The organism is Shewanella sp. MMG014 (assembly GCF_018100775.1).
GTDB classification, from domain to species: Bacteria; Pseudomonadota; Gammaproteobacteria; order Enterobacterales; family Shewanellaceae; genus Shewanella; species Shewanella japonica.
In genome coordinates, this window is record NZ_JAGJDZ010000016.1 from 1 (window position 1) to 57,671 (window position 57,671).

The 57,671-nt window shown below is 40.9% G+C and carries 51 protein-coding genes (1 of these 51 running past the window's edge); 34 read left to right on the top strand and 17 right to left on the bottom strand.

What is annotated here, in order from left to right:
- From J8L86_RS19675 to J8L86_RS19685, 3 genes are all read right to left on the bottom strand, one after another.
- On the bottom strand, positions 1-554 hold a 554-nt coding region (locus J8L86_RS19675), incomplete at its 3' end, for a hypothetical protein (protein ID WP_211031337.1).
- An 82-nt stretch (positions 555-636) separates the two neighbouring features.
- Positions 637-4,926, bottom strand: coding sequence for an EAL domain-containing protein (locus J8L86_RS19680; protein WP_211031338.1), 4,290 nt, complete (start codon positions 4,924-4,926; stop codon positions 637-639).
- A gap of 275 nt (positions 4,927-5,201) precedes the next feature.
- A complete protein-coding gene (locus J8L86_RS19685) occupies positions 5,202-8,015 on the bottom strand; it encodes an insulinase family protein (protein WP_231919240.1) in 2,814 nt (937 codons plus the stop codon).
- 179 nt (positions 8,016-8,194) lie between these two features.
- Here J8L86_RS19685 and sixA point away from each other — a divergent pair, with 179 nt between their 5' ends.
- Complete coding sequence (gene sixA / locus J8L86_RS19690; protein WP_055026131.1) at positions 8,195-8,668, top strand: phosphohistidine phosphatase SixA; 474 nt, start codon at positions 8,195-8,197, stop codon at positions 8,666-8,668.
- Between the two features lie 93 nt (positions 8,669-8,761).
- On the opposite strand, the gene smrB is transcribed toward sixA, so the two are convergent.
- The gene (smrB, locus tag J8L86_RS19695; RefSeq protein ID WP_065110656.1) at positions 8,762-9,286 is read right to left on the bottom strand and encodes an endonuclease SmrB; all 525 of its coding nucleotides are present in this window, start codon (positions 9,284-9,286) and stop codon (positions 8,762-8,764) included.
- Positions 9,287-9,366: 80 nt separating this feature from the next.
- Here smrB and prmB point away from each other — a divergent pair, with 80 nt between their 5' ends.
- The 6 genes from prmB to J8L86_RS19725 all read left to right on the top strand — a co-directional run bounded on the left by prmB (position 9,367) and on the right by J8L86_RS19725 (position 14,677).
- Positions 9,367-10,311 (top strand): 50S ribosomal protein L3 N(5)-glutamine methyltransferase, encoded by a 945-nt coding sequence (gene prmB, locus J8L86_RS19700; protein ID WP_055026129.1) that lies wholly within the window; start codon positions 9,367-9,369, stop codon positions 10,309-10,311.
- A gap of 38 nt (positions 10,312-10,349) precedes the next feature.
- Positions 10,350-11,444, top strand: coding sequence for a chorismate synthase (aroC, locus tag J8L86_RS19705; protein WP_055026128.1), 1,095 nt, complete (start codon positions 10,350-10,352; stop codon positions 11,442-11,444).
- A complete protein-coding gene (locus J8L86_RS19710; protein WP_065110654.1) occupies positions 11,445-12,626 on the top strand; it encodes an MFS transporter in 1,182 nt (393 codons plus the stop codon).
- 74 nt (positions 12,627-12,700) lie between these two features.
- A complete protein-coding gene (locus J8L86_RS19715) occupies positions 12,701-13,843 on the top strand; it encodes an ATP-NAD kinase family protein (RefSeq protein WP_211031339.1) in 1,143 nt (380 codons plus the stop codon).
- Between the two features lie 3 nt (positions 13,844-13,846).
- Positions 13,847-14,122, top strand: a complete 276-nt coding sequence (locus J8L86_RS19720; protein ID WP_065110652.1) for a YfcL family protein — start codon at positions 13,847-13,849, stop codon at positions 14,120-14,122.
- A 9-nt stretch (positions 14,123-14,131) separates the two neighbouring features.
- Positions 14,132-14,677: an RNA methyltransferase gene (locus J8L86_RS19725; RefSeq protein WP_055026124.1), complete on the top strand. Its 546-nt coding sequence runs from the start codon at positions 14,132-14,134 to the stop codon at positions 14,675-14,677.
- Between the two features lie 2 nt (positions 14,678-14,679).
- On the opposite strand, the gene J8L86_RS19730 is transcribed toward J8L86_RS19725, so the two are convergent.
- The gene (locus J8L86_RS19730) at positions 14,680-15,156 is read right to left on the bottom strand and encodes a hypothetical protein (RefSeq protein WP_211031340.1); all 477 of its coding nucleotides are present in this window, start codon (positions 15,154-15,156) and stop codon (positions 14,680-14,682) included.
- 21 nt (positions 15,157-15,177) lie between these two features.
- The gene (mnmC, locus tag J8L86_RS19735) at positions 15,178-17,229 is read right to left on the bottom strand and encodes an FAD-dependent 5-carboxymethylaminomethyl-2-thiouridine(34) oxidoreductase MnmC (RefSeq protein WP_211031341.1); all 2,052 of its coding nucleotides are present in this window, start codon (positions 17,227-17,229) and stop codon (positions 15,178-15,180) included.
- A 265-nt stretch (positions 17,230-17,494) separates the two neighbouring features.
- Between mnmC and fabB the strand changes: the two genes are divergently transcribed.
- From fabB to J8L86_RS19805, 14 genes are all read left to right on the top strand, one after another.
- Positions 17,495-18,706, top strand: coding sequence for a beta-ketoacyl-ACP synthase I (gene fabB, locus J8L86_RS19740; protein ID WP_065110650.1), 1,212 nt, complete (start codon positions 17,495-17,497; stop codon positions 18,704-18,706).
- Between the two features lie 211 nt (positions 18,707-18,917).
- Positions 18,918-20,084 carry a 4-phosphoerythronate dehydrogenase gene (locus J8L86_RS19745; protein ID WP_211031342.1) on the top strand — a complete coding sequence of 389 codons (1,167 nt, stop codon included), beginning with the start codon at positions 18,918-18,920 and terminating at the stop codon, positions 20,082-20,084.
- Between the two features lie 2 nt (positions 20,085-20,086).
- On the top strand, positions 20,087-21,103 hold the full coding sequence (locus J8L86_RS19750; protein ID WP_065110648.1) for an aspartate-semialdehyde dehydrogenase: 1,017 nt from the start codon (positions 20,087-20,089) through the stop codon (positions 21,101-21,103).
- Between the two features lie 178 nt (positions 21,104-21,281).
- A complete protein-coding gene (locus J8L86_RS19755) occupies positions 21,282-24,689 on the top strand; it encodes a FimV/HubP family polar landmark protein (protein ID WP_247663567.1) in 3,408 nt (1,135 codons plus the stop codon).
- Positions 24,690-24,816: 127 nt separating this feature from the next.
- Positions 24,817-25,602, top strand: coding sequence for a tRNA pseudouridine(38-40) synthase TruA (truA, locus tag J8L86_RS19760; RefSeq protein ID WP_065110646.1), 786 nt, complete (start codon positions 24,817-24,819; stop codon positions 25,600-25,602).
- A gap of 42 nt (positions 25,603-25,644) precedes the next feature.
- On the top strand, positions 25,645-26,937 hold the full coding sequence (folC, locus tag J8L86_RS19765; protein ID WP_211031343.1) for a bifunctional tetrahydrofolate synthase/dihydrofolate synthase: 1,293 nt from the start codon (positions 25,645-25,647) through the stop codon (positions 26,935-26,937).
- Positions 26,938-26,950: 13 nt separating this feature from the next.
- Positions 26,951-27,547: an SPOR domain-containing protein gene (locus J8L86_RS19770; protein ID WP_119969621.1), complete on the top strand. Its 597-nt coding sequence runs from the start codon at positions 26,951-26,953 to the stop codon at positions 27,545-27,547.
- A 115-nt stretch (positions 27,548-27,662) separates the two neighbouring features.
- Positions 27,663-28,151 (top strand): CvpA family protein, encoded by a 489-nt coding sequence (locus J8L86_RS19775; RefSeq protein WP_055026114.1) that lies wholly within the window; start codon positions 27,663-27,665, stop codon positions 28,149-28,151.
- A gap of 33 nt (positions 28,152-28,184) precedes the next feature.
- A complete protein-coding gene (gene purF, locus J8L86_RS19780; protein WP_055026113.1) occupies positions 28,185-29,696 on the top strand; it encodes an amidophosphoribosyltransferase in 1,512 nt (503 codons plus the stop codon).
- Positions 29,697-29,844: 148 nt separating this feature from the next.
- A complete protein-coding gene (locus tag J8L86_RS19785; protein ID WP_065110643.1) occupies positions 29,845-30,090 on the top strand; it encodes a DUF2164 domain-containing protein in 246 nt (81 codons plus the stop codon).
- A 93-nt stretch (positions 30,091-30,183) separates the two neighbouring features.
- The gene (locus tag J8L86_RS19790) at positions 30,184-31,074 is read left to right on the top strand and encodes a dienelactone hydrolase family protein (protein ID WP_211031344.1); all 891 of its coding nucleotides are present in this window, start codon (positions 30,184-30,186) and stop codon (positions 31,072-31,074) included.
- A 384-nt stretch (positions 31,075-31,458) separates the two neighbouring features.
- Positions 31,459-32,148 carry a signal peptidase I gene (gene lepB, locus J8L86_RS19795; protein WP_211031345.1) on the top strand — a complete coding sequence of 230 codons (690 nt, stop codon included), beginning with the start codon at positions 31,459-31,461 and terminating at the stop codon, positions 32,146-32,148.
- Positions 32,149-32,366: 218 nt separating this feature from the next.
- Positions 32,367-32,771, top strand: coding sequence for a VOC family protein (locus tag J8L86_RS19800; RefSeq protein WP_211031346.1), 405 nt, complete (start codon positions 32,367-32,369; stop codon positions 32,769-32,771).
- A 115-nt stretch (positions 32,772-32,886) separates the two neighbouring features.
- Positions 32,887-33,213, top strand: a complete 327-nt coding sequence (locus J8L86_RS19805) for a hypothetical protein (protein WP_065110639.1) — start codon at positions 32,887-32,889, stop codon at positions 33,211-33,213.
- Between the two features lie 195 nt (positions 33,214-33,408).
- Here the strand turns inward: J8L86_RS19805 and J8L86_RS19810 are convergent, their stop codons facing one another.
- Entirely contained in the window at positions 33,409-33,591 is a 183-nt protein-coding gene (locus J8L86_RS19810; protein ID WP_055026106.1) for a hypothetical protein, read from the bottom strand.
- 431 nt (positions 33,592-34,022) lie between these two features.
- On the opposite strand from J8L86_RS19810, the gene J8L86_RS19815 reads away from it, so the two are divergent.
- The 5 genes from J8L86_RS19815 to J8L86_RS19835 all read left to right on the top strand — a co-directional run bounded on the left by J8L86_RS19815 (position 34,023) and on the right by J8L86_RS19835 (position 39,731).
- Positions 34,023-36,038 (top strand): DNA topoisomerase III, encoded by a 2,016-nt coding sequence (locus J8L86_RS19815; RefSeq protein WP_211031347.1) that lies wholly within the window; start codon positions 34,023-34,025, stop codon positions 36,036-36,038.
- Positions 36,039-36,242: 204 nt separating this feature from the next.
- A complete protein-coding gene (locus J8L86_RS19820) occupies positions 36,243-37,121 on the top strand; it encodes a prohibitin family protein (protein ID WP_065110637.1) in 879 nt (292 codons plus the stop codon).
- A gap of 214 nt (positions 37,122-37,335) precedes the next feature.
- Positions 37,336-37,782 (top strand): hypothetical protein, encoded by a 447-nt coding sequence (locus J8L86_RS19825; protein ID WP_082972502.1) that lies wholly within the window; start codon positions 37,336-37,338, stop codon positions 37,780-37,782.
- Positions 37,783-37,787: 5 nt separating this feature from the next.
- The gene (locus J8L86_RS19830; RefSeq protein ID WP_065110636.1) at positions 37,788-38,774 is read left to right on the top strand and encodes an efflux RND transporter periplasmic adaptor subunit; all 987 of its coding nucleotides are present in this window, start codon (positions 37,788-37,790) and stop codon (positions 38,772-38,774) included.
- 462 nt (positions 38,775-39,236) lie between these two features.
- A complete protein-coding gene (locus J8L86_RS19835; protein ID WP_055026101.1) occupies positions 39,237-39,731 on the top strand; it encodes a hypothetical protein in 495 nt (164 codons plus the stop codon).
- 343 nt (positions 39,732-40,074) lie between these two features.
- Here J8L86_RS19835 and J8L86_RS19840 read toward each other — a convergent pair whose 3' ends face one another.
- Positions 40,075-41,373, bottom strand: coding sequence for an alpha/beta fold hydrolase (locus J8L86_RS19840; RefSeq protein ID WP_065110635.1), 1,299 nt, complete (start codon positions 41,371-41,373; stop codon positions 40,075-40,077).
- 330 nt (positions 41,374-41,703) lie between these two features.
- Between J8L86_RS19840 and J8L86_RS19845 the strand changes: the two genes are divergently transcribed.
- The 8 genes from J8L86_RS19845 to J8L86_RS19880 all read left to right on the top strand — a co-directional run bounded on the left by J8L86_RS19845 (position 41,704) and on the right by J8L86_RS19880 (position 49,485).
- Positions 41,704-42,348, top strand: a complete 645-nt coding sequence (locus J8L86_RS19845; protein ID WP_055026099.1) for an MBL fold metallo-hydrolase — start codon at positions 41,704-41,706, stop codon at positions 42,346-42,348.
- A 336-nt stretch (positions 42,349-42,684) separates the two neighbouring features.
- The gene (locus tag J8L86_RS19850) at positions 42,685-43,710 is read left to right on the top strand and encodes an XdhC/CoxI family protein (protein WP_065110634.1); all 1,026 of its coding nucleotides are present in this window, start codon (positions 42,685-42,687) and stop codon (positions 43,708-43,710) included.
- Positions 43,710-44,366 (top strand): nucleotidyltransferase family protein, encoded by a 657-nt coding sequence (locus J8L86_RS19855; RefSeq protein ID WP_082972500.1) that lies wholly within the window; start codon positions 43,710-43,712, stop codon positions 44,364-44,366. The genes J8L86_RS19850 and J8L86_RS19855 overlap by 1 nt, the downstream gene beginning before the upstream one ends.
- 3 nt (positions 44,367-44,369) lie before the next feature.
- A complete protein-coding gene (locus J8L86_RS19860; RefSeq protein WP_055026096.1) occupies positions 44,370-44,837 on the top strand; it encodes a (2Fe-2S)-binding protein in 468 nt (155 codons plus the stop codon).
- Positions 44,838-44,839: 2 nt separating this feature from the next.
- Complete coding sequence (locus J8L86_RS19865; protein WP_211031348.1) at positions 44,840-47,098, top strand: molybdopterin cofactor-binding domain-containing protein; 2,259 nt, start codon at positions 44,840-44,842, stop codon at positions 47,096-47,098.
- Positions 47,099-47,219: 121 nt separating this feature from the next.
- Positions 47,220-48,167 carry an alpha/beta hydrolase gene (locus J8L86_RS19870; protein ID WP_065110684.1) on the top strand — a complete coding sequence of 316 codons (948 nt, stop codon included), beginning with the start codon at positions 47,220-47,222 and terminating at the stop codon, positions 48,165-48,167.
- A 414-nt stretch (positions 48,168-48,581) separates the two neighbouring features.
- On the top strand, positions 48,582-49,013 hold the full coding sequence (locus J8L86_RS19875; protein ID WP_211031349.1) for a hypothetical protein: 432 nt from the start codon (positions 48,582-48,584) through the stop codon (positions 49,011-49,013).
- Between the two features lie 97 nt (positions 49,014-49,110).
- Entirely contained in the window at positions 49,111-49,485 is a 375-nt protein-coding gene (locus tag J8L86_RS19880) for a hypothetical protein (protein WP_211031350.1), read from the top strand.
- A gap of 794 nt (positions 49,486-50,279) precedes the next feature.
- On the opposite strand, the gene xthA is transcribed toward J8L86_RS19880, so the two are convergent.
- From xthA to J8L86_RS19925, 9 genes are all read right to left on the bottom strand, one after another.
- Complete coding sequence (xthA, locus tag J8L86_RS19885; protein ID WP_065110630.1) at positions 50,280-51,089, bottom strand: exodeoxyribonuclease III; 810 nt, start codon at positions 51,087-51,089, stop codon at positions 50,280-50,282.
- The gene (locus J8L86_RS19890) at positions 51,089-51,388 is read right to left on the bottom strand and encodes a YciI family protein (protein ID WP_055026445.1); all 300 of its coding nucleotides are present in this window, start codon (positions 51,386-51,388) and stop codon (positions 51,089-51,091) included. Before J8L86_RS19890 ends, xthA begins: the two co-directional genes overlap by 1 nt.
- A gap of 16 nt (positions 51,389-51,404) precedes the next feature.
- Positions 51,405-51,950, bottom strand: coding sequence for a septation protein A (locus J8L86_RS19895; protein WP_055026446.1), 546 nt, complete (start codon positions 51,948-51,950; stop codon positions 51,405-51,407).
- 269 nt (positions 51,951-52,219) lie between these two features.
- A complete protein-coding gene (gene trpA, locus J8L86_RS19900) occupies positions 52,220-53,032 on the bottom strand; it encodes a tryptophan synthase subunit alpha (protein ID WP_055026448.1) in 813 nt (270 codons plus the stop codon).
- Positions 53,033-53,041: 9 nt separating this feature from the next.
- A complete protein-coding gene (gene trpB / locus J8L86_RS19905; RefSeq protein WP_055026449.1) occupies positions 53,042-54,247 on the bottom strand; it encodes a tryptophan synthase subunit beta in 1,206 nt (401 codons plus the stop codon).
- Positions 54,248-54,344: 97 nt separating this feature from the next.
- Positions 54,345-55,787, bottom strand: coding sequence for a bifunctional indole-3-glycerol-phosphate synthase TrpC/phosphoribosylanthranilate isomerase TrpF (gene trpCF / locus J8L86_RS19910; protein WP_211031351.1), 1,443 nt, complete (start codon positions 55,785-55,787; stop codon positions 54,345-54,347).
- Between the two features lie 2 nt (positions 55,788-55,789).
- Entirely contained in the window at positions 55,790-56,827 is a 1,038-nt protein-coding gene (gene trpD / locus J8L86_RS19915) for an anthranilate phosphoribosyltransferase (RefSeq protein WP_065110627.1), read from the bottom strand.
- Entirely contained in the window at positions 56,827-57,441 is a 615-nt protein-coding gene (locus J8L86_RS19920) for an aminodeoxychorismate/anthranilate synthase component II (protein WP_080917485.1), read from the bottom strand. The genes trpD and J8L86_RS19920 overlap by 1 nt, the downstream gene beginning before the upstream one ends.
- A 56-nt stretch (positions 57,442-57,497) precedes the next feature.
- On the bottom strand, positions 57,498-57,671 hold the 3' end of the coding sequence (locus J8L86_RS19925) for an anthranilate synthase component 1 (protein ID WP_211031352.1). The gene runs 1,377 nt beyond the window's last position; only the last 174 of its 1,551 coding nucleotides appear in the window; the start codon falls outside the window, past its right edge — the gene reads right to left on this strand; it ends in the stop codon at positions 57,498-57,500.

The following is a 57,671-nucleotide window of genomic DNA, read 5'->3' on the forward strand; positions in this document are numbered from 1 at the left end:
GCAACTTGTGCGTTAGTGTCTGAGAACTTGATATAAGGGTTACCTGCAACTTGTGCGTTAGTGTCTGAGAACTTAATGTAAGGGTTGCCAGCTACCTGTGCGTTAGTGTCTGAGAACTTAATGTAAGGGTTACCAGCGACTTGTGCATTAGTGTCTGAGAACTTGATGTAAGGGTTGCCAGCTACCTGTGCGTTAGTGTCTGAGAACTTAATGTAAGGGTTACCAGCGACTTGTGCATTAGTGCCTAAGAACTTGATATAAGGGTTTCCAGCAACTTGTGCATTAGTGTCTAAGAACTTGATGTAAGGGTTGCCAGCAACTTGTGCATTAGTGTCTGAGAACTTGATGTAAGGGTTACCAGCGACTTGTGCATTAGTGCCTAAGAACTTGATATAAGGGTTTCCAGCGACTTGTGCATTAGTGTCTGAGAACTTGATGTAAGGGTTACCAGCAATATTGTTTGCTTGGTTTAAGTTATTAACATTTACTTCCGTTGTAACATTAGCAGCAGGAGTTGATGTTAAAAGTGCAGCTACGATAATTCCGTTAATCATTGTATTAATCTCTCAGTTCAGGGTTAATAAAAAAGTTTTTTATTTGACGTCTGAACTGCTAGTTGCACTTGTTGTGCCAATGTTAACTTTGTTGTGCTTTTAATTCCTGCTTATCGAAATTGATATTGAGTAATTCTGTAAAATCTTTTTCTGGAACAGGTTTACTGAATATGTAGCCTTGTATCTCTTCACACTTGAGTGCTTTGAGTATATTGAGTTGGGCATCGTCCTCGACACCTTCACCTACGACAGATAGCCCCATGTTATGAGCAATGGTAATAATACTGTCGACCATTTTAAGATCGCGATCTGATTTACTAATATCATCGACAAATGACTTGTCAATTTTTAGACAGTGGATCGGGAATCGTTTTAAATAAGACAAAGAGGAATAACCAGTACCAAAATCATCAAGTGCCAAGGTCACGCCCATTTTAGAAAGTTGATTCATAACTTTGATAGCATTTTCAGGGTTTTTGATAATGGTGCTTTCAGTGATCTCTAGCTCTAAATGACAAGCGGGTAATTTAGTTAGCTGTAATACCGTTGAAATGCGTTGTTGCAGATCTGGTAGGGCAAACTGCCTAGAAGATAGATTAATTGCGACACGGCCTGTGAAGATGCCTTGTTCACGCCATTTTTGTGCTGCAAAGCAGGCTTTTCTGAGCACTAAGTCACCAATCTCAACAATCAACCCATTCTCTTCTGCTAACGGAATAAATTCGTTGGGAGAGATAACGCCAAAGTCTGGGTGAACTAAGCGAACTAGTGCTTCCATTCCAACAAGGTTATCATTTTTCAAATCGACCTTGGGTTGATAGTAAACCTCAAATAGGTCTTCTTTTAAGCCTTCGCGAATGAGATTTTCAACTTCTAACTGTCGAAGTGCATTTTGGTTTAAAGACTCTGAGTAAAACTGATAACGATTGCCGCCGCCAGATTTCGCGTGGTACATCGCAATATCGGCTTTTCTTAATAGTGCTTGCTCATTTTGCTCATCCTCTGGATACAGCACAATACCAATACTGAGGCCAACCACTAAGGACTCTCTATCAATTTTAAATTCTTCTTTTAATGAATCTATTATTCTAGATGCTATAGCAGCACAAGAGCCGATATCAGGGTTTTGATCAACTAATATTGCAAATTCATCACCACCAAGTCGATAAAGACTAACGTGCTTAGGAACATTGTTTTGAATACGCTTGGCAACATCAACTAACAACTCATCACCGATCTGATGCCCTAACGAGTCGTTTATTCGCTTAAAGTTATCCAAATCCAAAACCATTAACGTGTGATGGATATCTTTTTTAACCAAATTATTCAGTGTAACTTGCAGGCTTGAACGATTTGGTAATCCAGTTAATAAGTCGCTATTGGTTAATTTACGTAGCTCTTCTTCTTGCTGTTTACGACGAGTAATATCAGAGAACACTCCAACATAATGAGTTGTTTCACCTTGTTCGTTATAAATCGCGTCAACGGTAAGTTCCATTAAGAAGTGACTACCGTCTCCTCTATCAGCTTCTAATTCGTTATTCCAGCAACCTTGCTGAGATAATGAGGCATGCACTTGGTTAGAGTATGACTCTGGGTAACGACCGAAGGTAAATAGCTGGCCTATAAACTCTTCTCGAGGCTGCGCTGTTAACACACAACAGGCATCATTAACTTCGACAAAACGGTACTTTTCATCAAGAATAAACATGCCTTCAGAGATGTTTTCAATGGCTCGCTCAAATAAACGTAATTGTTCTTCGGTTTGTTTTAAATTATTGATGTTTTTGATCGTACCTGTCATTCGAACAGGGTTTTCTTTGTGGTCTCTTTCAACAATCTTGGCTCTATCGAGGATCCACATCCATAAATCTTCGCGACTTTTAACTCGGTAAGTGACTTCGAAGTGATCTGTAAGCCCTTTGAAATGATCATTTAACGCAGTTTTGACGCGCTGTTGATCAAGAGGGTGGATATTACTTTCTTCACCGGGTTTACCTGAGCGTCGACCATCTTGCGGAAACTCAAGCGTTCCCCAAATATTAGAACGGTAAATTTCGCCCGTTTCAATATCCCAATCCCACATTTCATCGCCGCTTCCCCACAGAGACAGTTTTAGGCGTTCTTCACTGAGTGCTATCTGTTTTTGAATTTCTCGGCGACGTAAAAGAATTTTAGATACGACTAATAAAAATAGTAAAAACAGAAGTGTATAGGTTAGTTTAGCTTCAAAAGAGTAATACCACGGTGGTGTTACTGTTACTGTAATTGTTTTTGTTTCGCCTCGTTTCTCTGACAGGTTGTTAAGCGCGTATACATGAAAATTATACTCACCGGCCGAGAGATTTGTGTATGTTGCTGAATTAGTACTTTGTGAGGGTAACCAGTCATCATTCAAACCTTCCATCTGATAGTAAAATGTAAAGTCATCTAATGATTTCCCTGGGGCAATAAATGTAAATGAAAAAGGATAATCAGAATATTTCAGGGTGATATTTTTTTGTTTATTAATTGGTTGAGTTAATATTTTTCCGCCAACCTTTTCTGATACGTTAAATAATTGAAAGTCATTTAATGCAACGTTAGTAGAGTCTATACTAATTATTTCTTGGTATATTTCTGTAGGGTTTATAATACTCAACCCGTTAGAGCCACTGAATAGAGAGGTGCTCCCTAAAACAATAGAACCTTGAGAGTTATAATCACCTTGAGCACCGTGCTTAGTTGAAACTGTTATGTTCTTAGAGTTGATTTTGTTTGTAATATTAATTTCACTGGCAGATGAAGAAACAATAAAATTATCAAACGCTTCAATTGAATAAATTAATTTATTATTTTTGTAAATTTCGTCAAGTGATAGAGTCGTTGTCGATAAACGAAGTAATGAGTTTCTTGTTCCGAATAGTAAATCATTTCCATCTAAAGCTAGGCTGGTAACCATATTTTTACTATATATTTTTTCAGTACCATTTTTAGTTATTTTGAACAAGCCTCCTTGAGATGCTATCCAAAATGTATTTCCTTGCTTTTCAATATCAAAAATGGGGTATCTCTCTTCAGTCGATATAGAGTTAACTTCTACATCATTTACAAAAGTAAATACATTTCCATCTATCGTTGCTGCATATATTTCATTGTTTTTTTCATCACTAGTGACATTAGTGATTTGATAATCGGATATTTTAGATTGTTCTAATGAGGATAAATCAACTTTAACTAAGCCATTTATAGTACCCACATAAAGTGAGTTATTTAATAATTTTATAGACTTAGGGCCGTCGATGTTTTTTAAGTCAATTGTGTTAACTTCATTTAGGCTTTTGTCTAACACTTTAATAATTGAACTATCTAACGCTATAAATATATTTTCACTGTTTTTAGTAATTGACCAAATGTTACTCGTATGAAGTTTTGAATTTTTTATTAAATTTCGGCTTCTATCAACTACAATTAAACCTAAGTTAACATCAGCAATAAATATTGCAGATTTCGTTTCTTTAATAATAGGTCGTTTAATTGACCCTTCTAGACTAATAAATCCTACATGTTCAATATTGAGTTCTTTAGAGACCTTAACAATATCGGAGCCTACAATAGAAGTAATCTCCATTTGATCTTTTGACTGTTCTAAATAAGTAAGTTCTAGGTTTGAAAAAAGTGACTTTTTATCATTCTTATAACTGTATAAACCATTTTTAGTAGATATTATTATTTCTTCATTTAGTAAGCTAATGTCATTTGAGTTGGTTTCTATTACTGCTAGGTCATTATCAGTTAACTCAAAAACATTCCCTACATAATTTCTAATGTAAAATGAGTTATCTAGTTCAATAATTCTTTTTACTTCTTGCAGTGCTTCGCTTTCAAATCCCCATATTACTCGTGTTAGTCCTTTGTTAAGGATTAGTATCTTATTATTTAAACCTAACGCTATGCCTTGGGATAAGTCAGAAATAAACCAAATTGGTTCATTAATGGGTTTGTTTTCTATTAATACTGGTGTAAATGATTCAGAGTCTTCATCAAAAACAGCTAAGCCTTTGTTCGTTCCAACAATCAATCTGTCATTTTCGTCAATGAAAAGGGTTTTGACGAAGGAGCTGGGTAAGTTCGAAATACCATCTTCTGCAAAAAAGTGCCTAAAATTTTTACCATCAAATCGATTTAGGCCATTAACGGTTCCTAACCAGACATAGCCCTTACTATCTTCTACTATGCTCGTTATGGTCGATTGAGATAAGCCATCATCGACATTATAACTGGTTGAATTAAGCAATAGTTCATAATTTGTCCCTGAATCAGCCAAAGCTAAACCCAAAAAGCTTTGGATTAAAAGAGTTGTACAAATTAACAACTGTCTTAGTAATTGCATATAAAGTATACTTTTGTCTTTTGTATTCGAGAATTATTCAAGGTAATACTCCACTTTTTCAGAAAGTTAATACTTTGTCAAAAAATCGTAAGTGTAAATAAAATAAATATTTTTTACGGTTGTACTTTTTTTATACTACGCAAGTGCTTACTCGTTTAACTTTTACGCAATTATCACTGTTTTACTGCTAAAAATCGGTTTATTTCGCTGTTTTATCTGTCGATTTAAATACTTTGTAAAAGTTGTAATAAAATTTATGCTCGACAGTCGCCCCTCTAAAACTCAAATTTATTTGCTTGCGCTTTAAAACCTTTTAAGTCAGTAATTTTCGTCGCTGTAGGCAAGGGGTCAAGATGATCATGTTGTTCTCCAGCATTGAACATCACTAATCTATCGCTATGCTTGCTGCGCATATTGGTAACAATAAACTTGATGAGATCTGCTCGGGTGAACTTTTTAATCTCTTCAACGACTCTTTCCCTTTGCTTAAAGTCGTAATCTCGATTGCCCAAACAGACCCAATAACGTTGGCTGCGGCTTTTTAAGTTGGCATCTTTTTCAAGTATTTGATTGATTAAGCCAAGCTTTGTCGCTTCCCATTGTTCTTTCGTTATCTGCATCACTGCATAATTAAAGTCTGCAATAAACTCATCAATGGCTTCAAGCAGGTTTCTTGGACCTGTGGTTGGTGATTGTATGTAGAATATCATCCCTGGATGGCGATTGAGTGGCAGATATCCCGTTCCGACCATATAACCGAGTTGCTTTTCTGTACGAAGCTCATGGAAAAAAGTAGACGACATTGTGTGGTTAAGCAAACTAAATAAGCCTACTTTATGAGCAGAAGTGTCACTAGATTGGTAATAAACAATAATGGCACTGTCTTGATGTTCAACCGATAGTTCACGTAATAACGTCCCTTGCCCTGCAATATTTATTAGTTCTCTACTCGATTCTGAACTGGGTTTAGTGACAAGTGACAATACTTGTTTTAACCGTTTAGCGAGTTGTTGGGCTTCGTTAACTAACCAGTCACCGTAAACAAGACCTTCTACGTATATTTTCTCGTAAAACGCGCTGACGTGGTTGTGAAGCTCATCGAGAGTGACGTCCTCAAGCATCTCTGCCATGCGAGCAGGCTCATAGGAACGTTTTTGTAAGGTGACCGTTAAGCTGGTAAATAATTGCGCTATCGGCTTAGCTTGTGAGGCGTTAGTCCAGCTTCTGAGTAGTTGTTTTTTAATTAGCTTAAACCGATCTTGTGTGAAGTTTCTTTCTCTAGCCTTTTCAATAACCAATGCTAGTAGTGTTTCTTGGTTACCGGTGAAACCTGTTAAGTGCAGAGTGATCCCTCCTTGGTGAGGGTAAATATTGTAATTTAGTCCTGCGACCTCAGCTTGATAAGTGGCCTCAGTCATGTAGTCCAATACCATTTCAACATAAAGTCTGGTTAATGCTGCGTGTTTAGGTGTTGGGCTTGCATTTTCAGAATCTAATGACAAAAAGATATGGCCTTTGGGGACATTAAATTCATCGTCCTTTCGGTGCCAAATTCTGTATCCTGCATCTTCTGCAACCACTAGTGGTACATCACTTTCACTGTGCTCTACTCTTGATGTTGGGTTATCGACTATGAATGGATTTTTAGTGGGAAGCGTTAGCGCTTTCCTTGGGGTTACTTTTCCCCATTGTGCAATTTTTTCTGCTGGAATTTTTTCAACAGAGTAGGGGGTAAAGTACCATTGTGCTTGCTGGTTAGTGCTCACTTCTTTGGAAACTAATTGTGTTCTCATGTTGTCAGGAGATAACAATGCCAATAGCGCGAGAGTCTCGTCTGCATGCATTGCATCCATACGATAATCGCCGTATACGACGTCTTCGATATCATAGTGCTGCATATTGATGCTTAAATGACTGGCCAGATCGAGCGCCTTGATTTGTTCTTGATATTTAAATGCTGTGGCTAACAAGCTGGCTCGCTCTTGATAACGCCATGATTCAATTCCATCAGTAGTGATTAGTTTTATATATTCAAACGTGCACTCGATAATGGTATCAAGTTGTTCTAAACCTTTATCAGTGAGTTGGATACTAATGCTGTAATCTTTGAAGTTATAGCCATTGACGCCACCTCCAGCAGACAAGTTATTAGCAAAACCTTGCTCTTTTAAATATGACAACAAACTTCCTGGGCTTTCATTACCCAGTAAATGACTTATAAAAGTGAGTGGTTTACGCTTATAAAATTGCTCAATTGAGGGTAGCGCAAAACTGATGTTCAGCCTTTTCTGGTCTTTTACCGGGGAAATGTTGATATGGGTAAGTCGCTGATTGTCAGTCAAATATGCGGTATCTGGATAACTGGATGTAAGGTTACGGTTTACAATGCTGGCAAAAAAATGTTGCGCATATTGTGCTTGTTGATCAAGAGAGTGTGGAGATACCAAGCATAAGGTCATGATGTTGGCGCTGTATTTAGAACGGTAAAAGTCGAGTAACTCTTGACGCACTTCTGCTTCATCGCCTGCTAAGGTTTGTAAATTCCCCACGGAGAATTTACTGAATGGATGCTGAGGATTAATAGACTCTTTTTGAACTTGATAAACCCGTCTAATGTCATCTTTTAATTTAAGACTGTATTCTGAATCTATGGCATGCCTTTCTCTGTCGACTAGTTCTAAATCAAACTTGGGTGCGATAAAAAACTGGCTGAATCTATCAAGAGATTCTTCGAAATACTCTGCGTCGATACTGTAAAAAAAGTTTGTTTGTTCTGTGCCAGTCCATGCGTTGTTTGAACCACCATGCTGATTGATGAATTGATGGTATTCACCTGAATCAGGAAACTTTTCAGTGCCTAAAAATAACATGTGCTCAAGAAAATGTGCCATACCAGGGCGTGAAACAGGATCGTCAAAGTGGCCGACAGACACGGTCATCGAAGCAGCAGCTTGGGTTGCTGTTTTATCTTCTACAAGTAAGACTTTTAATCCATTTGATAATACGACATGACGATAATGTCGGTGGTCATTTGGACTTGTTATTATGTTGTCTACAGTTTTTAATTCGATGTCTGGTTTTATGGTCAAGATGATGCTCCAGATAAGAAGGCTAGCTATATATTGATCTCGTTGCGGCTTTTTAGCAAATAACTAATGAAAATATCGACTAAAGACTAATTAAATATCCTTCATTGTTTCTTTGTGGATGAGTTATTTAAGGCTACAATTAACCTATAAACACAATAATAATGAGTAGCGAGAGAAGTATGCAGCTATTTTTAATGCGACATGGTGAAGCGGGTTTCGATGCACCGTCCGATAGAGAAAGAATGCTATCACAACTTGGTCGAACTCAATCTAACGCAATGGCGAATTGGTTAACGGAAAAAGTCAGCAGTGTGGACTTAGTTATTGTTAGCCCTTATCTACGAGCACAACAAACGTGGCAAGAGGTGGCAAAACATTTGCCTGAGCCAAACAAATGGTTAGTACTGGACGACATTACCCCTTCGGGTAGCCCACAAATTGCCGTTGATGCGATTTTGGCTTATGCCGAACATTACCAAGCAAAAAAAGTGTTAGTTATCGCTCACATGCCTATTTTAGGTTATATGGTTAGCGAGCTAGTTGCTGGTATGGAACCGCCCATTTTTGCGACTTCAGCGATAGCATCTATTGAGCGTAATGAGCATGGTGGTCACTTTGATTTAATGCAAACACCTGCGCAAATGAGTGCTTAAACTGAGTTATCATAAATAATGGCAGCGACCGCTGCCATTTTTGTTACATGCCGTCACTAATGTTTGCACAGCCAATCTTTCAGATTCGTTTGATTACCCTTTAGTATTGTCATCAATATCCACTAAGACCAATAATGCTGCGTCTGCTCCCCATTCTTTAGGTGCTTGATGAAAGGCGCTGACTTTAGGATGTTGAGCCAACCACATCGGCAGTTGTTGTTTTAAAATACCCGAGCCATAACCATGCATAACACAACAGCAAAGTACGCGCTGTTTGACACAAGCTTGCAATAATGCAGCTAGTTCAAGTTTGGCTTCTGCTTGGCGCATACCATGTAAGTCTAGTAGCAGGTCCGGTTGATAATCTCCACGTCTTAAACGCTTGAGCTCAATTTTATCCACGTTGTCGTTTAGCCAACGCATTGGACCTTCAACAGGCAAAATAGGTTGATAATTATCCGAAAAGTAACTGTCAGCATAAACCTGCTGTTCTTTTACTTCGACTTGTTGTTTGGATTTGACCGACTGTTTAAAATGATGTTTGTCTTGATTTAACGGCTTAATACCGCCAAATTGCTCTGAAAACAGTGCAAAGTCGGGATTATTTTCTTTATTCATGGCGCTATTGTATTGAATTCTAGGTCATCTTAATAGACTTCAGTTACAATGGTCAGGAACAATTTTTCAGGAGTTATGTTTTGGATAAAATCTTTGTAGATGAAGCTGTCACCGAATTAAGAACCGTTGGCGATATGTTGCGTTGGGCTGTTAGCCGTTTTAATGATGCGAACATTTATTATGGGCACGGAACTGATAACGCGTGGGATGAAGCGATTTCTTTGGTTTTTCATGCATTACACCTTCCTGAAGAGATTGGCCAACAGGTGGTAAATTCAAATTTAACCAGTAGCGAAAAACACAAAATCGTTGAATTAATTATTCGTCGTGTTCGTGAGCGCTTACCTGTGCCATACCTAACGAATAAAGCGCGTTTTGCTGATTTAGAGTTCTATGTTGATGAACGAGTATTAGTGCCTCGTTCACCCATTGCTGAAATGATCAACAATGGCTTTAGTCCTTGGTTATACAATAAACCTGTTAATCGTGTGATGGATTTATGTACCGGAAGCGGCTGTATTGCGATAGCTTGTGCTTATGCATTTGAAGATGCTGAGGTCGATGCACTTGATATTAGTGAAGATGCCTTAGAAGTTGCGCAAATTAATATTGAATCGTTAAATGTACTTGACCGCGTATTCCCGATTCAATCAGATATTTTCTCAGCGATTCCTAAAGGGCCACAATACGATTTGATCGTATCTAATCCACCATACGTAGATGAACAAGACATTGGTGATATGCCTGATGAGTACCATCATGAGCCTGCTATTGGTTTAGCATCTGGCCGTGATGGTTTAGATTTAACTAAGCGTATTTTAGCGAACGCGGCTGACTATTTGACTCCAGATGGGTTATTAGTAGTCGAAGTGGGTAACTCAATGGTCCATTTAATTGAGCAATTCCCTGATGTTCCTTTCACTTGGGTTGAATTTGAATTTGGCGGCGATGGCGTATTTGTTCTCACCTACGACCAGCTAGTTGAAAATGAATCACTTTTCGCCATCTATAAAGATAGTGAATAATAACGATTAAATGAATTACGTTGAGGTAAGCAGATAGCATGTCAGGAAATAGCATAGGTCAGAATTTTGTCGTAACGACTTTCGGTGAAAGTCATGGTGTTGCATTAGGTTGTATTATTGATGGTTGCCCACCAGGTCTTGAATTAACTGTTGAAGACATGCAACGCGATCTAGACCGTCGTCGCCCTGGTACCTCTCGTTATACAACCGCAAGACGTGAACCTGATGAAGTGCGTATTTTGTCTGGGGTATTTGAAGACAAAACCACGGGGACATCCATTGGTTTATTGATTGAAAATACCGATCAACGTAGTCAAGATTATTCAAACATTAAAGATCTGTTCCGCCCAGGTCACGCAGATTATACCTACCAACAAAAGTATGGTTTACGTGATTACCGTGGTGGTGGGCGCTCTTCAGCCCGTGAAACAGCCATGCGGGTTGCTGCTGGTGCGGTTGCGAAAAAATACCTCAAGCAGGTCCATGGCATTGAGATTAATGGTTATATGTCGCAACTGGGCCCAATCAGTGCAGAATCGGTTGATCTTAACGAAGTAGAACAAAACGCATTCTTTTTCCCTGATGCATCAAAATTAGAGCAACTTGATGAATATATGCGTGATTTGAAAAAGTCAGGTGACTCTGTTGGCGCTAAAATCACTGTTGCAGCGACAGGTGTACCAGTAGGTTTAGGTGAGCCAGTATTCGATAGACTGGATGCCGATATAGCTCATGCTCTAATGGGGATTAATGCAGTTAAAGGCGTTGAGATTGGTGATGGTTTTGGTGTGGTAACCCAAAAAGGGTCTGAAGGACGTGATTTAATGTCACCTGCAGGGTTTGAATCAAATCATGCTGGTGGAGTATTAGGCGGTATTTCTTCAGGTCAGCCGATAGTGGCGCACATTGCTCTTAAACCGACTTCAAGTATTTCAGTACCGGGACAAAGCATGACTGCACAAGGCACAACTGCTGATGTTGTTACCAAAGGCCGTCATGACCCATGCGTAGGCATTCGCGCTGTGCCTATCGCTGAAGCCATGTTAGCAATTGTGTTAATGGATCATTTACTTCGTCATCGCGCTCAAAACCAAGATGTTGTTTCACAAACTCCTGTTATTGGTATGAAATAAATGCCCAACGCTGTATCTGCTGAGCCCAACGCCCGTTGGCTCAGCGCTTGTTACTTTTTCTTTTTTTCAATTCTCGGTTTAATGGTTCCATATCTCGGTGTCTTTTTTGATAACCGTGGCTTTAACGCGCAAGAAATCGGCTTTCTTATGGCGATATTGATGGGAACACGGATTGTTGCACCTAATGTTTGGGCAATGGTTGCTGACAGAACTGGAATGCGTTCAGAGCTAGTCAAGTTTGGTTCAGCGGCAGCGGCTATCACTTATGTCAGTTTTTTCTTTGATGGCAATTTGACTTACCTTGCCATCAGTTTGATGATTTATACTTTTTTTTGGAATGCAATTTTAGCTCAGCTAGAGGTGATTACATTAGAGTCGTTAGGCGATGAATCTCATCGTTACGGTGCAATTAGAAGTTGGGGAAGTGTCGGTTATATATGCTTGGTGATTGCAGCAGGATTTGCTATTGGTGAATTTGGCGCTGAGATTGTGCCAGCGCTTGGAATGGTATTATTTATCGGCATGTTTATTTGTGCCATGGCTCTGCCGAGTAATCGCGTCAAACTGTCAAGTTCAGCACCAAGACCACCACTTAAATTATCTTCTGCAGTTGTATGGTTTCTTATTTCAGCCATTTTACTTCAAATGAGTGTCGGGCCATTTTATGGCTTTTTTGTATTGTATTTAAAACAGGCTGGTTATTCAGAGGGCGTTGCCGGTTTATTTGTTGCTTTAGGTGTTGTCGTTGAAATTTTAATGTTCATGTTGGCGCCGAGGTTATTAGGTCGATTTGGGGTTAAATTACTTCTACTCGTCAGTATCTTGTTAACGGTATTAAGATGGGTTTTGTTAGCATATGGTGTGGATAATATTGCTTTACTCTCATTGAGTCAGGCGTTGCATGCCTTTACATTTGGGTTAACCCATGCGGCCTCAATCCAGTTTATTCATCGCAATTTTGACATTGCCCACCGCAGTAAAGGCCAAGCGCTATATGCCAGTTTGAGTTTTGGTTTAGGTGGCGCAATTGGCACTTGGATAAGTGGCGTTATTTGGGGGGATGGCTCAGGCTCAACCCATACTTGGTTTTTTGCCGCAGCGTGTGCAGGGTTATCACTCATTGCAGCGTTAGCGATTACTGAGCCTAAACCCATTATAAAAAGTGACAGTATTAACCCATAGAAAGTGATGAGCAAAGGGTGATAAAGAAAGGGCTTTATCGCCCAGCTTAGATATAAATGAAAGGATTGTATGCAGTGAAGCATTTTCGGTTAGGTTTAATTATTAACCCATTAGCAGGTTTAGGCGGCAGTGTTGGGTTAAAGGGGTCTGATAATGTGGCAGAGCTGGCGATCTCAAGAGGGGCTGAAGCTAAAGCCGGATTGAGAATGAAGCAAGCATTAACTGTCATAAAGCCCTTTAGCGAACAAATTGATATTGTGACCGCCAGTGGTGATATGGGCGAAACTTTAGCACTTGAATTAGGCTTTTCGGTCAAGTGTGTTCATCAGATATCACCAGGGAGTAGTAATAACAACACCTCTGCAACGGATACCAAGCAAACTGTAAAAGCATTGCAAGATGAATCACTCGACTTGTTACTGTTTGCTGGTGGCGATGGCACTGCTAGAGATATTTATTCAGTCGTTGATGACTCATTACCTGTTTTAGGCGTGCCTGCTGGAGTAAAAATCCATTCCGGAGTGTACGCAATTACCCCTAACGCTGCAGGGGTTGTCGTGAGCATGCTACTTCAAGGTGAGTTAGTGAGTTTGATGAGCGCTGATGTGATGGATATTGACGAAGAAGCATTCAGAAAAGGAACGGTAAAAGCCAAACGATTTGGTGAAATGCTCGTTCCTGCAGAGCCACGATATATCCAAGCGGTAAAAATGGGCGGCAAAGAAGTCGATGAGCTTGTATTAGCTGATATCGCAGCAGATGTTATAAATCAAATGGAAGATGAGTTATATATCATCGGCAGTGGCTCCACTGTGGCAGCAGTTATGGAAGAGCTTAATTTAGATAACACCTTATTGGGTGTTGATGTTATTCATGAGCAGCAGATCGTTGCCAGTGATGTTACTGCAAACCAATTACTCGAACTGACCCAAAATAAGCCGACGAAATTAGTGATCACCTTGATTGGTGGGCAAGGACATATTCTAGGACGGGGTAATCAGCAATTGTCTCCTGAACTGATAAAACGGATAGGAAAAGACAATATAATTATTCTTGCGACAAAAACTAAGTTAAAAGCACTTGAAGGAAGGCCATTAATTGTGGATAGTGGCGACCCAGAATTAGATAGTGCATTAAGTGGTTATTATAAAATTACCACTGGATATCATGATTACGTGATGTACCAAGTTGCCAACCCAGATTTATTGGAGAGTTAGACCATGTTAGAGAAGTATGATGCAGCATTAGAAGGGTGGATTGAAAATACGGTTGCTAATGGCGATGATGATGCCTTATTTGCCTGTGGATACCTACAAGGTCACATCGCTGTCGTCTTGTCTCAACTGGAACAGGAACAATCTACAAGTTTAGAGTCGCTTGACGAAAAAATGGTAGATTGCTTGGGATTGGCTGATGATGAATTAGAAACCGCTGACTTTGAACTGGTAAAATCGGCTTGGCAACAATTGCGTCAAATTATCAGTGAAATTAAATAAGCAAAAGGCATGACTGAATCTATTCAAAAGCACAGTGCCATGATTGGCCTTGTTAACCCTAAAACGCCAGTAAATGTAGGTGGCATCATGCGCGCGGCTGGTTGTTATCAAGCTAATTCAGTTTTCTATACCGGAAATAGATATGAATTAGCGGCCCGTTCAGGTGAGGCTCAGTATGACGTTGATACTAAAAATGCAGCTAAAACCATTCCATTAACTCGCGTTGAATCATTGCTGGAACAAGTACCTGAAGACAGTAAGTTGGTCTGTGTTGATCTTGTTGTTGGCGCAACGCCATTGCCTTTATTTGAACATCCTCAAAATGCCTTTTATATTTTTGGTCCTGAGGATGGCACCATACCGCAGCAAATTATTGATGCTGCGGATGAGGTGGTTTATGTGCCAACTGTTGGTTGTATGAACCTTGCGGCCTCAGTCAATGTGTTGCTTTATGATCGTTTATCGAAAAGTGCTCAAGTGACAGCAGATGATGAACTGATTAAAGAAAGCCGAGATAACAATAATCGAACTAAAGTCAAAAAATGGTTGAAGTAACTTCAGCCTCTTTTGATGCTAGATAATAATTGGGTGTTTTCTAAATAATGGTCAAGATATTCTTGGCCATTTTTTTGTTGTAATTCAGCTGAAAAACAGTTCAAAATGGCTGTTTCATGTTGTGCGATGATAGTCATGATTGATTGATGCTCTGTCGCAGAGGCTTGCCAGTCACGGTATTCTTGCTCGTAGGGTTTAGCCCAATCATAAAGTGTTTTTAATAACTCTTCCAAGGGAAGGTGTAGCCACTTGCGTGCATCTTGCTGACCTTTTTCAGTCATGGTTACCACGTCAAAGGGATATGTCTCAGGTTGTTTTAATAAGTGAGACAACAGTATCTCCGCAGTGATGCTTTCAACTTCAATTAATTTATCCCACAACGCAATACGCGTGGCGTCTTCTTCAATATTTTTAAATAACGTAAAAAAGGCAATGCCATAAAGTTCGCCTAGATACGCTTGATGTATTTGCTGATTCATTGTTATTCCTTTATCGGGGTTTTAGCTAAGCAAAGATTTACCTTTCAATAGCTTTCTTAACCACATTCTATTTGGGTTTAACATTGCAAACATGTCATAGCTGATCGGTGGGGTTTGATGACAAATCATTGCAGCTAAAGCTTCTGCAGCCAAAGGTCCTGAACTTAGTCCTCTTGAGCCGAGCCCTCCTAAAACATAAAGTCCGCTATATACTGGTGCGGAGTGATGGCGCCAAAAGTCACGACTGGCTACGGTGAGCTGATGTTGCTCCAAAGGCTCGGTATTATATTGATCTAATATGGCGTCAATATCTGGTGCAAGCCCCATCATAGGACAGTGGTCTCTAGTGACCATTCTGACACCCACTCTGGCGTTGTTGTCTGATACATCAATATCACTCACCCAGTCTCTTTGTGGAAAACTATGATGCATTTTTTGCGCATTTTCTTGTTGCTCGGTAGGGCAAAAACGTAAGTCATCAGGCGATTTTACATAACTAGCGCCAACACAATGGTGCTGATTATTTTCAGGGGTTAAATAACCATGAGCACAAATAACGCTATTAAGTTTAGTTAATTGTCCTTTTGACGGAATATGGCTTACTTGCCCTCTAAAGCCTGTGACTTGTAGTTGTTTTGTTTGTTGATACTCAGTGAGTTGCGCCCCTGATGCAACAACGACCTCAGAATGTAGAAATGATTGTACCGCAGAATTTTTGTTCGAGTTAGGGGGGGATTTAGGGTGTAAGTCTGAGGTTTGTTCAGTCGTGTTTAACTGCCAAAGGGTTCCTTGACGAGTTAGTTCACTAATTGGGGTATCAAGTCTGATCTCGACTGTAAGCCCTTTGTTTTTCGCAATAGCTTGCGCATAGTCTACGGCCGATTGAGCGAATTGATGCGGACAAATCCAACCAGCCCAAGGGTAGTAAAAGGCAGGCTTATCTATGGTGATACCAGCGAGCATATTAGCTTCACTTGGTGACACTTGGGCTGCAACTTCACTTGGCCAAGCTTGTCCTTGGATGATTTTAGTTAATCTTGCATCGCTACGCTCATCAAACCCAGTTTGTAACACGCCACAAAACTGGTGCTCAACAGCGTAACCTGCATTTTCAAGTTGCTTAAGCCTACGACGACTGAATAAAAAAGCCTGCTGAAAGTATTGGCTCATTAAGTTGTTATCAGGCGTTAAAAGCGGATAAATAGCGCCTTGTTTATTACCTGAAGCTCCATCAGCAAGCATACTGTCTTTGCAATAAATCGTGACGCTTCTGCCTTTTTCGACGAGCGATAGTGCAAGGTGAGCCGCTGCAATACCACCGCCGATAATGGCAACACTCTCTTTTGAAGTCGATGTATTCGTAGGTTGAGCGCTTGCACTGGGTATGCAATAAGCGTACTGGCGCTGATGGGAATACCTTAATGCTTTTCTTTCAGCAGCAGGAATGTCGCAATCTGGCGTACTTGAGCGTTCACTGGTGTTGCTAATGTCGTCTCTATTGCTACTTTGCGCATTGATGATAAAGCCTGATTGACTCGCTAATACTGTTATCGCTGAACATTCAACACGGTCAATTTCCTGCGGATAAGCATAAAAGCATGCATTATCTTTACTTAACCTTCCCATCTGCCAAAACAATTTTTCTGAAATATGGTGATCTATATACTCAGTTGAGGTCGTATGAGGAAGGCAATGCCAATACTCAATGGCATCAGCTTCGACACTTTGAATACCTTTAAGGTTATGCTCAATATCACCAAAATAAATATCAACAATGAATTGACCATGATCAAATATGAGCCGCTGACAACCTTGAATATTGGCAATGCAAGCAGTGTGTAACTGCTTTGAAAACTCCACTAAGTGCTGTGAATTAATCGTTGCTTGATTTTGCGGCATTGCTAAAAATTGACCCAACTCAATGCTATTAATTGAATAGGGGTCAAAAACACTCAGCCTTACAGGACGTTTGAATTGTTGAGATAATTGCCACAACAACATGATTTCCATGGCGTTACCGAAGCCAATTTGCCCAATCGAGCAGCTTTTAGTTGAGTTTGCCTTGTTGGACAAGACAGTTTCATAATAATGCCTTATGCTTGCTGCATAATTAGGGTTTTGACAGTAACTACTTGGAAAATTAGTCGATATTGTTGCACAATCTCGGGTAACTATAGGGAAGTCAGTGGTTATTTGGGTCAAAGCTCATTACTCAATGTGGTTCAATTGAGATTATTTTACCTATGTTTATTGAAAGCTGACCACTTTATTCGTCTAAAGCGGATATCATTGCGGCAGCAAAATTAGGTACTGACATGTACAAAATGGATAGCAAATAATGAAAAGAGTCGTAATAACAGGTTTAGGTGTTGTTTCTAGCATCGGTAATAACAAGCAAGAAGTGACAGATTCACTAAAAGCTGGACGCAGTGGTATTACCCATTCTGACCAATTCGAAGAAATGAAATTACGCAGTCATGTGTGGGGGGATATTAAATTAAACCCAGCGGACCACATTGATCGTAAAGCGTTACGCTTTATGGGTGATGCTGCCGCATATGCATACATTGCAATGCAAGAAGCGATCAGTGATGCCAACTTAACAGAAGAACAATATTCTCATCATCGTGTTGGCTTAGTTGTTGGTACAGGTGGTGCTTCGTCTAAAAACCAAGTTCAAGCGGCAGATACGTTACGTGAAAAGAGCGTAAAACGTGTTGGTCCTTACATTGTTCCTCGTATTATGGCGAGTACGGCAAGTGCATGTTTAGCCACACCATTTAAAATTAAAGGCATGAACTATTCAATCAGTTCTGCTTGTGCAACTTCTGCGCATTGTATTGGTCATGCAGCTGAGCTTATCCAAATGGGTAAGCAAGATATGGTGTTTGCTGGTGGTGCAGAAGAATTGGATTGGACCCTAACAATGGGCTTCGATGCAATGGGTGCATTATCAACTAAATATAACGAAACCCCAGAAAAAGCATCGCGTACTTATGATGCTGACCGAGATGGTTTTGTTATCTCTGGTGGCGGCGGAATCGTTGTTGTTGAAGAGCTTGAGCATGCATTAGCTCGTGGCGCTAAAATTTATGCTGAAATTATTGGTTATGGTGCATCGTCAGATGGCTACGATATGGTGGCACCTTCTGGTGAAGGCGCTGTGCGTTGTATGCAAATGGCACTTGCTGATGTCGATACTCCGATTGATTACGTCAACACTCATGGCACATCGACTCCTGTTGGTGATGTTCGTGAACTTGAAGCGATTCATGAAGTTTTCCAAGACAATATTCCACCAGTAGCGTCGACTAAGTCAATGACTGGTCATGCCTTGGGTGCTGCAGGTGTTCATGAAGCCATCTACAGCTTATTAATGATGGAAAACAGCTTTATTGCACCTAGCATCAATATTGATACTCCAGATGAAAAAGCGGCTGGCATCCCATTGGTTACAGAATATCGTGATGCTGAACTGACGACTGTAATGAGTAACAGTTTTGGCTTTGGCGGAACTAATGCCACGTTAGTTATGCGTAAAATGAAGTAATATATTATCTCATCGCTGGCGTAGGCTAGTGTTTTGATATCGATAAAGCCTTTAGCTGAATGCTAAAGGCTTTTTTATTGCGATTAACCCACTTTGACAGTCAGTCAAATTACCAATTAAGAACACTTTATTTCTTTTTGTAGATAACTGCTGAGTGTAATTAGTTGATAGAATGATCGAATAACTCACATAAATAAGGTCAAACATTAGAATGAACATAGTTGCAGACGAGAATATGCCGTACGTCGAAGCGTTATTTGGTGAAATCGGAAAGATTACCCGTGTAAATGGTCGCCAGTTAACGCCAGAGCAGCTTATTGATGTTGATGTTCTTCTAGTCCGTTCTGTCACTAAAGTGAATGCAGAGTTGTTATCACAAGCCAATAAACTTAAATTTGTTGGTAGTGCCACCATTGGTACTGATCATATTGATTTAGCCTTACTAGAACAACGTCATATCCCTTTTACTAATGCACCTGGCTGTAACGCAGCAGCAGTGGGGGAGTTTGCTTTTATTGCTATGCTGGAATTGGCTAAACGATTCAAACAACCTTTAAAAGACAAAGTGGTAGGAATTGTTGGCGCAGGTAACACAGGTAGCGCACTTGAGCATTGTCTTAATGCTTATGGTATGAAGGTCTTGTTGTGCGATCCATTACTTGAGGAACAGCAGTTAGCGAACCGCAGCGCGACTAATATCAGCGACAAAAATTCCCGTCAGTTTGTGTCGTTAGACACCATTATCGAGCAAGCTGACATAATTAGCTTACATGTTCCTATCACTAAAACTGGACCGCACAAAACCTGGTACTTGTTTGACGAAGCTAAATTGAATCAATTGAAACCGCATGCTTGGTTACTGAATTGTTGTCGTGGTGAGGTTATTGACAATCGCGCTTTGATTAAGGTGAAACAACAACGGGATGATCTCAAACTGGTACTCGATGTGTGGGAAGGCGAGCCTAACCCTATGCCAGAATTAGTGCCTTTTGTTGAGTTTGCGACGCCACATATCGCAGGATACAGCTTAGAAGGTAAAGCTCGCGGCACTTATATGTTGTTCGAAAAACTGTGTGAAATCTTTGGTCTTGAACACCAAAAATCGCTGTTGAACTTACTGCCTAAATTTAACATTAGTCAGTTACACATCACTGACAAGGTATCTGAAACTCAATTACTCACGCTAGCAAGATTGGTCTACAACCTCGCTGATGACGACTATTTGTTTAGAAATAGCTTCCTTAATAACCATGGGTTTGACCATATGAGAAAAAATCACACTCATCGACGTGAATTTAGTGCATTGTCGCTAGTCAACACGGGTCATTGTGAGGTAGATTGGATGTTTAAATTAGGTTTTTCAGGAGTCGAGCGTTAATTATGTCACAGGAATTTAATGTTGTTGTTTTAGGTGCGTCGGGCGCAGTGGGTCAAACTATGATTGAGATCCTTGAAGAGCGAAAATTCCCAGTCGCAAACTTATACCCATTAGCGAGTAGCCGCAGTGCTGGCGAAACCGTAAGCTTTAATGGTAAACAAGTAGAAATTCTTGATGTGGACACGTTTGATTGGAGCCAAGCACAAATTGGTTTCTTCTCAGCTGGTGGTGACGTTTCAGCTAAATGGGCGCCAATAGCAGCGGAGCATGGTTGTGTGGTCATCGACAATACTTCACATTTCCGCTACGACATTGACGTGCCGTTAGTTGTACCAGAAGTTAATCCACAAGCGATTGCTGACTTCCGTAATCGAAACATTATCGCAAACCCTAATTGCTCAACCATTCAAATGTTAGTGGCATTAAAACCTATTTATGATGCATTTGGTATCTCACGTATTAACGTGGCAACTTACCAATCAGTGTCTGGCTCAGGTAAACAAGCTATTGATGAATTAGCAGGGCAATGCGCTAAATTGTTACAAGGCTTACCTGCTGAAAATAAAGTTTATCCAAAGCAAATCGCTTTCAATGTGTTACCACAAATCGATGTGTTTATGGAAAACGGTTACACCAAAGAAGAAATGAAAATGGTGTGGGAAACTCAAAAGATTTTTGGTGACCACGATATCGTTGTTAATCCAACAGCTGTACGTGTTCCTGTGTTCTATGGTCACTCAGAAGCAGTCCACTTAGAAACTCGTCAACCTGTTGAAGCTGAACAAATTAAAGCGGTTTTAAGTGACGCTGAAGGTGTGGTGCTTTTCGAGAATGATGAAGACTATCCAACTGTAGTAACTGACTCAGCAGGTACCGACCCTGTATTTGTTGGCCGAGTAAGAAAAGATATTTCTCACGATTACGGTATAAATTTATGGGTTACGGCCGATAACATCCGTAAAGGTGCTGCTTTAAACAGTGTTCAAATAGCTGAAGTTCTGATCAGAGATTATTATTAATCTACTATGAATAGAGTTATTTAGACTAAAAAGCCTGCAGCCTGCAGGCTTTTTTCGTTTTACCGCTGTCAGCAGTAGCAGGGTGACTAATTCTGGTTTATAGTCGTAATTAATAAAAACAATTACCTAAAGCCAGTTGTCATGAAGACAACCCGATCGCGCTCAAAGGGAAAGATTGATGATTTTTCGAACCTCTTATTTTGTTGGCATGATGGCCTGTGCATTGGCCGCTGTTTCTGCATCTCAAATTATCGAGCCTGCCCACGCAGAAACGCTCAAAATTACCGGCCCCAATGGAGAAGTTGTCAACGCTCCAACCCGTCAATATGGGCCAACGACTTCTTCGGATACGTTTTGGAGTATTGCCCAAAAAGTTAGGCCAAACCAGAACGTTTCTGTTTATCAAGTGATGGCGGCATTATTTGATGCTAACCCTCATGCGTTCAGTAGTAATAATTATAACTCACTTGAACGTGGCATGACCCTACTCGTGCCATCGGCTGATGTGATGGCACAGATCAGTGCTGCAGATGCTAAGTTACGTGCCGAAAATAATGACAAGAGATTACCCAACGCTAATCCGGCTAAACCTGCAGCGAACAATACTACTGCCGTTGAAACATCAGTGCCTGCTACGGGTAAAAAACCATTACAAATTGTTGCCAAGCAACCGACAGCTGAAGAATTGGCTCAGCAAGCGGCTTTATTAGCGCAGCCTGAAATTGACGAGCTAACAGCGAAATTAGAAGACGCGCAAACCAAAGCATTGTCACTGACTGATGAACTGGCTCGCGCTGAGGATACATTATTAGTCAAAGATGCAGATAACAATGCATTGAAAGCAAAAATCCAAGAGCTCACTTTGCAGTTATCTGCAATGCAAGAGGATTTGCAATTACTTACCGAGAAGTATCAAGCATTAGATACAGAACATCAGGCATTAGTTGAAAAAAATAATCAGCCTCAGGTTATTGAAGAGCCAACAGATTTTTGGCGTTCATTGTCAGAAAATATGATTTTGCTAGCGATTGTTGCAGCATTACCACTGATTATTATTTTCCTCGCTATCTTCTGGCTCATGCGTCGTAAAAATAAAACTGAACCTGATTCTGCAGCTCAAACAGAGCCTGTGATTGATCAAGCTAGTGAAGAGGCCGTATCAGAAGTCGATGATATTGATAATTTAGCGGTTCACTTAGATGAAAATGAGAAATCGCCAGAAAACATTGAAGACTTATTAGATCTAGATAACCAAGACACAGGAGAGCTCACTCTCGATGGTGAATCTGATGCTGATATGTATATCACCGAAGAAGAACCAGCGGAAGAATCTGATGAAGGCACCTCTTTAGATGATCTTTGGGCTGAGGCGATGGAAGAGCAAGAAGAGGACATGCAGCCGCTTGAAGCGGATGAGGATGACTTAGACAGCCTTCTTGAAGGGCTCGATACCAATGATGATGTCATTGAGGCTTCATTGGAAGAACCATTACCTGTTGACAGTGTTCCTGCCGATAGTGACTCAGATGAAAGTGCTGCTGAAGACGACATAGATAATTTACTCACAGGCTTTGATGAGCCAGCGGTTAATGAGTCTGCTGCAGAAGAACCAGCTCAAACAGATAGTCAAAGTGATGCGCAAGATGACATCGACAGTTTACTAGCAGGCTTTGATGAACCAGCAATTGATGAACCAGCGGTTAATGAGTCTGCTGCAGAAGAACCAGCTCAAACAGATAGTCAAAGTGATGCGCAAGATGATATCGACAGTTTACTAGCAGGCTTTGATGAACCAGCAAATGATGAACCTGCGGTTAATGAGTCTGTCGCAGAAGAGCCTGCTCAAATAGAGAGTCAAAGTGATGCGCAAGATGACATTGACAGCTTACTAGCAGGCTTTGATGACCCAGCAATTGATGAACCAGCAATTGAAGAACCAGCGGTTAATGAGTCTGTCGCAGAAGAGCCTGCTCAAACAGATAGTCAAAGTGATGCGCAAGATGACATCGACAATTTACTAGCAGGCTTTGATGAACCAGCGGTTAATGAGCCTGCCGCAGAAGAGTCAACTGAGACAGATACTCAAAGTGGTGCAGAAGATGATATCGACAGCTTACTTGCTTCAATAGATGTACCTGCGGAACAAGAGCAAGATTTCACTGCAGAGATTGCCGCAGAGCTCGAAGAGGATGTTGCTGTCAGTTTGGATGAATCGTCCGATATTGATGACCTCCTTGCTGATGTTGATACAGAGAAAGAGTTTGCTCCATTAAGCAACGACGGATTGGATGTTGAACAAGTTTTGACAGCAGAGCTTGAGCAAATTGAATCTGAGTTAGCCATTGACACTGATAATGATGATATTGACTCGCTTATTTCTGATTTAGAAACGGACTCTACAAATGAAGCTCAAAATCAGTTTGCTGAAACGTTAGAAGAAAGCACCGCGGTTTCTGAATCAGATTTAGATGAGTTGCTAGCCGATGTTGAAGCAATAGAGCCAGTTTCGGTAAATAATACCGAACCTTCAGACGAGTTGAAATTTGCACCGGGCGATGAATCAACACTGAATATTCAAGATGATATACCGACCGGTGAGCAGCAAGAGGATCCTTTAGTTGCTGAGTTATTAGCAGCTGAGCAAGCCGATCAACAAGTGCAGCAAAGTCATGATGAGCAAGACTCTGATATTGATGAATTGGACGCATTATTGGCTGATTTCAATGTTGAAGACTTTGATATTGACAAGAGTGATTCAGACAAGAGTGAGTTAGATAGTAGCAACAGTGAAGTTACTGCGCCAAAGGTGGCCGACACACTTGAGACCGATCTTCATGAGCTTGAACTTAATGAACAAGATGACGTTCCATTATTTGTATCTGATGAAGAAATAAATGAGCAGGACAGCATCTCAGAACAAGATTTTGATGCCATGTTAGCGGGATTATCTGCCGATGAGCCAGATACCATCATCGAACAACAACCTGATACAGAGGCATTATCGAAAGAGTCAGGCTTTTTCGACGATTTAAAATCTAAAAAAGCGGATGCAGCGAGTCTTGATTGGGAAGCTGATTTATTCCAACAAGCGTCAAATCATCCAGCATCGGAAGCGCAAGTTGATGATATCGATGATGAGACTTTCCAATTAACCGATGACAATTTAACGGTTGATGAAGCGCTAGCGGCCCTTGATGCAGAAGAAAGTAATAAACAGGATGCTAGGTTAGATTCTGATGAGTCATCTGACATGGTTTCAGATACTGCGCTAAATACCTTCGAGCAAGAAAATGGTTTTATCGACATCGATAAATTGTTAAATGATGCTGATGAAGATGTCGAAATTAGCGATCAATATAAAGATGTTGCTGTTGAAATGGGTGAAGTGAACTCACTCATTGGTAATGCTGAAATGATTGATGTTGACGATGAAGAAAACTCAGTGAACGCCAAGTTAGACTTAGCCAGAGCCTACATTGAAATTGAAGATGAAGATGCAGCAAAAGCAATCTTAAAAGAAGTTCAAATTGACGGTAATGAACGCCAGCAAACCGAAGCTGGCAAACTACTTGACGAGATGAGTTAAGCTGGAAATTAATTAATCATCATTCATTCGATTAATTTCCTATTTCATCACGAACAAACGGCGCTAAATGCATGCGCCGTTTTTTTTGTGCTAAAATGCGCGCTCTTTAAATCTGAGGGTAATTTTAATGCGTGTGGCGTTAGGTGTCGAATACGATGGTAGTCAATATTTCGGTTGGCAAAGACAAAAAGAAGTTGTGTCTGTGCAAGAAAAAATCGAAGCCGCTTTATCATCAATAGCCAATGAATCCATTGAAATTATTTGTGCAGGTCGAACAGACTCAGGTGTGCACGGTACTGGACAAGTGGTCCATTTTGATACCCAGTCTACACGTCAAATGTCGGCGTGGACCTTAGGGGTCAATGCCAAATTACCAGATGATATTGCCATTCGATGGGCAAAAGAAGTCGATGATACATTTCATGCTCGCTTTTCTGCCACGGCGCGTCGATATCGTTATATTATTGATAATAGTGAATTTAGGCCTGGTATATTACGTCACGGATTAAGTCACTATCATTACGCACTTGACCATCAATTAATGCATCAAGCGGCTCAACTTTTTGTTGGCGAACATGACTTTACTAGTTTTCGCGCGTTACAGTGCCAAGCTCATAGTCCAGTAAGAACGATAGAATTTGTGAATGTCACTCGCCAAGGCGCATTCATTATTGTGGATATTAAAGCGAATGCTTTTTTACATCATATGGTGCGAAATATTGTTGGTACACTCATCGAGATTGGACAATCTAATCAAAAAGTCGAGTGGGTCAATGAGCTTTTGGCGCTAAAAGATCGCAAGTTTGCCGCACCAACATCCAAACCTAATGGTCTATATTTAGTGGATGTAACTTACCCTGAGCATTTTGAGTTACCTAAGCCACCTATGGGGCCATTATTTATGTTGGATTGATTAATCTATCCGGTAATCAATGACATTGAGTTAAGGAATAACATGAGTTCAGTTAGTGACAATCAACCTTGTTCAGCACCGACAGATTCGGCAAGCTTGTCTCAGTGGTTGGATTATCTTTTATCTATTCATCCAACCGAAATTGAAATGGGGTTAACGCGTGTAACAGAGGTCGCTAAGCGATTAAATGTACTATCCCCTCAATCAAAAGTGATTACTGTCGCTGGCACAAATGGTAAAGGGACAACCTGCGCCATGATTGAGTCAGTATTAATTCAAGCCGGCTTTACTGTTGGCGTTTATAGCTCACCGCATTTATTAAAATTTAATGAGCGAGTGCGGATTAATCAGCAAGATGTTTCTGACAGCGCATTAATAGCAGCATTTAATGCAATCGAAACAGCGAGAACTTTGCCAGATAGCGCCACTATATCCTTGAGTTTTTTTGAATATGCAACCTTAGCTGGCCTGTACTTATTTAATATTGAAAAGCCTGATGTCGTGCTATTGGAAGTTGGGCTAGGTGGGCGCTTAGATGCCACCAATATTATTGATGCTGATGTCAGTGTGATTACCTCGATTGATATTGACCATCAAGAATACTTAGGTGATACCCGTGAGCTAGTCGGGCGTGAAAAAGCAGGCGTGTTTCGTCCTGAATGCCTAGCTATTATCGGCGAGCCAGACCTGCCTCACACTGTGTTAGATTACGCAGCAGAAATTAATGCGAATGTTTATCGCGTTAACCATGACTTTAATTACCACCTTAATGGCGACACTTGGCAGTACATTGGTGCTAATTGTGTCTTTCATAAGTTGCTTTTACCAAAACTGCCGCTTGCCAATGCCGCCACAGCTGTTGCAGTAATAGAGCAAACTTGGCCAAGCATTAGCCCTAAAGATATTATGACGGGTATTGCTAGAGCATCATTAGCCGGGCGTTTAGAGCAAGTACAAGACAGCCCAAAGGTGTTAGTCGATGTGGCGCATAACCCACATGCAGCGAAGTATTTGGCTTCCCAGTTACAACAATATAAACCTGCACGTATTATTGCTTTATGTGGCATGTTAAAAGACAAAGATGCAGCCGCAGTCTTGTCTGAACTGAAAGGCGTTATTGATGAATGGTATTTTACCGATTTACCAGTGGAACGAGGGTTAGAGGCCACTGCATTAGCTGGTATGCTTGCACAACATGAACCACCGCTAAAATCATCACATTTTTCTTCGATAAATCAAGCATGGCAAAGTCTTAATGCAAATATTACCACTGATGATGTGGTAATTGTTTTTGGCTCATTTTACACTGTGGCTGGCTTTAGCGAATTATTATAAAAGGGAATACACATTGTCTGCTCAATTTCAAAATCGTTTAGTTGGAACTGTCGTAATTGTGGCGCTCGGGGTGATTTTTTTACCTGATTTGCTCGATGGGAAAAAACAACGAGAAGTCGAACAATTTACCGAGATCCCACTTCGTCCTGTTATCACTGAACAAGCTAAAGATGATATCGGTGAAGGGTATAAACCTGAGACTTTTGAAGTCGAAGAAATCGCGCAGACTCAAGACTTGGTTAGCTCTTCTGAAGAAGAGACTGTGGAGCAAGCTCAAACTGAACCTGCTAAAAAACCAACGAATACTCAAACGCAGCAAGTGGCTAAATCTGAGCCTGTAGAGAAAAAAGCGACCCCAATTAAAGCGGGTTATACGCTACAACTCGGTGGTTTTAATAATGCCAAAAATGTTGAAGGGTTAGTAAAACAACTGCGTCAAAATGGGTTTACCGCTTATACCTTACCTGCAAAACCAATTGATGGCTCGCTCACAAAGGTGTTTGTTGGCCCAGATTTATCGGCCGACAAGCTAAAAACTCAGCAACAGAAAATTAAAAAAATAACGGGTCTTCAAGGTAAAATTGTTAAATACAATCCCCTAGAAAACTAACTATTCACTATTGTTTGGTACAGCGCAAAGTCAATTTATCTAGCAGTGGGTGAGAAAGTTTTCTGTCTCTGTTAGAATCGCGCCGTCTTAACATCTATACCGGATCCCCATCTCAATGGTTTGGATTGATTACGCTATTCTCATCGTCATCGGCATATCAACTGTCATCAGTTTGGTTCGCGGATTTGCCAAAGAAGCCATGTCTTTAGTGGTATGGTTTGCTGCCTTCTTTATTGCTAGCCAATTTTATCAAGATTTAGCCGTTCATTTGACTCAAATGAGCGACGAAACTATGCGAAATGGCGTAGCCATTGCCATCTTATTTATCGCCACACTGATCATTGGCGCGTTAGTTAACTATTTACTTGGTCAACTGGTTTCTAAAACCGGTTTATCAGGCACCGACCGAGTCTTAGGCTTGTGTTTTGGTGCGCTGCGCGGGGCATTAATTGTCAGCGCGATATTATTTTTTCTTGATGCTTTTACCGGTTCGCCAAATCAGGACTGGTGGAAAGAATCAGAACTTGTACCCCAATTTGGTGTGGTTATTCAGTGGTTTTTTGACTATCTGGAAAATACCTCCAGCTTTGTACCCAAAATATAAATATAAAACATCTTACAATGAGGAAGCTTACCCATGTGTGGTATCGTCGGAATAGTTGGTCAGTCATCGGTTAATCAAACCATTTATGATGCATTGACCGTGCTTCAGCACCGTGGTCAAGACGCAGCAGGTATTGTGACTGTTGACAAGAACGCGTTTCGTTTACGTAAGGCAAATGGACTAGTTAAAGACGTTTTCGAAGTAAAACATATGCAACGCCTGCAAGGTAAAGCCGGTATTGGACACGTGCGTTACCCAACCGCAGGTAGCTCAAGTGCTTCAGAAGCACAGCCGTTTTATGTTAACTCACCGTTTGGTATTTCATTGGCTCACAATGGTAACTTAACCAATACAGTTGAGTTGGCTGAAGGCCTAGTGAAAAAACGTCGCCACGTTAACACCACATCAGATTCTGAAGTGTTGTTAAACCTGTTAGCTGACGAACTACAAGAAACAAGAAGCTTAACGTTAAGCGCTGATGAAGTGTTTGATGCCGTGGCTAAAGTTCATGCACAAACTCGTGGTGCTTACGCTGTTGCAGCGATGATTATTGGTCAGGGCCTAGTTGCATTTCGTGACCCGTTTGGTATCCGTCCGTTAGTGCTTGGTAAGCATGAAACCCCAACGGGTACTGAGTATATGGTCGCTTCTGAAAGCGTTGCATTAGATGCCGTAGGCTTTGAAGTGATGCGTGATGTAGCACCAGGTGAAGCGATTTATATCTCATTAGATGGTCAGCTATTTACTCGCCAATGTGCAGTTGAACCAAGCTATGCACCATGTATTTTCGAATTTGTTTATTTTGCACGTCCTGATTCGTCAATGGATAAAATCTCTGTTTACGGCAGCCGTGTAAATATGGGCGCAAAGTTGGGCGCTAAAATTCAAAAAGAATGGGAAGATCACGACATTGATGTTGTTATTCCAATTCCTGAAACCTCATGTGATATCGCGTTAGAAATAGCACGTTGTATGGATCTTCCTTACCGTCAAGGTTTCGTTAAAAACCGTTATATTGGCCGTACGTTCATCATGCCAGGTCAGCAAGAGCGTAAGAAGTCTGTTCGTCGTAAACTCAATGCTATTAACACTGAGTTTAAAGGCAAAAACGTATTGTTAGTGGATGACTCTATTGTACGTGGTACCACTTCTGAGCAAATTATTGAAATGGCTCGTGAAGCTGGCGCAAAGAAAGTTTACTTTGCTTCTGCTGCTCCTGAAATCCGTTTTCCTAACGTTTATGGTATTGATATGCCAACCACTAATGAGCTTATTGCTCATGGCCGTGATGCTGATGAAATTGCTAAAATCATTGGTGCTGACGGTATTATCTTCCAAGACTTAACTGACTTAGTTGATGCAGTCGGCATGGAAAACCCAGAAATTAAACGTTTTGAAACCTCAGTATTTGATGGTCAATACATCACGAACGATGTTGACCAAGCTTACTTAGATCACCTAACACAGTTACGTAATGACGATGCTAAAGCAAATAGCAAAGACATTGGTACTAACTTAGAGATGCACAACGTTTGTCATCCTTAATTTGACGCGACGTCATTGCATTTGAAAAGCCAGCGAAAGCTGGCTTTTTTGTATCTGAAACCCAATCAAACATTTATGATATAAGATTAAATACAACCTGTTTTTACATCGTTACCCCCACAAGATTGTGGTTTAGGAGAAGGGCTTAATGTCTAAAATTGAACTGACAGCAGAACAAAGAGAAGTGATGGTGAATAAGCTTCAACGTTATTTTGAAGATGAACTAGATCAAGACTTAGGTCAATTTGAAGCAGAGTTCTTGTTAGATTTTTTAGGCAAAAATATTGGCGCGCATTTTTACAACCAAGGTTTGCACGATGCAAGAGCTATTTTTGAGGCTCGTATAGAAACAATTGATGAAGACATTTATGGTATTGAAAAAGACGTCAACTAACTGAAATGGGAATCGCTATTTACTTTTTTCCTTCGCTCCACTAGGTTAGATAAATCGTGATCTGTGTATCATTATTTTGATGGAGGAAAAACAATGTCTCAACCCAAAAGAGATGATATCCCGCAAGAAGCGTTTGATTGGTATGATGAATATGCTCACGGCGGTATGGACCGTCGAACCTTCATGAAGAAGCTGGGTACTTTAGTCGCTGTGGGATACTCCATGAGTGTTTTGACATCTGCGCTTTTACCTAATTATGCTCTTGCTGAGCAAGTATCATTTAATGATGCAGATATTAAAGCGACTTATGAGACATTTGACTCGCCACAGGGGCACGGTAAAGGTCAAGGGTATTTTGTGGTACCTGCGAATAAATCGGGTCCATTACCTGTTGTATTAGTGATTCACGAAAATCGTGGCTTAAATCCTTATGTTAAAGATGTCGCTCGCCGTCTAGCTAAGGCAGGTTTTATTGCATTCGCACCTGATGCGCTGTATCCACTTGGTGGCTATCCTGGTAATGATGACGAAGGCCGTGCGATGCAACGATCAATGGATCGCGATAAAATTCAGCAGGATTTTATTGCCGCAGCCAAGTTCTTAAAATCCCATGAAAACAGTAATAGAAAACTAGGCGCGGTAGGTTTTTGTTTCGGCGGCTATATCGTCAATTATCTTGCAGCAGTCGAATCTGACTTGCTTACCGCAGGGGTGCCTTTTTACGGGACACCCGCTAAGAAAGAGCTTCGAGAAAATATTAAAGCGTCATTAATGGTACAACTTGGTGAAGAAGATGAACGGGTTAATAAATCATGGCCTGATTACGAAGCTGATTTAAAGCGTTATAAAGTGCCTTATCAAATGCATATGTATAAAGGCGCCAAGCATGGTTTTCATAACGATTCGACAGGTCGCTATGATGAAGCCAACGCTAAACTGGCATGGGATCGTACCATTAGCTTTTTTACAGAGAAATTAAGTTAACGACTCGTCATTGATGGTGCCACAATAACAGGAAGCTTCGGCTTCCTTTTTTAATGCGAAAATTTTGAACGAGTGGTTTGTTTAACTCATTTTGATATGACGACGTATCACTTGTTTAGGTTAAAAGACTAAAAGGTGGTGATATTACTCATTTCAGTTAACCCTAAAAATATTAAAGTACTGAATTTATTGGTAAATAATAGTGGCCTTATAATTGCTTTAACCAAGTGCTCAAATCATTACATAAAGTGCATTACAGAAAATGCATTACAGAAAATGCATTACAGAGAGTACATTGCAGAAAGTACATTGTATTAAACGGTAAGCGCAAAGCCGCAAGCTTAACGCTAGCACTAAGTTCATCACTAAACATAAGGGATTATGATGATAAACAAATTCGCAAAGTTGCTAAAAGAGTATAAATCACTGCTGATTTTTATTGCGTTAATGAGTGTATTCAGAAGTGCAGTCGCAGATTGGTATACCGTGCCTACAAGCTCAATGAAACCAAGCATATTAATCGGTGACAGAATTCTTGCAAACAAAATGGCGTACGATGTTCGCATTCCTTTTACTCATGTTTCTTTATATAAAACAGGCGATCCAGCTCGCGGAGATATCATTATTTTTGACTCCGAAGCTGCTGGAAATAGACTGGTAAAGCGTGTCGTTGGCGTACCTGGCGACACCGTAGCGTTATACAACAATAAACTAGTGATTAACCATCAAAACATTAATTATCATGATCTTAGTTATAAGAGTAATCGTAATCAAGGTAAAAGTTATCAAGATGATACGCAGGATAAGATTGAAGATTTACTCGGCGTGGCGCATTCAATAAGAGTGAATAAAATGGGCTCAATACGCTCAAAGTTTAACGAGGTTACTGTGCCAACCGGGTATTATCTTGTATTGGGTGATAATCGGGATAACAGTGCTGATTCACGTGTGATTGGGTTTGTGCCTCGCAATGAAATCATCGGACGCACAAAGCGTGTTGTGATGTCTTTTAATTATGATAATTATTATTTACCTAGGCATGATAGATTTTTCCATTCCCTTGTCAGTGGCTAAAAGAGGCTAAATTGTCACTAAAGCACTTTACTCTTTGCTGACCAATGAATTCGAAATAAGCCACACCTTAATGAGTGGCTTATTTTTACTTCTCGCTGAATTTAATCCTACCTTTAAAAGTTTAACTTGTTTTATATCAATAAAATAAATCAGATTTTTTTCTAATTAAACCCTTACAATCTTAGTGCTAATTTCGTATTCAATTAAAAGGATATTGCATGTCGACTGTTACTCAGCAGCAAATCGGAATGATTGCATTAGTCGTTGATGATTATGATGACGCTATTGCCTTTTACACTCAAAAACTACAATTTACCTTAGTCGAAGATACCGATTTGGGCCGCGGAAAACGTTGGGTGTTAGTGTCACCGCCAAATGGTAATGGCACCAAATTGTTATTAGCTCAAGCCAACAATGAAACTCAAAAACAGTCGGTGGGTAATCAAACTGGAGGCCGGGTATTCTTGTTTCTGCAAACTAACGACTTTTGGCGTGACTATAAGTCAATGCAGGCCAATGAAGTGGTATTCAATGAAGAACCTAGGGTAGAAGAATATGGCACTGTTGTGGTGTTTCAGGATTTATACGGCAATAAATGGGACTTACTTGAGTTGAATAAGTAAACAAAATAAGCAAGTCGAATAAGCCAGTTTAATGAAGTCATAACAGTAGTTATAAAAGCTGTATTTAATGCAGTAGTGAAGTTTAATTAATCGTTTATTGAGGTAATGAATGGGAATGGTGATTGCTTTTCTTTTATGGGGTGTGGCAGTGGTTTTCTCTGTTATCACCATTGGTGTTATTCATCTGTGCAATAAAAAAGCTAAGCAGCGAGAGGTTGACAGCAAGTACATGCTTCATACTGTCTTAAGCTCAATACCATTGTGGTTGTTGATTTTCTATTACCCTGTTGATTATTACACATCCCATAACGATCTCGATGCTCTGATAACGGTATGGTCAACCAAAACTGCACTGACAATATTGAGTCCAGCAGTCACTGCTATCGTTATTTTAGTGCTACGTACTATGAAAGCGAAGCAACTAGCAGACAATGCAGATTAGGGGATAAATAGTCTGCACATCGTTCTTTACGACATAGCACTAAGTTTATCATTAAAAATAGCACTAAAGCCAAAATACACTCTGGTTATGAGCTTAAATAGCAGCCATAAAAAAAGCAGTGTTAGCACTGCTCTTTTATCAAAATTCATAGGGCTTTGTTGCCACTTTTAGCTGTATAAAATCAGCAAACTTTACTTAGAAAGTGCTGGTCAGCATATCGATTAACTCAGTTTCAGTGGTTGGCATTTTTGCAAGTTCAACCATTTCTGGTGAGCCACCATTTAACATGTAAGCACTTGTAGTCAAATGATCATGATGAAACCATTTCCCGTTAACGCAGACGTCTGTGTAACACTTCTCACATTGTTTCAATTCCATAACGGGCTCCTGAGCTCAAAATTTGCGATAACTAAACCTATCCCAAGAATTCATTAACAATGATGATCCAGATCAACTTTATTTCAGCTTTAATTATCTTAATTTAGATGAAACGTTTGTTTTTGGTGGTGTAAAAAGTCAATTGTATGGCAGTTGGGGCAATTTTATATTCTTTATTTTTCGGTTATGAAAATAAACTACAAAAAAAGCAGTAAAGCTCGCCAATTCTAGTTCGTTAACATGCTTAAAGGTAATATTTTGTCGTGCAGGCGTCATTTATTGCCATCGATTACCAAACTAAATTTTTTATGGATAAAATAAAAAAACTTTAAATAATTACTGTAATTGCCCACTGTAATTATATACAGTATCAGCATGATATTAAAAAGCCTGCATTAAAAGGCTTAACTGATTTAAACGGTTTGAATTGAATGATCCTGTATATTGCCGAGAAACCCAGCTTAGGTCGCGCTATTGCTGATGTATTGCCAAAGCCCCATAAAAAAGGCGACGGTTATATCATGGATGCTAATGGCAACTATGTTTCTTGGTGTGTCGGGCACTTGCTAGAGCAAGCTGAGCCAGACGCTTACGATCCAGCCTACAAGTCCTGGCAATTGGCACATTTACCAATTGTGCCTGACAGTTGGAAGCTTAAGCCTAAATCTAAAACGCGTTCGCAGTTATCCACCCTTAAAAAATTGATAAAACAAGCCTCAAGTCTTGTTAATGCGGGCGATCCAGATAGAGAAGGGCAATTGCTGGTTGATGAAGTGATAGCACATGCGGGTGTAAAAGCCGACAAACTTGCCCAAACCCAGCGTCTACTTATTAGTGATTTAAACCCAAGTGCTGTCAAAAGAGCACTAGGACAAATGCGCAGCAATAAAGAGTTCGTTCCGCTTTCAACATCAGCATTAGCTCGCAGCCGTGCTGATTGGCTATATGGCATGAATATGACCCGAGCCTATACCATTCAAGGCAAAAAAGTGGGTTATCAGGGGGTATTGTCGGTTGGCCGAGTACAAACACCGGTTTTAGGTTTGGTCGTGAGGCGTGATGAGGAAATAGCCAATTTTGTCCCTAAACCTTTTTATGAAGTACTTGCGCATTTATTAACTGACAAAAATGAATCATTCTCCGCTAAATGGAAGCCAAGTGAAGCGTGCCAGCCATATATGGATGAAGAAGGTCGCGTGTTAGCAAAGGGCTTAGCTGAAAATGTTGTTGGTCGAATTACTGATCAGCCTGCACAAGTAACTAAGCTTGAAGCAAAAAGTAAACGCCAAAATCCACCTTTGCCCTATAGCTTATCGTCACTGCAAATTGATGCAGCTAAACGTTTCGGTATGAGCGCAAAAGACGTCTTAGATACTTGTCAAAGCTTATACGAGCGCCATAAACTGATTACTTATCCGCGCTCAGATAGTCGTTATTTACCTGCTGAACAACACGGCCTCGCACCGCAGGTGATAAAAGCAATTGTCAGTAATGACGCGACGTTAACTGCAAAAATTGATTCGCCAAACGCTAAGCTTAAATCTAAAGCTTGGGATGATAAAAAAGTCGACGCTCACCATGCCATCATTCCCACTGAAAAAATGGCTAATTTAACCTCTTTATCGAGCAAAGAAGCGAAATTGTACTCGCACATTGCGAGGCAATATTTAGCCCAGTTTTATCCAGCTTATCTTTATGATGAAACCCAAGTGGAAGTGACCATTGCTGGAGGACTCTTTACCACTAAAGCGAAACAAGAAACTGCAATGGGGTGGAAACAACTATTTGCTTCAAGCCAATCGAGCAAAACAAGCATGAGTGATACAAATGGCCCAAGTGGGCATAAAGATGAAGAGGAACTCAGCACCTTACCTCCGCTCGTAAATGGTCAGCAATTACATTGCGCTCGTGGTGAACTGCTTGAGAAAACCACCCAGCCACCGAAGCATTTTACTGATGCGACATTACTTGGCGCCATGACAGGGATTAATCGTTTTGTGAGCAATAGCGAAGTAAAAAAAATCCTTAAAGATACCGATGGACTAGGCACTGAAGCGACTCGTGCAGGCATTATTGAATTATTATTTAAACGAGGTTATTTACAGCGTCAAGGGAAGTCAATTGTGGCAACCCAAGTCGGAGTCGGACTCGTTCATTCACTACCAGAAAGTGCGACCACACCTGATATGACCGCATTGTGGGAAAGTAGTTTAGATGCCATTAGCCAAAAGCAATTACGTTACGATGCGTTTATGTCTCCTTTAATTACCCAGCTCAATGAGTTGGTTACTCAAGCTGCTAATCAGTTACCTAATGCCTTAGCGGGTGTGACAGGTCCAGGTTACAAAAAACGCCGAAGCGGCGCAAAAACGGGTTATAAACGCAAGTCCACAACGGGTGCAAAATCGGCCTCTAAGAAAAGGCCATCAAAGAAGGCAACGAGTTAATTGGTTTTATGGAGTAAGCCAAGCAATATAAAGGTATGGCTATTGATTAGCTTAGTGTTGCTCGAATAGCGTTACTGTTACTGAGTAACGCGCGTGCGAATACAAGCTTTACAAGGTTCTTTTTGATTTGATGTTGCGATTTTGTTTGTTTTAGGTAATCTAGCGCCTTTAATTTAACTACATCATTAAATCAAAAGGAAGTTTATGAATATCAAGGATGTTTTTAGCACAGGTTCGTTATTTAAAGCCTTGCCTTTATTATTATTAATCATTGCAGTTTTTAACTCTTACTACATCGTTATCGAGGGGCATGTAGGGGTTGTTAAACGCTTTGGCGAAGCAATGGATCAACAAAACCCTGGATTACATTTTAAAATCCCATTTATTGAAACTGTCGAAGTCATTGAAGTTAGAACCCGTAAAAATGCTGAAAAAATGGCTTCAAGCACTAAAGAGCAAATGCCTGTAACCATCGAAGTATCGGTTAACTGGACTGTCAACAAAGAAGCCGCTTTAGATTTGTTTAAAAGTTATGGCGGCTTAAGTCAATTTGAACAGCGTATTTTAGATCCTCGTTTTCGTTCTGCGACCAAAGATACGATCCCACAGTTTGAAGCTGAGCAGTTAATTCAAGATAGGGCCAGTGCAATACAAGGGATTGAGCGTCGTTTATCAGAAGAAATGGCAAACTTCCCAGTGGTTGTAGATAACATTCAAATCGAGAATATTATTCTTCCGCAAAAATACATTAACTCGATTGAGATTAAACAAACTGAGAAGAACTTAGCAGCAGCTGAAGAGCACAAGCTTGAAAGACAGCGTCTAGAAGCATTACGTGCGGTGAATACCGCAGATGCTAAAGCAAAAGGTATTTTAAAAATAGCCGAAGCTGAGGCGCAATCAATTCTGTTAAGAGGTAAGGCAGAAGCACAAGCCATTGAAGCAAAGGCGAAAGCTCTTAAAAACAATCCACTAATTGTGAAGTTAACAGAAGCCCAAGCGTGGGATGGTAAGTTGCCTAGCACCATGATGGGTGAGGGGGTTATGCCTATTATGGATATTCGTGAGACTAAAAGTCATTAAATCCAGTTCAGCCCTGAATAGCCAGTAGCCAGTAGCCAATAGCTACAATCGATAAGCGCAATAGTCTTACTATTGCGCTTTTTTTGCTCCAATGTATTGCGACCGATTTTATCAAGTAAAAAAACGTGGCGCACAATGGTAAGTTTAGCGCGCGTGCACTCCCTATAATTTCTGCCATACCCGATGATTCATTCTCATTACGTTAAGGCAGGTTATGACAGATACAGTTACTACAACGCATCCTAGCACTCAGTCAGCTAACGGCTTTTTTGCTCGTCATAAAGCTAAGTTTTTTATCTTATTGGCATTAATCACAGTGGCGCTTGGTTCGGTATTTTTGGCCAGTGGCTTTACTGTCCATCATCAAGATATTCCAGCTGACTACTGGACAACAACATCAGCACTTAAAGACAAGTTCTTAGACACTGAAGTCTTTATTGGCGCATTAACAATGATGTTAATAGTGACAATTTGCTTAGCGATTTGGGGGTATTGGAAATTGCACTCACTGCCTAAAAAATATGCGGCGCATACAGGGCAAGCCAAGTTAGTGTTCTGGCTATGTACGATCGGCTTTTTTTATAACGAGTTATGGATAGCGGCCATCCTTATCGTGGTGACAGATTGGAAGAAAATTTCTGCAGTAATAAAAGCGAGATAAGCATAATGAAAGAATTACTTTACCCATACATTTTAATTTGCTGGATTTTATTAAAAACCGGTTTAGTGAAAAAAACCACAGCTAACTACATTTCAATGGTGGTGGTAGGTGTGCTTATTAACCTTGCTGTGTTTTTTGCGCATCGCTTTTATTCACCAGTAGACTTAACTGACTCATCGGTTGTTCGGGCGCAAACGGCAGTGTTAAGCCCAATTACAGAGTCGATTGACCAATATTATGTGCAGCATAATCAGAAGGTTAAAAAAGGTCAGTTGCTTTATACATTGGTCAACAATGAAGAAACGAATAACTTGCGCAAAATAGAGGCTGAAATTAACAGTTTAAATACTGAAATCAGCCAAACTGAGCAAGATTTAGCTAGATTAACGCAAGTTGAAAACGTGGTTGCTAAGCGCGATATTGACCAGTATCAGTCAAGACTGAATGCATTGAAATTTGATCGAGAGTCTTTAGTTGCTCAAAAACAACAAGTGGAATTCGAAGCAAGCCAACTTGAAATTAGAGCTCCATTTGATGGTGCCGTCACCCGCCTTGATACCGCTGCAGGGTCAAGGGTTGGTAACATCCAACTGTGGAATACTGAAACAAAAATTTTAGAAATGCGTATTCCAGATCAGCTATGGAGCAGAGTCAAACAAGGTCAGTTTACTGAGTTTTATGTCGATGCGTATCCAGGCCATATTTTTAGAGGACGAGTCCATTCTGTGTCATTGGCAACAGGTGAAGCACGAGGCAGTCATAGTAGCCAAGAGCAAGGCGTAGCACAGCAGTTAGTGAGTAACGCTAAAAATATTGGCCGCACAGTGCTAATTGAGTTTACTGATCCAGAGGGCATTGAAATTCCAATAGGCGCCCGAGGGTCAGCTTGGATATCAACTGAGAAACCTTTTTCGTTACTTGGACCGATTGACATGTTAGGCGCAGCAACCTTAAGACTAAAAGCCATGAAGAGTTATTTTGGCGCATTCTAGTCATCATTAAAACTGAAAACTATGAAGAGTTACTTTGGCGCATTTTAGTCATCATTAAGACTAAAAGCCATGAAGAGTTATTTTGGCGCATTCTAATCATCATTAAGACTGAAAGCCATGAAGAGTTATTTTGGCGCATTTTAGTCATCATTAAGACTAAAAGCCATGAAGAGTTATTTTGGCGCATTTTAGTCATCATTAAGACTAAAAGCTATGAAGAGTTATTTTGGCGCATTCTAGTCATCATTAAGACTGAAAGACGTCCTATGAACCTGCTAACAGAGTCGAATTTGTTAGCAGGTTCATTTAGTTTACATATAGCAAAATGATTAATCAGCTTCGAGTTTGCAGTAAAAAGAAACCAATATAGCCCAATATAAACGGAATTTTAGATTGAAGATTGTTGTCAACTTGTTAGGATGATGTAAGTGGTGTTATTTGATTAAATATTAGAGGTTTATGATGTCTGAAGAGCAAACAACTTTAGCAAGACCCTTACATGGTTTTAATAGTCCTCAACGGTACTTCGTGGGTTACACTCTCGCCGTTTTAGTCGATTTAACGGTATTGAACTTACTTGATGAGTTTTGGCAACACATTAACGTGTCATCATTTTCGATTTCATTACTTGTGGCTATTTTGCTGCAATTATTACTTAAGCTCACTATTGCTTTTGAACATAAGCTAGCTGATTACTTTAAAAGTAAGCCAGGAACTGCACCTAAAATCTATCGAGCGCTAAGCACTTGGGCGATTTTGTTCTTTTCAAAAATAATCATGCTTGAAGCAATTAACTTAGCATTTGGTGATGCCATTACCTTTACGGGGCCTGTTGATGGCTTGGTTGCGTTCTTTGTTCTGGTCTTTGGTATTTTGATTGCTGAATTTATTGTGTCAAAAATATACTTTTCATTGCGTGATAAGCCAAGTGACAACGAATCAGAGACCACTGCATAAAGACCGATATTGCCTAGGTAAAATCAACTCAGTTGATTTGATAACTGATGACAGCTAGATAAGGGATTTTCTGATTAGCCAAAGCAAGCTGAGTTTGCTTTGGCTTTTTTATTTGTGTTTACAGTGCAAGGTTAATCCAACCTATTGCTTTATAATCTTTATTTTTAAATTCAATAAATTAAAGGCAAAAAAAATGAGTAAGCTCATTAAGAACCTACTCATAAAATTCACTAGTTCACAACATAAAGGGCGGAACAGGTTTGAGTATGGATGCACTTACTTAACTGAAGATTAATTTAGCGTTCAATAGTGTGATCTGACGCTGCTTTCAGCTTAAAAGTATTTATCTCAGGCTTTTAGAGCGATTTAATGAAATCAATTTATCTAGAATGTGCTCGCCATCGACGCGGATCCCATTATGCTCATATTCCGAAGTCACCCAATACTGTAAGTTATCGACTAATGCCGCTGTTTCAAGGCTGTAGTTCATATCAACGTACATATCTTCGCTATAAATAGCCGCAGCTACCGGCACCGTATTTTGCATCAAAATATCGACGTCATATAAATTAGTCCAATCAGATTTGGCTGCAACAGCATCAGCTAAGTCTTTAAGAGGCTTAAGCTGATTAAATTGTTCAAACATCCATGGATAAATCATTTCACCAGTAAAGAGCAATCGTTGACCTTTTTGATAGTTAAATTGCTGAAATTGTTCTCGCACACGATGTGCTGACCAATTTGCGCCACGTTGATGGAACTGCTGGCAATAGATTGATTCATGCATTAAAGCAAAAATTGGATTGGTGTTAAAATCTAACAATTGGCAAAATTGATGCAAGAATAACGGGTTAATTTTCTTACCGTTTGCGGTGTCGATTAAGGCTTGTTCCAACAAGTAATAAACTGCTTCAGGCCCTTGTTCCATACCGAGGTTAACGCCTAATAACTGCAACATCTCAACCGTTAACTGCTCACCCGTGGCTAATATAACGTTGTTGTTTTCAATAAATTCAGCTAATTCGGCAGTCAGTTTGGCAGCGTCACTGAAGCGGCGATAAAAATCATTGTTCTTTTTAATCACTCGCTTATAAGTGGCTTGGTAGACATCGTCAGCTTGGCGCGTTAATGAAGGAATGCCGCCCGTAATATAGGCTTCTTTAATTGAATCTGGCGCCGCTGATAAATATTGCAGCACACAAAAGCCACCAAAACTTTGGCCTAAAATACTCCATTGGGTATTGTTAGTTAGCTGCAATCGAATCGTTTCAGCATCCCGTATAATATTGTCGGCGCGAAACTGGCTGACATATTCAACTTGTGCTTCAGGGGATAAATGGCTCAGGGTGACATGATTTAATAAGGTTGATAAGCCAGTGCCACGCTGATCGAGTAAAATAACACGAAACTCTTGCAATGCACGTTTAATCCAGCCGCTGTTTTCAACAGGTCTTACAGCGCCAAAGCCAGGCCCACCTTGAAAATAAACCAAATAAGGTAAGTCTTTATGCTGGTTTTCAGTGCTAACAATTTCACGGGCGAATACAGTAATTTTCTCGCCTTCAGGTTGTTGATAATTTAAGGGAACCGAGAAAAAATGTTTCTTTGAAACAATACCTGAAAGTATGCTATCCATTTGCATGCTGTACCTGTGAATAAAGGCTAGAGAAAGGTAGTATTGTAGAAAGCTTAACTATCAATCACAATCAAAAACTGAGGGTATATTAGTAATTTACCTTTCGCTTTTACTGATTTATGTTTGTTATCATTTACAGCGTTTTTAACTTGTTGATTATTTGACCTTTTAATCGCTTTTCACGTGTTAATAACCGAGTGATTTAATTCAAGTGGCTTTTGAATATCATTTTTCGTCAATTTATTTTGTTGATTGCAAAGATAGATCAAACTTTTTTGCGCCACTTAACGCATAATAGCGACAAAGCAAACGCCTGCTAAAGTGAGGATGTAAGACATGAAATACCAAATCATTCCAGTGACCCCGTTCCAGCAAAATTGTAGTGTGATTTGGTGTGAAAAAACCAAACTCGCTGCAGTCGTTGATCCTGGTGGTGACATTGACCGCATCGTCACTGAAGTCGAAAAACTTGGGCTTACTTTAGAGAAAATATTATTAACACATGGGCATATTGACCATGTTGGCGGCGCCAAAATGTTATCTAATCAATTAAATATTGATATTGTTGGCCCACATAGTGCCGACAAGTTTTGGTTTGATAATCTAGCTAAACAGAGTCAAAACTTTGGTTTTCCGCATATCGACCCCTTTGAGCCGACACAATACCTCAATGAAGGTGATAAGGTGACAATCGGCGAACAAACCTTATCGGTATTGCATTGTCCCGGCCATACACCTGGCCATATTGTATTTCACTCTGCTGAGTCGCATTTAGCTTGGGTTGGCGATGTGTTATTTAGAAGCTCTATTGGTCGCACTGATTTTCCGCAATCTGACCATAAGCAATTAATTCATTCAATTACTCAAAAGCTTTGGCTATTAGGCGATAAAGTCAGCTTTATTCCGGGCCATGGGCCGATGTCAACATTTGAAGAAGAACGTCAGCATAACCCGTTTGTAGCAGATCAGCTGCTTGGTTAAACCGTTATCAATAATTAATGGGTCATTGATTCAGTTATTGTTACATTTTATTATGCTTTTACTTCTACTTCATAAGCCAGCAAGAACCCCGTCTTGCTGGTAATACGCCGACTAAATCGTAAACGGTATTTTAATTAGGCGTTACTAATCTTTGCTTTATGCCAATCCTTTGTTAGCTTATACAGACTAGCTTTGCAGTATGCTCATTTTCGTTTGTCTATATCCAATGACTTGAGGTGCAAAGGTCAGTTCGCTTTGGCAGCGTTATGTTGTCAGCTCCCTTGTGGGGTTAGCGCAATAAGTGCGAAAAGGAATTAAAATGATAGGCAAGGATTTATGGCACATCACTTATTATCATTGTTAGATACTTGGGCTGAAAAGCCGCAATTAGATTGGGCATTAGCCATTATTACCTCTGTTGAAGGTTCATCTTACCGTAAGCCTGGGGCAATGATGTTATTCGATCCTTTGGGTAAAACATTAGGAATGCTCAGCGGTGGATGTTTAGAAGCTGATTTACGTCGTCATGCCCAACATGCGATTCAATCACAACAAGTATTGCAACTTACCTATGATGCTACCGATGAAAATGACACCAGCTATCAGTTAGGCTGTGGCGGCATTGTGCACATTATGATGGTTCCTTTACTGGCTGATAACCAATACCTAGGTTTGCATGAGCTACATCAGCAACTCACTGTCGGCCAACAGGGCTATTATCAATTATCACTGAATGACGACGGTTCCCATGCCGCAAATACTCGAGGGAAGTTTATTCCTGCAGTGCAGTTACAATCCTCTTCGTTAACTAAAACAACCCAAATAACAAACGAGCAAGGTGAACTTCTACAAGTGCCAGTTAGAGCACCTTTTCATCTTGGCATTTTTGGTGGTGGATTAGATGCGCAACCATTAGCAGCCATGGCAAATCAGTTAGACTGGAAAGTTACCGTTTTTGATAGCCGCACGGCCTATGCAAGAAGTTATGACTTTCCAACCGCCAAAATTAATAAAACCCCATTAACACAATGTCAGCAGAGTGATTTTTCTCACTTAGATGCTGCCGTTGTGATGAACCATAACCTTGAGCTAGATAGCGACGCATTAACGGCGTTACAGCCGACAGCAATCAGATATATTGCATTACTTGGACCTGGTCATCGACGTGACAAAGTGTTTGCCATGGCAGGTTTACGCCCACAAGATTTTAGTGGATTTATCTCAGCTCCAGCCGGATTAGCGATTGGTGGGGAGCTACCAAGCTCAGTCGCTTTGAGTATTTTATCTCAGTGTCATGGAGTACTTCATCATCATTTTGCGCAGCAAGATGATGTCAGTAGACTCGATAGGGTGATGGACTGATGACTTTTTTGTCTTCTATTCCCAAAATTACCACAGTGATGTTAGCGGCAGGACAAAGCAGCCGATTTGATGGCGCTAAGCTTGCTGCTTTGGTGTCAGGTCCAGAAGTGAACGATCCTGATGTTCAGGCTAAAAACCAAAGTTTGCTAGCTCACAGCTTAGATGAACTGACGCAAGCAACTGAGCAGATGGGCATGGATAAACCAGCTGTGATGCTCGGTGGTCATAAAAATACTTTGCTTCCTTTATTACCAAGTAACACTGAGTACCTAGTCAACCCAGATTGGCAGACAGGTATTGGCAGTTCAGTTGCGATGGCGGCGGAATATGCCCAAGCACAACATGCCGATGCTTTATTGCTATCTCTGGCTGATCAAGTTGCTATCACTCAACAACACTATATGAGCCTTTTTCGTGTGTTTTGCCTTTTTGGTCAAACCACAGCAGCGTATTACCAACAAAATCCTGGAGTACCTGCGATATTTTTGTCTGAAGATTTTCAACAACTACAACAATTACCAGGTGATGCTGGTGCTAAAAAATTATTATTACAACATTTATCAAATCAAAGCTTGGCAGTACTACCGTTAGAGCAAGCCGCCATTGATATTGATACTAAAGCCGATCTTAATTGGTGGTTGGCTAACAAGGAGTAAGTGATGTCACAAGAGATGCAAACACTTGAAATTAATGGAAAGAGCTTCACCTTAGATGCAGATCCGAATATGCCGATATTGTGGGCACTACGAGATATCTTAGGATTAACTGGTACTAAATATGGTTGCGGTGCCGGTCTATGTGGGGCTTGTACTGTGCATGTTGATGGTAAACCTGTTCGCGGTTGTTTAACCAGCATTAAGCAGGCCGCAGGTAAGTCTGTTACGACCATTGAAGGACTTGAAGCTGACAAGTTAAAAGCGGCATGGGAGAAACACAATGTGCCGCAATGTGGTTATTGCCAAGCTGGGCAACTCATGTCTGCTGCAGCATTACTTAGTACCACAGCCAAACCTTCTGACGCGCAAATCGATGATGCGATGTCAGGCAATATTTGTCGCTGCGGCACTTATCCCCGTATTAAAGCTGCGATCAATACCGCTGCAGACAATAGTAAAGTGGAGGCATAACCATGACCACATTTACCGCAGTAGAGAATATTAGTCGCCGTAATGTGCTAAAGATGTTTGGTGCAGTAGGAGGTGGTTTAGCACTAGGGGCATCAGGTTTAGCTTGGAGCCCTATGGCTATCGCTCAAGAGGCAATAGCCCAAGGGAAGCAAGCACAGCTGAATATCTTTATCGCCATTGGCGAAGATAATAAGGTGTATTTAACCTGTCACCGCTCAGAAATGGGTCAGGGGATCAGAACAGGTGTGCCACAAGTTTTAGCCGATGAATTAGAAGCCGATTGGGATCAAATTGTTGTCGTACAAGGCCTAGCAGATGAAGAGTTTGGCAGTCAAAACACCGATGGCAGCCGCAGTATTCGTAAGCATTATCAAAAAATGCGTCAAATGGGCGCAACAGCAAGAAGCATGTTAGAGCAAGCCGCCGCTAACCAGTGGCAAGTCTCTCCATCAGATGTGTATGCAAAAGCGGGTAAAGTGCATCACAAAACCAATGGTAAAAGCTTATCATTTGGTGAGCTCGCGATTGCAGCGTCCGCTCTACCAACACCCGCACTTGATAGTGTCACATTAAAGCCTGCGTCAAAATTTACCCATATCGGAAAATCGCCCACGATTGTTGATATGGACGATATGCTTAACGGCCAAGCTGAATATGGTTTTGATGTCAAAGTAGCAGGAATGGTGCACGCCTCAATTACTCGCCCGCCAGTATTAGGTAGTGATGTGGCTACTTTAGATGATAGCGCCGCCCGTCAAGTCGCAGGGGTGTTGGATGTGATTCAAATCCCGATATCAAAAGGTGCACCGTTATTTCAGCCATTAGGCGGCGTTGCCGTTATCGCAACCAATAGCTGGAGTGCGCTGCAAGGGCGAAAAGCCTTGAACATCACATGGACAGAATCAGCAAACAGCCAATATGACTCGGATGCCGATTTAGCAGTGCTTGTTAAACGGGTCGGTGAGCCTGGAGCTGTGATTCGACAGTTAGGTGACTCAGTGACAGATTGGAGCGATGATAATAGCTTGTCAGCGGTTTATACCGTGCCGTATTTAACCCATGCCATGATGGAGCCGCCAGCGGCTGCAGCATCTGTCACCAAAGACGGCTGTGAGTTGTGGGCATCGACCCAAACGCCGCAAAGTACTCAAAAGAATGTCGCTGGCGTTTTAGGTTTAAAAGATGAACAAGTTAAAGTGAATGTCACTTTACTAGGTGGTGGTTTTGGCCGTAAATCAAAACCTGACTTTAGCGCCGAGGCCGCGTGGTTATCACAAAAAATCGCCAAACCTGTAAAGCTGTTATGGAGCCGTGAAGATGAAATTCAAAACGGGTATTACCATGCGATTAGTGCGCAGCATTACCAAGCTAAGTTAGATGGCAATAAAGCCCCAACGGCGTTACTTGCCCGTACAGGTTTTCCATCAATTAGCTCGACCTTTGCTGAAGGCGTCGATATGCCATCAGCAGGGGAGTTAGATCTTGGTTTTTCGGATATGCCGTTTAACTTAAGCCAAATTCAATTGGAATCAGTCAAAGCTACTGCGCATTCCCGTATCGGTTGGATGCGCTCAGTGTGTAATATTCAGCATGGTTTTGGTGTCGGCAGCTTTGTCGATGAACTTGCTGTTAATGCAGGCAAACCCTGTATTAGCATGTGGCGTGAGTTATTGGGCAAACCGCGACAAGAAAAGCTTGAAAACCAAGTGGTGAAATACGGTAACTATGGTGAGACGCTAGAAGATTTCCCCATTGATATTGGCCGCTATTTAGGTGTGATTGATGCCGTTGAAAAGGCTATGGCTAACCAGCCTAAAATCAAAACCAATCAAGGCTGGGGTTTTGCCGTGCATCGCAGCTTCGTCAGTTATGTTGCTGTCGCCACATTAGTTGAAATGGATGGCGATAAGCTAAAGGTTCTGAAGAGTATCGCCGCCATTGATGCAGGCACAGTGGTGAACCCAGATAGAGTGCACTCGCAAACGGAAGGCGCGATCATATTTGGGTTAAGCCTCGCAATGATGGGCGAAATTAGTTACAAAGACGGTAAAGTCGAGCAATCTAATTTCCATAACTATCCGCTGCTACGCATCGGTCAGTCACCAGAAATTGAAACCATAATTGTTGAGTCAGATGCCAAACCTGCAGGCGTTGGTGAACCCGGCGTGCCGCCAGTGGCCCCGAGTTTAACCAATGCGATATTTGCAGCCTCTGGTAAACGTTATCGCGATTTACCATTGAGTAAAGTGTTAAAAATGTAGACGAAGTATTTATCGTCGTATTTACGCCCAAGCTATTAACTAGCTTGGGCTTTTTATGGTTTAAGTTTTTATAAAATGTCGTGAAGGAAGGCTTGTTGTAATGTTAAAAGGAATTGACTACATGAAAAAACGTTTCACTTTTTTATTGTTGGGGCTCAGTGTCAGCTTAGTTTTTTTATATACCGTCACGCCAGTTTCGACATTATTTCATTACCTAATCAAAACTGAACGCAATATGGCTAGCCTAGACGTTAATCGAGTTAATGTTGGGGAACTTGAAATTGAATATCTGCGAGGAGGTAGCGGACCACAATTAGTTTTACTGCATGGTTTTGGCGCAGATAAAGATAACTGGAATCGTTTATCGGGCTATTTAGTCGATAAATTTGATGTTATCGCAATTGATTTACCAGGATTTGGCAATAGCACAAAGAATATAGCATTAGACTACGATGTTGCTTCTCAGGTCGATAGATTACATCGCATAACAGCGGCAATTGGCTTAGAAAAGTTTAGTTTAGCGGGTAGTTCTATGGGGGGATACATTGCAGGAAATTTTGCTGCTCAATATCCTAATTCAGTTGATAAATTGTGGCTTATAAGCCCATTTGGAGTTGAAACTGCCCAAATCAGTGACATGTTTGCTGCGACTAAGAAGGGACTAGCCCCCATTGTTTTACCGAAAACAGAAGCGGAATTCTCAGCGTTATTTGATTTTTTATTTGTCGAACCGCCATTCATCCCATCGCCAATTATTCGTTATTTAGCAAGTCAAGTAAGTGAGAATATAGCAATAAATAGCAAAATATTTGAACAAATTCATAGAATGAAAAATGGTGAACCGCACCCAGATTTACCTCTTGATAAGGTCTTGAATAATTATAAAGGACCTGTACTCGTAATGTGGGGAGACAAAGATAGAGTATTGCATGTATCAGGGGCATCGGTTCTCAAGCAGGTTATTCCACATGCCAGATTAGCCGTTATGACGGATGTGGGGCACTTGCCTATGGTTGAAGTGCCATCAGCAACCGCAGAATCATTTCTCACGTTTACGAAAGCGCATTAAACATTATGTGAACCTGTTAATGCTTGTGATACTAGAGATAGGGACGTTAGCCCACTAGCATACATAATTGACGAGATAGGTCAGTCTTTCCTAACTCATTGAGAGGTGATTGGCTTCATCATGTATAAGCAGCGTTGGGAGCGCCTTTTCGCGTTGAGTGAATGATTATTTTATGTCAGTAACCGAAATCTCATTTTAAAATTTTAATCATGAATATTCACATAACGACCCAAAATAACTCTTGGTTAACTCAATTCTCGTTTTTATTCATAGTTAAGCTGATTGATTTAGTTAACGTTGACTGTTAAGTTATTAAAGTTATTGATAAATCTATGTGTGATTGAGTTTTGGTAAAACTCCCAAGGGTGCTTATCTGAATTATCGCTAATATTCTGTTAGCAGTACAAGGAAGTTATGAGTAAGCAAATCAGGGATATCACTCTACAAGATTTATTAGAACATTCCGTTTGGCAATTTCCTATGTGGAAGGATGATAGCTGTGATGAAACAACTATTATTCCTGCAAATGAAAATGATGCATTAGATCCTAATTCTAATATCATCGTTAAAGCTCAATTTGTTGATGCGGTTGGTTCTGAGTTTGTTGGTTTTATCAATTACGGTTTAACTGAAATTGGATACTCTCAACCATGTATGTTCGTAAACGATAATGTTGTTAACTTTTGGTTTGGTATTTCTAAACCAAACAAAGCTGACTTAATTAAACTTAATTTTCCTATCGTGGCAAAATCAATTCCTGTTTATGGTTTAACATCTATATCAGTAAATATTGATGGTTTCGGTTATATAAATGAAGGTTCTAGCACCTGCGTAATGAACTGCTAACAAGGCGTTCAAACGGACAAAAAACAGTTGGCTGTTTCATTCCGTTCACTTATTTTAGCCAACAGGAATTTGCCGCTTAAAACGGTGTTAGGTGACTATGATTGATTCTATTTATGGCATCTGGTTGGAATTTACTTTAGTAATAGTTTTAATAGGGATTATCACTCCAATATTTGGTGTTTTTAGAGAGCGTAATCATTCTTTAAGCCGACTAGGATACCTAGCTTTATTACAAGTAATCTTGTTTGTTCTAGGGTTTTCTAGTGTGATTTCGTATTCTAGAAATTTACCAGTTACTGCAATTGCAGTAATAGCAGCTTCATGTTTGTTAGTGCACAACTTCACTACTAAAGTTAAAGGGTGGCAAGTTAATACATTGTATTTGTTCCCGGTTTTAATGCTGATGGCAGTTGTTCTTAACTACTTTTCCAGTGATTTATTCTTTTCCATCCTTAGCGTTGGTATAGGGTAATCATCTAACAAGCATCTAAATGAATACTTCCCAAGGCTATCATGCCATTTGTTGGGCAAATCGCACGCCAGCACATATATCATTCATTAACAGGGCGTTAAGTTGTCTATGCCTTTCTAGACTTTTGCACATGGAGTGGAATAATTTAAGATGGGGTATATAAAAAAGTACTTCTGGCTCTTTGGCCTTTTTCAGGTTTAGTTGTATCTCTATCAGTGACTTTAGTCATTGTGATTTGGGAGTTACTAGAAAATCCCGGAGGGATATTTCGCGTGGAAAATGGAATAAATTGGAGGTTTGTTTATGATACTGCTGAGAGCTGGTTTATTCCGACTTTCATTTATGTTGTATTTATAGCTTCAGCCACTCATTTGATCGTGACTCTTGTCAATTGGCTCAGAAAGGCTCGTAGTAAAAGCCATACTTAACAAGATACTACGGCATCAATAGTTAATTTAAGCTTTTGCGCTTACTACATCACACCATCCTTTACCATCGAATTTACTGTGATGATCCTCTTTCTTATTCAAACAATAATGGCTACTTTTGGGGCCCTGTATCTACTATTTTGGGGTCCCTGCATCTACTAATAGTTGATAGGTATCTTTAAATAACAGGATTTGATTGAATGCCTCACAATCGCATTAAATCCTATCTATTAAACATTTTCAGGGGGACAAGGCCAAAAAAGCCTAACTTAATAAAGTTAGGCTTTTGGAGGGGGAGTGTTCATATCGAGCAGTTACTCTTAACTAAACACTTTTAACTAGTCACGCTTTACTAATCATTCTTAATTAGTCTGAAAAGGTGCTCCAAATAGGCGCGTGATCTGATGGCTTTTCGATGCCACGTAAATCGTAATCCACATCAGATTCGGTTAAGCGTGGTAACAATGACTTGGTGACCATGACTACATCAATACGTAGACCGCGGTTATCGTCAAAGCCTTTACTGCGATAATCAAACCACGAGTAACGTTCAGTGCGCTCAGGGTGTAACTCTCGGAAGCTATCGACTAAGCCCCAGTCTTTTAAACGTTGCAGCCATTCACGTTCTTCTGGTTGGAAACTACATTTACCGGTTTTAAGCCAGCGTTTAGCGTTAACGTCACCAATACCGATATCTAAATCCACTGGTGAGATGTTGATATCACCAATAATGGCAATGTCTTCATCTGGGGTGTGGTTGTCAGCAAGGTGCTGCATTAAGTCTTGGTAGAACTTACGCTTAGCTGGGTATTTGGTTTCGTGACTGATGTTTTCACCTTGTGGGAAATAACCATTCATTACGGTAATAATGCGGCCATTAGCCTGTTTGAATTTACCCATTATCATTCGGCGCTGGGCATCTTCACCGTCATCTTTAAAGCCTTTAATGACTTCGATTGGCTCGGCCTTTGATAGCATAGCAACACCGTAATGGGCTTTACCGCCATGGTAATGTACGTGATAACCCATGGCTTCAACGTCAGCTACAGGAAACGCTTCATCATGTACTTTGGTTTCTTGCAAACCGATAACGTCTGGCTGGTGGCTATCAATTAGTGCTTGCAGTTGATGTAAGCGCGCACGAATACCATTGATGTTAAATGAGACAATTTTCATTACACAAGTACTCGCTTAAAAGGTTTAACAATAACGTTCGCATACACACCCGCTTCGATGTATGGGTCTTGGTCTGCCCATGCTTTTGCTGTTGCTAATGAGTCAAATTCTGCTACCACGAGCGACCCTGTAAATCCCGCTTCGGCTGGCTCTTCACTGTCAATTGCAGGATGTGGCCCAGCAACTAATAGACGGCCTTCGGCGGCTAATGCTTCTAACCTTGCAAGGTGAGCAGGGCGTGCACTCATGCGTTTTTCTAGACTGTTTTCTACATCTTGTGACGAAATCATGTACCACATAGATAGGTTCCTTGAATTATTTTATTTGTTCCGATTCATCGTGCTCCATGTGCTTGTATAAATACATCACAGTAACCACGGTATTGACTAATGTCAGGGCCGTTAAACCAAATACTTTAAAGTTTACCCAGGTTTCTAGGGGCAAGCTAAAGGCAATGTAGATGTTACCTAGACCACAAGCGACGAAAAATGCTACCCAGTACCAGGTTACATTTGCCCAAATTTTGTCGGGGCATTTCATTTCTTTGCCGAGCATACTTTTTAAAATAGGTTTGCCGATGAGCTGGCTAACTAATAACGCTATAGCAAAGAAGGCATAAACAATGGTGACTTTCCATTTGATAAAGGCGTCATCATGGAAAATTAACGTCAAGGTGCCAAAAAAGGTCACCATTGCAAAGGTGATTAGATGCATTTTTTCAACTTGCTTGTATAGGATATAGCTGACAATAAGTTGCACAGCTGTCGCAGCGATAAGTGCGCCTGTTGCTGTATAAATGTCATAAAATTTATAGATGGCAAAAAAGATGACCAACGGAAGAAAATCAAGCAATTGTTTCATATGATGCTAAGGCCTAAATAAGTCAATTTACAGACTAATATTGCTCCCCACTGATAGAACAGGGTTTTATATTAATCATAGTGAAAATAGTAAGCTCAGAGTCTAGCATGGCTGCTAGGTTGAGATGAAGGGCTTCAGGTCTGTGTTTGGCGGTTTTACCTTGATTGTGGGTTAATAAAAGTTCATAAACATCAAAACAAAATGCCACTCGGTTGAGTGGCATCTTTAGTCTTAATTTAAGCTTAACTTTTCCGCAGTAAAACCATTATTTATGACTTGTGTGTTGCCGCTTTCATATTGCGAGTAAATTCGCCGAGTTCACTTAATAAAGCTTTTTCATCATCTTTATTTCGCTCAATGATTTTGACAACCGCTGAGCCAGATATCGCACCAGCAGCGCCTGCATTAATGGCTTCGCTTACTTGTTGTGGTTCGGCGATACCAAAACCTAATAACGGAGGCGGCGCATCAAACTCGGCAAGCTTGGCAAGGATTTCATTAATTGGCTGACCTGCTTTTGACTCCGTACCTGTTACACCTGCACGTGACAACAAGTAGGTATAACCTTGGCCATGCTCACTCACCATTTTTAAGGTGTCGCTGTCCGCATTCGGCGGCGCAATGAAGATTGGGGCAACCCCATGTTTGTGTGCTGCTTCGCTAAATGGCGCAGATTCTTCAACTGGCACGTCGGCAATCAATACTGAATCGACGCCAGCTTGTTTTGCTTTTGCGTAGAATTCGTCGATACCATTAGCAAAGACTAAGTTGGCATATAACAGCAAACCAATCGGCATTTCTGGGTATAACTCTCGGACTTGCGAAAGAAGTGAGAAACAATCAGCAACCGTTGTGCCTGACTCTAGCGCACGTAAGTTAGCACCTTGAATAACAGGGCCATCTGCTAGTGGATCTGAAAATGGAAAGCCAAGTTCAAGGGCATCTGCGCCATTATCCACTAGGGTTTTAATGATCTTTAAAGATAGGCCAACACTTGGGTCGCCTAAGGTGACAAACGGTACAAATGCACCTTGTTGTTTTTGCGCTAATTGGTCAAAAGCGGCTTGATAACGAGTAGTCATAATAAGTCCTTATTTCGCCGCTTCAGCTGAGGCTTTTTGTTCTAAGATGTCAGAGACGGTAAAGATATCTTTATCGCCACGCCCTGATAAGTTAACCACCAAAATTGTTTCTTTAGTGGCTTCTTTTGCCATTTTTACTGCATAAGCAATGGCATGGGCAGATTCAAGCGCAGGAATAATCCCTTCTGAGCGAGCAAGCAATTGGAAGCACTCTAAGGCTTCATCATCGGTTGCTGATTCATATCGTGCGCGACCAGTGGCATTCAAATAAGCGTGCTGCGGCCCCACTGATGGAAAGTCCAAACCTGCAGAAACTGAGTATGATTCTTCAATTTGACCGTCAGTATCTTGCATCAGCGGCGCTTTCATACCAAAGAAAATACCGGTTTTACCGTGTTTTAATGGTGCACCATGTTGTGGGGTATCAATGCCTTTACCTGCGGGTTCGACACCGATTAACTCAACGTCGGTTTCTTCAATAAAGTCTGCAAACATACCAATAGCATTTGAGCCCCCACCAACACATGCAATAACGGCATCAGGTAAACGGCCTTCTTTTTCAATAATTTGCTTTTTGGTTTCTTCGCCAATCATGCGTTGAAATTCACGCACGATTGTCGGAAATGGATGCGGCCCAGCTGCAGTGCCAAGTAAGTAATGCGCTTTGTCATAACTTGCAGACCAGTCACGCATAGCTTCATTACACGCATCTTTAAGGGTTGCAGAACCAGATGTAACAGGGATCACTTCAGCGCCCATCAATTTCATTCTGAATACGTTTGGTGATTGACGCTCTACATCTTTAGCGCCCATGTAAACCTTACATTTAAGATCTAGCAGTGCACAGGCAAGTGCCGTTGCAACGCCGTGCTGTCCAGCGCCTGTTTCAGCAATGATTTCTTTTTTGCCCATACGCTTAGCCAGCAATGCTTGACCTAACACTTGGTTAGTTTTGTGCGCGCCACCATGGAGTAAATCTTCACGTTTTAGATAGATTTTAACCATAGGGTTAGGGCTTAAGTTACGGGTTAAGGTTAATGCGGTAGGGCGACCGGCATAGTTTTTCAGTAACTCAGTAAATTCTTTTTGAAACTCAGGATCTTCTTGGGCGTCAACAAATGCGGTTTCTAGCTGCTTTAACGCTGGAACTAATATTTGCGGGACATACATGCCGCCATATTCGCCAAAATAAGGGTCAAGCTTAAGCTTTGTCATTGGGTCTTCCTTATCAAATTTAGGTGAAATATCCATATTGGCTATTTCGTAATATTGTTAACTGTTTGATGCCAGGGCTACTTCTGAGCCATGGTGATTAATTTTTTCTGATAGCGGCAAATGCCATTGCAATTTTTTGCGCATCTTTAATGCCTGGTGCTGACTCAACACCAGAGTTGAGATCTAATCCGTAAAAACCTTGCTGGTTAGCATCAAATGCGTTTTCAGGTGTTAGCCCACCTGCAAGCATGCTGTTTTCTCGTTCTGAAGAAGTCATAGCAGAAGTGTCGAGTAACGATTGCCAGTTAAAGGTTTCGCCAGTGCCGCCAAATCCAGTGATATTTTTGCTATCGAATAAGTAACGATCGCCCCCTTGTGGTTTGTCGCCAAGGGTATTGGTTTCACTGTCTACACTCACTGCTTTCCAAATTTGACAGTCCAGTTGCGCATTGTTCAGTAACTGTTTCAGCTCGTTGATTTCAGTGGTCGACTCGTTACCGTGTAACTGCACCACTGATAATCCTACCGCCTTTACTGTAGCCACAATGTCTGAATTAGCTGCGTTAACAAAGACACCGACAAAATGTAATCCGACTTGTGCTTGCTGACTTTGTTTAACTAACTCTGCAGCTTGCTCAACATTGACACTGCGTGGCGATGCTGGGTGGAAAATTAAGCCACCGAATACAGCACCTGAATTTGCTACCGCTTTGATGTCTTCGATACGCGTTAAGCCGCAAACTTTGTTATGGCCAAAAATGAGCTGTCGACAGGCAAGGTCAATATTGTCTTGCGCCATGATAGAGCTGCCAACAAGGTAACCGTCTACCAATGGATTGAGTCGTTTCACTTGTTGGTTGGTATAGATACCAGACTCGCTAATAATGACTCTATCGTTAGGTATTTGTGGTGCTAAAGCTTCAGTGGTGGCTAAATCGGTACTTAAATCACGTAAGTTACGGTTGTTAATACCTACAATACGCGCATTAAGATCAATGGCACGTTCAAGTTCTGCTTGGTTACTGACTTCGGTTAAGGCATCTAAATTGTATTTATCCGCTTCTGCAGACAGTAATTTGTATTGCTCATCATCAAGGACAGACAGCATCAACAAGACAGCATCGGCGCCTTGATGGGCTGCCAGTTTGATTTGATATGGGTCGACAAAGAAGTCTTTACACAAGATAGGTTGAGAGACTCGAGCCCGCACAAGTGGAATGTAATCAATATCGCCTTGGAAGAACTGCTCGTCAGTTAACACTGAAATCCCAGCGGCGTAATTACCATAAATATCAGCGATGGTTTCGACATCAAAATCTGGGCGAATAAGCCCTTTTGAAGGACTGGCTTTTTTGCATTCAAAAATGTATCCCGCATTAGGGGCTTTAAGAGCGTCAAATAGACTACGGTCTGATATTTTAGGTTGCAGAGTCGCTTCTGGGTAACGTTGCTTTAATGAAGCAATATGCGCGACTTTAGTATCAACAATTTTGGTTAATACATTGGATTCTTTCGCTGTGCGATTAACAACTTCAGGCATGATTAAGATTCCTCTTGCTGGCTTGCTTCAGCAAGTTGCGTTAATACGGCGTAAGCTTTGCCGCTATTGATGGTTTCAAGGGCAAGTTGAGTCCCTTGCTGCACAGAGTCGCACACACCACTGACATACAAGGCACAACCTGCATTGATGGCAACGGCATCTCGATGGGCTGGTTGACCTTCACCTTTTAATATCGCTTGTGTAATCAGCGCATTATCACTTGGCTCTCCGCCTTCTAGTGCCGATATCGGTGCAGGTTCTACGCCTAAATCGTGTGGGTTAAGTTTGTAAAAACGAATTTGCCCATCATTAAGCTCTGCAACTTGGGTTTCGCCATGTAAGGCGACCTCATCCAGTCCGCTGCCATAAACCACCATGGCACGTTTAACACCGAGTGCATTAAGCACGTTCACGATCGGAGCAATTAATTTAGGTGAGTATACGCCCAGCAGCATTGACTCTGGCTTGGCTGGATTGATTAATGGGCCAAGAATATTAAAGATAGTACGGGTTTTTAGAGCTTGTCTTACTGGTACAGCATGACGTACGCCTGCATGATAGTGTGGCGCGAATAAAAAACATAGGCCGAAGTCTTCGATACATTGACTAGCGGCTTCTGGTGTCATGGTTAAGCCGATGCCGCAATGTGACAACACATCCGATGCGCCAGATTTACTGGATACGCCACGATTACCATGCTTAGCGACTTTGGCGCCAGCTGCAGCTGCGACGAAAGAGGCCGTTGTTGAGATATTAATGGTGTTATGACCGTCACCACCCGTACCAACAATATCAACCACCCCAGTAGCGAGCGACTTCGCGCTACGAGGAAATGGTTTAGCAGCTTGACGAAGGGCATCTGCAGCGCCTGTAATTTCTTCAATCGTTTCGCCGCGCATTTTAAGGGCAACAAGCATACCAGCCATGGCAACAGGATCCATTTCACCTTCGACAATAGCACTGAATAATTGTGCACTTTGTTCACGGGTAAGGGCGTTACCTTGATAAAGAGAGTCTAATAGTGGTTGAAGCTGAGACATTATAAGGCTCCTTTAGGGCTATTGTTGCTTTCAATTGCATGGGTGAGGTAAGTCAGGGTTTGCGTCAGTAGCGTACTGCCAAGCGTGGTTAAAATTGATTCAGGATGAAACTGAAAACCAACCGCTTTATCTTGTGGGTGAATCACAGCCATTGGCATATCTTCAGTGGTCGCAATGACAGACAAACAATCGGGGACTTGGGTAGCGACTAGGCTGTGGTAACGAGCCACTGGCAGTGGAGAAGGCAAGTTTGCAAATACACCTTCGCCATTATGAATTGTAGGGCTGGCTTTACCGTGAACGACAAATGGCGCACGTTCAACTTTACCGCCGTAATATTCGACCATTGCTTGATGCCCTAAACAAATGCCTAACATAGGCACTTTGCCAGCAACTTTTGCAATTAACTCCATCATGCAGCCAGCTTCATGTGGTGCGCCAGGGCCAGGTGATAATACTAATGCTGCTTGTCCTTGCTCTGCTATCAGTTTTTCAGCTAAATAATCGGCACTGACATCATTACGGTAAATAAGTACTTCAAATCCTAAGCTACGAAATTGATCCACTAAGTTGTAGGTGAATGAGTCAAAGTTATCTAATAGATACAGCTTCATATTGCTAATGCTCATATTATTCGTGTTCATCTTATTAGCGTTTGCTTGTTGAGTGCTCATAGCCCACCGCCCATTTTTATCGCTGAAATCACGGCTTGTGCTTTTTGGCGGGTTTCGTCAGCTTCGGCTTGTGGGTCAGAATCAAATACCACACCAGCACCAGCTTGAATAAAGGCCACATCATTTTTAACGAAAGCAGAGCGAATGACGATACAGGTATCCATATCACC

What these genes read in the sequence shown, in the direction of transcription:
- J8L86_RS19680 (WP_211031338.1), bottom strand. Translation starts at nt 4,926, where the DNA reads ATGCAATTACTAAGACAGTTGTTAATTTGTACAACTCTTTTAATCCAA.
- sixA (WP_055026131.1), top strand. Translation starts at nt 8,195, where the DNA reads ATGCAGCTATTTTTAATGCGACATGGTGAAGCGGGTTTCGATGCACCG.
- smrB (WP_065110656.1), bottom strand. Translation starts at nt 9,286, where the DNA reads ATGAATAAAGAAAATAATCCCGACTTTGCACTGTTTTCAGAGCAATTT.
- aroC (WP_055026128.1), top strand. Translation starts at nt 10,350, where the DNA reads ATGTCAGGAAATAGCATAGGTCAGAATTTTGTCGTAACGACTTTCGGT.
- J8L86_RS19710 (WP_065110654.1), top strand. Translation starts at nt 11,445, where the DNA reads ATGCCCAACGCTGTATCTGCTGAGCCCAACGCCCGTTGGCTCAGCGCT.
- J8L86_RS19720 (WP_065110652.1), top strand. Translation starts at nt 13,847, where the DNA reads ATGTTAGAGAAGTATGATGCAGCATTAGAAGGGTGGATTGAAAATACG.
- J8L86_RS19725 (WP_055026124.1), top strand. Translation starts at nt 14,132, where the DNA reads ATGACTGAATCTATTCAAAAGCACAGTGCCATGATTGGCCTTGTTAAC.
- J8L86_RS19730 (WP_211031340.1), bottom strand. Translation starts at nt 15,156, where the DNA reads ATGAATCAGCAAATACATCAAGCGTATCTAGGCGAACTTTATGGCATT.
- fabB (WP_065110650.1), top strand. Translation starts at nt 17,495, where the DNA reads ATGAAAAGAGTCGTAATAACAGGTTTAGGTGTTGTTTCTAGCATCGGT.
- J8L86_RS19745 (WP_211031342.1), top strand. Translation starts at nt 18,918, where the DNA reads ATGAACATAGTTGCAGACGAGAATATGCCGTACGTCGAAGCGTTATTT.
- J8L86_RS19750 (WP_065110648.1), top strand. Translation starts at nt 20,087, where the DNA reads ATGTCACAGGAATTTAATGTTGTTGTTTTAGGTGCGTCGGGCGCAGTG.
- J8L86_RS19755 (WP_247663567.1), top strand. Translation starts at nt 21,282, where the DNA reads ATGATTTTTCGAACCTCTTATTTTGTTGGCATGATGGCCTGTGCATTG.
- truA (WP_065110646.1), top strand. Translation starts at nt 24,817, where the DNA reads ATGCGTGTGGCGTTAGGTGTCGAATACGATGGTAGTCAATATTTCGGT.
- folC (WP_211031343.1), top strand. Translation starts at nt 25,645, where the DNA reads ATGAGTTCAGTTAGTGACAATCAACCTTGTTCAGCACCGACAGATTCG.
- J8L86_RS19775 (WP_055026114.1), top strand. Translation starts at nt 27,663, where the DNA reads ATGGTTTGGATTGATTACGCTATTCTCATCGTCATCGGCATATCAACT.
- purF (WP_055026113.1), top strand. Translation starts at nt 28,185, where the DNA reads ATGTGTGGTATCGTCGGAATAGTTGGTCAGTCATCGGTTAATCAAACC.
- J8L86_RS19785 (WP_065110643.1), top strand. Translation starts at nt 29,845, where the DNA reads ATGTCTAAAATTGAACTGACAGCAGAACAAAGAGAAGTGATGGTGAAT.
- J8L86_RS19790 (WP_211031344.1), top strand. Translation starts at nt 30,184, where the DNA reads ATGTCTCAACCCAAAAGAGATGATATCCCGCAAGAAGCGTTTGATTGG.
- lepB (WP_211031345.1), top strand. Translation starts at nt 31,459, where the DNA reads ATGATAAACAAATTCGCAAAGTTGCTAAAAGAGTATAAATCACTGCTG.
- J8L86_RS19800 (WP_211031346.1), top strand. Translation starts at nt 32,367, where the DNA reads ATGTCGACTGTTACTCAGCAGCAAATCGGAATGATTGCATTAGTCGTT.
- J8L86_RS19805 (WP_065110639.1), top strand. Translation starts at nt 32,887, where the DNA reads ATGGTGATTGCTTTTCTTTTATGGGGTGTGGCAGTGGTTTTCTCTGTT.
- J8L86_RS19810 (WP_055026106.1), bottom strand. Translation starts at nt 33,591, where the DNA reads ATGGAATTGAAACAATGTGAGAAGTGTTACACAGACGTCTGCGTTAAC.
- J8L86_RS19815 (WP_211031347.1), top strand. Translation starts at nt 34,023, where the DNA reads ATGATCCTGTATATTGCCGAGAAACCCAGCTTAGGTCGCGCTATTGCT.
- J8L86_RS19820 (WP_065110637.1), top strand. Translation starts at nt 36,243, where the DNA reads ATGAATATCAAGGATGTTTTTAGCACAGGTTCGTTATTTAAAGCCTTG.
- J8L86_RS19825 (WP_082972502.1), top strand. Translation starts at nt 37,336, where the DNA reads ATGACAGATACAGTTACTACAACGCATCCTAGCACTCAGTCAGCTAAC.
- J8L86_RS19830 (WP_065110636.1), top strand. Translation starts at nt 37,788, where the DNA reads ATGAAAGAATTACTTTACCCATACATTTTAATTTGCTGGATTTTATTA.
- J8L86_RS19835 (WP_055026101.1), top strand. Translation starts at nt 39,237, where the DNA reads ATGTCTGAAGAGCAAACAACTTTAGCAAGACCCTTACATGGTTTTAAT.
- J8L86_RS19840 (WP_065110635.1), bottom strand. Translation starts at nt 41,373, where the DNA reads ATGCAAATGGATAGCATACTTTCAGGTATTGTTTCAAAGAAACATTTT.
- J8L86_RS19845 (WP_055026099.1), top strand. Translation starts at nt 41,704, where the DNA reads ATGAAATACCAAATCATTCCAGTGACCCCGTTCCAGCAAAATTGTAGT.
- J8L86_RS19850 (WP_065110634.1), top strand. Translation starts at nt 42,685, where the DNA reads ATGGCACATCACTTATTATCATTGTTAGATACTTGGGCTGAAAAGCCG.
- J8L86_RS19855 (WP_082972500.1), top strand. Translation starts at nt 43,710, where the DNA reads ATGACTTTTTTGTCTTCTATTCCCAAAATTACCACAGTGATGTTAGCG.
- J8L86_RS19860 (WP_055026096.1), top strand. Translation starts at nt 44,370, where the DNA reads ATGTCACAAGAGATGCAAACACTTGAAATTAATGGAAAGAGCTTCACC.
- J8L86_RS19865 (WP_211031348.1), top strand. Translation starts at nt 44,840, where the DNA reads ATGACCACATTTACCGCAGTAGAGAATATTAGTCGCCGTAATGTGCTA.
- J8L86_RS19870 (WP_065110684.1), top strand. Translation starts at nt 47,220, where the DNA reads ATGAAAAAACGTTTCACTTTTTTATTGTTGGGGCTCAGTGTCAGCTTA.
- J8L86_RS19875 (WP_211031349.1), top strand. Translation starts at nt 48,582, where the DNA reads ATGAGTAAGCAAATCAGGGATATCACTCTACAAGATTTATTAGAACAT.
- J8L86_RS19880 (WP_211031350.1), top strand. Translation starts at nt 49,111, where the DNA reads ATGATTGATTCTATTTATGGCATCTGGTTGGAATTTACTTTAGTAATA.
- xthA (WP_065110630.1), bottom strand. Translation starts at nt 51,089, where the DNA reads ATGAAAATTGTCTCATTTAACATCAATGGTATTCGTGCGCGCTTACAT.
- J8L86_RS19890 (WP_055026445.1), bottom strand. Translation starts at nt 51,388, where the DNA reads ATGTGGTACATGATTTCGTCACAAGATGTAGAAAACAGTCTAGAAAAA.
- J8L86_RS19895 (WP_055026446.1), bottom strand. Translation starts at nt 51,950, where the DNA reads ATGAAACAATTGCTTGATTTTCTTCCGTTGGTCATCTTTTTTGCCATC.
- trpA (WP_055026448.1), bottom strand. Translation starts at nt 53,032, where the DNA reads ATGACTACTCGTTATCAAGCCGCTTTTGACCAATTAGCGCAAAAACAA.
- trpB (WP_055026449.1), bottom strand. Translation starts at nt 54,247, where the DNA reads ATGACAAAGCTTAAGCTTGACCCTTATTTTGGCGAATATGGCGGCATG.
- trpCF (WP_211031351.1), bottom strand. Translation starts at nt 55,787, where the DNA reads ATGCCTGAAGTTGTTAATCGCACAGCGAAAGAATCCAATGTATTAACC.
- trpD (WP_065110627.1), bottom strand. Translation starts at nt 56,827, where the DNA reads ATGTCTCAGCTTCAACCACTATTAGACTCTCTTTATCAAGGTAACGCC.
- J8L86_RS19920 (WP_080917485.1), bottom strand. Translation starts at nt 57,441, where the DNA reads ATGAAGCTGTATCTATTAGATAACTTTGACTCATTCACCTACAACTTA.